The sequence below is a fragment of the Nocardioides sp. genome (assembly GCF_041913365.1).
Lineage (GTDB): Bacteria > Actinomycetota > Actinomycetes > Propionibacteriales > Nocardioidaceae > Nocardioides.
In genome coordinates this window covers 134,253-191,648 of the sequence record NZ_JAYSFM010000006.1, presented here as the reverse complement: position 1 = coordinate 191,648, position 57,396 = coordinate 134,253, and the positions used below count along the sequence as shown (strand labels likewise).

Annotated in this window: 47 protein-coding genes (2 of these 47 running past the window's edge); 23 read left to right on the top strand and 24 right to left on the bottom strand. The window is 72.7% G+C overall.

Annotation, left to right across the window (positions count from 1 at the left end):
- Together ACE3QY_RS15630 and ACE3QY_RS15625 are read left to right on the top strand one after the other, a co-directional pair.
- Positions 1–307, top strand: partial view of a DUF5682 family protein gene (locus ACE3QY_RS15630; RefSeq protein ID WP_374456959.1) — the 3' portion only. Its footprint begins 2,003 nt before the window's first position; 307 of the gene's 2,310 nt are visible here — the last part of the coding sequence; its start codon lies off the left edge, out of view; it ends in the stop codon at positions 305–307.
- The gene (locus ACE3QY_RS15625) at positions 291–1,481 is read left to right on the top strand and encodes a VWA domain-containing protein (protein WP_374456958.1); all 1,191 of its coding nucleotides are present in this window, start codon (positions 291–293) and stop codon (positions 1,479–1,481) included. Before ACE3QY_RS15630 ends, ACE3QY_RS15625 begins: the two co-directional genes overlap by 17 nt.
- A 76-nt stretch (positions 1,482–1,557) precedes the next feature.
- Here the strand turns inward: ACE3QY_RS15625 and ACE3QY_RS15620 are convergent, their stop codons facing one another.
- Both ACE3QY_RS15620 and ACE3QY_RS15615 read right to left on the bottom strand, forming a co-directional pair.
- On the bottom strand, positions 1,558–2,202 hold the full coding sequence (locus ACE3QY_RS15620; RefSeq protein ID WP_374456957.1) for a hypothetical protein: 645 nt from the start codon (positions 2,200–2,202) through the stop codon (positions 1,558–1,560).
- Between the two features lie 135 nt (positions 2,203–2,337).
- Entirely contained in the window at positions 2,338–4,479 is a 2,142-nt protein-coding gene (locus ACE3QY_RS15615) for an MMPL family transporter (RefSeq protein WP_374456956.1), read from the bottom strand.
- A gap of 141 nt (positions 4,480–4,620) precedes the next feature.
- On the opposite strand from ACE3QY_RS15615, the gene ACE3QY_RS15610 reads away from it, so the two are divergent.
- Both ACE3QY_RS15610 and ACE3QY_RS15605 read left to right on the top strand, forming a co-directional pair.
- On the top strand, positions 4,621–5,769 hold the full coding sequence (locus tag ACE3QY_RS15610) for a sensor domain-containing protein (RefSeq protein ID WP_374456955.1): 1,149 nt from the start codon (positions 4,621–4,623) through the stop codon (positions 5,767–5,769).
- Complete coding sequence (locus tag ACE3QY_RS15605) at positions 5,721–6,362, top strand: LuxR C-terminal-related transcriptional regulator (protein ID WP_374456954.1); 642 nt, start codon at positions 5,721–5,723, stop codon at positions 6,360–6,362. The genes ACE3QY_RS15610 and ACE3QY_RS15605 overlap by 49 nt, the downstream gene beginning before the upstream one ends.
- A gap of 26 nt (positions 6,363–6,388) precedes the next feature.
- Here ACE3QY_RS15605 and ACE3QY_RS15600 read toward each other — a convergent pair whose 3' ends face one another.
- The 3 genes from ACE3QY_RS15600 to ACE3QY_RS15590 all read right to left on the bottom strand — a co-directional run bounded on the left by ACE3QY_RS15600 (position 6,389) and on the right by ACE3QY_RS15590 (position 10,924).
- Positions 6,389–7,906 carry an SDR family NAD(P)-dependent oxidoreductase gene (locus tag ACE3QY_RS15600; RefSeq protein WP_374456953.1) on the bottom strand — a complete coding sequence of 506 codons (1,518 nt, stop codon included), beginning with the start codon at positions 7,904–7,906 and terminating at the stop codon, positions 6,389–6,391.
- 31 nt (positions 7,907–7,937) lie between these two features.
- Entirely contained in the window at positions 7,938–10,211 is a 2,274-nt protein-coding gene (locus ACE3QY_RS15595; RefSeq protein ID WP_374456952.1) for a DUF6351 family protein, read from the bottom strand.
- A 62-nt stretch (positions 10,212–10,273) separates the two neighbouring features.
- Positions 10,274–10,924 carry a DNA-binding response regulator gene (locus tag ACE3QY_RS15590; protein WP_374456951.1) on the bottom strand — a complete coding sequence of 217 codons (651 nt, stop codon included), beginning with the start codon at positions 10,922–10,924 and terminating at the stop codon, positions 10,274–10,276.
- A 59-nt stretch (positions 10,925–10,983) separates the two neighbouring features.
- Between ACE3QY_RS15590 and ACE3QY_RS15585 the strand changes: the two genes are divergently transcribed.
- The 4 genes from ACE3QY_RS15585 (at position 10,984) to ACE3QY_RS15570 (ending at position 17,984) form a co-directional block, all read left to right on the top strand.
- Entirely contained in the window at positions 10,984–11,871 is an 888-nt protein-coding gene (locus tag ACE3QY_RS15585; protein ID WP_374456950.1) for an ABC transporter ATP-binding protein, read from the top strand.
- The gene (locus tag ACE3QY_RS15580) at positions 11,868–12,515 is read left to right on the top strand and encodes an ATP-binding cassette domain-containing protein (protein ID WP_374456949.1); all 648 of its coding nucleotides are present in this window, start codon (positions 11,868–11,870) and stop codon (positions 12,513–12,515) included. The genes ACE3QY_RS15585 and ACE3QY_RS15580 overlap by 4 nt, the downstream gene beginning before the upstream one ends.
- Positions 12,516–12,621: 106 nt before the next feature.
- Positions 12,622–14,916 carry an ABC transporter permease gene (locus ACE3QY_RS15575; protein WP_374456948.1) on the top strand — a complete coding sequence of 765 codons (2,295 nt, stop codon included), beginning with the start codon at positions 12,622–12,624 and terminating at the stop codon, positions 14,914–14,916.
- Positions 14,913–17,984: an FtsX-like permease family protein gene (locus ACE3QY_RS15570; RefSeq protein WP_374456947.1), complete on the top strand. Its 3,072-nt coding sequence runs from the start codon at positions 14,913–14,915 to the stop codon at positions 17,982–17,984. Before ACE3QY_RS15575 ends, ACE3QY_RS15570 begins: the two co-directional genes overlap by 4 nt.
- A 9-nt stretch (positions 17,985–17,993) precedes the next feature.
- On the opposite strand, the gene ACE3QY_RS15565 is transcribed toward ACE3QY_RS15570, so the two are convergent.
- The 3 genes from ACE3QY_RS15565 to ACE3QY_RS15555 form a co-directional block, all read right to left on the bottom strand.
- Positions 17,994–18,761 (bottom strand): response regulator transcription factor, encoded by a 768-nt coding sequence (locus tag ACE3QY_RS15565; protein WP_374456946.1) that lies wholly within the window; start codon positions 18,759–18,761, stop codon positions 17,994–17,996.
- A 160-nt stretch (positions 18,762–18,921) separates the two neighbouring features.
- On the bottom strand, positions 18,922–19,755 hold the full coding sequence (locus ACE3QY_RS15560; RefSeq protein ID WP_374456945.1) for a response regulator transcription factor: 834 nt from the start codon (positions 19,753–19,755) through the stop codon (positions 18,922–18,924).
- Between the two features lie 170 nt (positions 19,756–19,925).
- Positions 19,926–20,867: a GNAT family N-acetyltransferase gene (locus tag ACE3QY_RS15555; protein ID WP_374456944.1), complete on the bottom strand. Its 942-nt coding sequence runs from the start codon at positions 20,865–20,867 to the stop codon at positions 19,926–19,928.
- Positions 20,868–20,962: 95 nt separating this feature from the next.
- Between ACE3QY_RS15555 and ACE3QY_RS15550 the strand changes: the two genes are divergently transcribed.
- On the top strand, positions 20,963–22,714 hold the full coding sequence (locus ACE3QY_RS15550; protein WP_374456943.1) for a DEAD/DEAH box helicase: 1,752 nt from the start codon (positions 20,963–20,965) through the stop codon (positions 22,712–22,714).
- 163 nt (positions 22,715–22,877) lie between these two features.
- On the opposite strand, the gene ACE3QY_RS15545 is transcribed toward ACE3QY_RS15550, so the two are convergent.
- Entirely contained in the window at positions 22,878–23,447 is a 570-nt protein-coding gene (locus ACE3QY_RS15545; protein WP_374456942.1) for a YceI family protein, read from the bottom strand.
- A gap of 156 nt (positions 23,448–23,603) precedes the next feature.
- Positions 23,604–23,729: a hypothetical protein gene (locus ACE3QY_RS15540; protein WP_374456941.1), complete on the bottom strand. Its 126-nt coding sequence runs from the start codon at positions 23,727–23,729 to the stop codon at positions 23,604–23,606.
- Positions 23,730–23,975: 246 nt separating this feature from the next.
- Between ACE3QY_RS15540 and ACE3QY_RS15535 the strand changes: the two genes are divergently transcribed.
- On the top strand, positions 23,976–24,236 hold the full coding sequence (locus ACE3QY_RS15535; protein ID WP_374456940.1) for a hypothetical protein: 261 nt from the start codon (positions 23,976–23,978) through the stop codon (positions 24,234–24,236).
- A 13-nt stretch (positions 24,237–24,249) separates the two neighbouring features.
- Positions 24,250–26,073: a glutamine--fructose-6-phosphate transaminase (isomerizing) gene (gene glmS, locus ACE3QY_RS15530; RefSeq protein ID WP_374456939.1), complete on the top strand. Its 1,824-nt coding sequence runs from the start codon at positions 24,250–24,252 to the stop codon at positions 26,071–26,073.
- Between the two features lie 451 nt (positions 26,074–26,524).
- On the opposite strand, the gene ACE3QY_RS15525 is transcribed toward glmS, so the two are convergent.
- A complete protein-coding gene (locus ACE3QY_RS15525) occupies positions 26,525–28,087 on the bottom strand; it encodes an FAD-dependent oxidoreductase (RefSeq protein WP_374456986.1) in 1,563 nt (520 codons plus the stop codon).
- On the bottom strand, positions 28,087–28,677 hold the full coding sequence (locus ACE3QY_RS15520) for a TetR/AcrR family transcriptional regulator (protein WP_374456938.1): 591 nt from the start codon (positions 28,675–28,677) through the stop codon (positions 28,087–28,089). The genes ACE3QY_RS15525 and ACE3QY_RS15520 overlap by 1 nt, the downstream gene beginning before the upstream one ends.
- A gap of 17 nt (positions 28,678–28,694) precedes the next feature.
- Here ACE3QY_RS15520 and ACE3QY_RS15515 point away from each other — a divergent pair, with 17 nt between their 5' ends.
- Positions 28,695–30,278, top strand: a complete 1,584-nt coding sequence (locus ACE3QY_RS15515; RefSeq protein WP_374456937.1) for an FAD-binding oxidoreductase — start codon at positions 28,695–28,697, stop codon at positions 30,276–30,278.
- Between the two features lie 96 nt (positions 30,279–30,374).
- On the opposite strand, the gene ACE3QY_RS15510 is transcribed toward ACE3QY_RS15515, so the two are convergent.
- Positions 30,375–31,058: a pirin family protein gene (locus tag ACE3QY_RS15510; RefSeq protein WP_374456936.1), complete on the bottom strand. Its 684-nt coding sequence runs from the start codon at positions 31,056–31,058 to the stop codon at positions 30,375–30,377.
- Between the two features lie 42 nt (positions 31,059–31,100).
- Between ACE3QY_RS15510 and ACE3QY_RS15505 the strand changes: the two genes are divergently transcribed.
- From ACE3QY_RS15505 to ACE3QY_RS15485, 5 genes are read left to right on the top strand one after another with little or no spacing between them, the layout of a single operon-like run.
- The gene (locus ACE3QY_RS15505; RefSeq protein WP_374456935.1) at positions 31,101–32,426 is read left to right on the top strand and encodes a GH1 family beta-glucosidase; all 1,326 of its coding nucleotides are present in this window, start codon (positions 31,101–31,103) and stop codon (positions 32,424–32,426) included.
- Between the two features lie 34 nt (positions 32,427–32,460).
- Positions 32,461–33,516 carry a sulfotransferase family protein gene (locus ACE3QY_RS15500; protein WP_374456934.1) on the top strand — a complete coding sequence of 352 codons (1,056 nt, stop codon included), beginning with the start codon at positions 32,461–32,463 and terminating at the stop codon, positions 33,514–33,516.
- Positions 33,516–34,454, top strand: coding sequence for a hypothetical protein (locus ACE3QY_RS15495; RefSeq protein WP_374456933.1), 939 nt, complete (start codon positions 33,516–33,518; stop codon positions 34,452–34,454). Before ACE3QY_RS15500 ends, ACE3QY_RS15495 begins: the two co-directional genes overlap by 1 nt.
- Entirely contained in the window at positions 34,451–36,220 is a 1,770-nt protein-coding gene (locus ACE3QY_RS15490; RefSeq protein ID WP_374456932.1) for a hypothetical protein, read from the top strand. Before ACE3QY_RS15495 ends, ACE3QY_RS15490 begins: the two co-directional genes overlap by 4 nt.
- Positions 36,221–37,771 (top strand): glycosyltransferase family 2 protein, encoded by a 1,551-nt coding sequence (locus tag ACE3QY_RS15485; protein ID WP_374456931.1) that lies wholly within the window; start codon positions 36,221–36,223, stop codon positions 37,769–37,771.
- 172 nt (positions 37,772–37,943) lie between these two features.
- On the opposite strand, the gene ACE3QY_RS15480 is transcribed toward ACE3QY_RS15485, so the two are convergent.
- Together ACE3QY_RS15480 and ACE3QY_RS15475 are read right to left on the bottom strand one after the other, a co-directional pair.
- A complete protein-coding gene (locus tag ACE3QY_RS15480) occupies positions 37,944–39,068 on the bottom strand; it encodes a nucleotide sugar dehydrogenase (protein WP_374456985.1) in 1,125 nt (374 codons plus the stop codon).
- A gap of 135 nt (positions 39,069–39,203) precedes the next feature.
- Positions 39,204–39,938, bottom strand: a complete 735-nt coding sequence (locus ACE3QY_RS15475) for a hypothetical protein (protein ID WP_374456930.1) — start codon at positions 39,936–39,938, stop codon at positions 39,204–39,206.
- Between the two features lie 125 nt (positions 39,939–40,063).
- On the opposite strand from ACE3QY_RS15475, the gene ACE3QY_RS15470 reads away from it, so the two are divergent.
- A complete protein-coding gene (locus ACE3QY_RS15470) occupies positions 40,064–40,204 on the top strand; it encodes a hypothetical protein (RefSeq protein ID WP_374456929.1) in 141 nt (46 codons plus the stop codon).
- A 7-nt stretch (positions 40,205–40,211) separates the two neighbouring features.
- On the opposite strand, the gene ACE3QY_RS15465 is transcribed toward ACE3QY_RS15470, so the two are convergent.
- Positions 40,212–41,237, bottom strand: a complete 1,026-nt coding sequence (locus ACE3QY_RS15465) for a hypothetical protein (protein WP_374456928.1) — start codon at positions 41,235–41,237, stop codon at positions 40,212–40,214.
- 196 nt (positions 41,238–41,433) lie between these two features.
- On the bottom strand, positions 41,434–42,558 hold the full coding sequence (locus tag ACE3QY_RS15460) for a glycosyltransferase 87 family protein (RefSeq protein WP_374456927.1): 1,125 nt from the start codon (positions 42,556–42,558) through the stop codon (positions 41,434–41,436).
- Positions 42,559–42,645: 87 nt separating this feature from the next.
- Between ACE3QY_RS15460 and ACE3QY_RS15455 the strand changes: the two genes are divergently transcribed.
- The gene (locus tag ACE3QY_RS15455; RefSeq protein WP_374456926.1) at positions 42,646–43,629 is read left to right on the top strand and encodes a hypothetical protein; all 984 of its coding nucleotides are present in this window, start codon (positions 42,646–42,648) and stop codon (positions 43,627–43,629) included.
- On the opposite strand, the gene ACE3QY_RS15450 is transcribed toward ACE3QY_RS15455, so the two are convergent.
- Genes ACE3QY_RS15450 through ACE3QY_RS15420 form a run of 7 tightly spaced genes read right to left on the bottom strand, consistent with a single transcriptional unit; the run spans position 43,626 to position 53,857 of the window.
- The gene (locus tag ACE3QY_RS15450; protein ID WP_374456925.1) at positions 43,626–45,566 is read right to left on the bottom strand and encodes a right-handed parallel beta-helix repeat-containing protein; all 1,941 of its coding nucleotides are present in this window, start codon (positions 45,564–45,566) and stop codon (positions 43,626–43,628) included. The two genes, ACE3QY_RS15455 and ACE3QY_RS15450, sit on opposite strands and share 4 nt — an antisense overlap.
- Before the next feature lie 10 nt (positions 45,567–45,576).
- Complete coding sequence (locus ACE3QY_RS15445; protein WP_374456924.1) at positions 45,577–47,718, bottom strand: N-acetylmuramoyl-L-alanine amidase; 2,142 nt, start codon at positions 47,716–47,718, stop codon at positions 45,577–45,579.
- Positions 47,719–47,743: 25 nt separating this feature from the next.
- Entirely contained in the window at positions 47,744–48,592 is an 849-nt protein-coding gene (locus tag ACE3QY_RS15440; RefSeq protein WP_374456923.1) for a serine protease, read from the bottom strand.
- Positions 48,593–48,601: 9 nt separating this feature from the next.
- The gene (locus ACE3QY_RS15435) at positions 48,602–49,912 is read right to left on the bottom strand and encodes a hypothetical protein (protein ID WP_374456922.1); all 1,311 of its coding nucleotides are present in this window, start codon (positions 49,910–49,912) and stop codon (positions 48,602–48,604) included.
- A gap of 22 nt (positions 49,913–49,934) precedes the next feature.
- Entirely contained in the window at positions 49,935–50,441 is a 507-nt protein-coding gene (locus ACE3QY_RS15430; protein WP_374456921.1) for a hypothetical protein, read from the bottom strand.
- A gap of 19 nt (positions 50,442–50,460) precedes the next feature.
- Complete coding sequence (locus ACE3QY_RS15425; RefSeq protein WP_374456920.1) at positions 50,461–51,717, bottom strand: hypothetical protein; 1,257 nt, start codon at positions 51,715–51,717, stop codon at positions 50,461–50,463.
- Positions 51,710–53,857 (bottom strand): hypothetical protein, encoded by a 2,148-nt coding sequence (locus tag ACE3QY_RS15420; RefSeq protein WP_374456919.1) that lies wholly within the window; start codon positions 53,855–53,857, stop codon positions 51,710–51,712. Before ACE3QY_RS15420 ends, ACE3QY_RS15425 begins: the two co-directional genes overlap by 8 nt.
- A gap of 488 nt (positions 53,858–54,345) precedes the next feature.
- Here ACE3QY_RS15420 and ACE3QY_RS15415 point away from each other — a divergent pair, with 488 nt between their 5' ends.
- The 4 genes from ACE3QY_RS15415 to ACE3QY_RS15400 form a co-directional block, all read left to right on the top strand.
- Complete coding sequence (locus ACE3QY_RS15415) at positions 54,346–55,095, top strand: BTAD domain-containing putative transcriptional regulator (RefSeq protein WP_374456918.1); 750 nt, start codon at positions 54,346–54,348, stop codon at positions 55,093–55,095.
- Between the two features lie 224 nt (positions 55,096–55,319).
- Complete coding sequence (locus ACE3QY_RS15410; RefSeq protein WP_374456917.1) at positions 55,320–56,204, top strand: pentapeptide repeat-containing protein; 885 nt, start codon at positions 55,320–55,322, stop codon at positions 56,202–56,204.
- Positions 56,205–56,261: 57 nt separating this feature from the next.
- A complete protein-coding gene (locus ACE3QY_RS15405; protein ID WP_374456916.1) occupies positions 56,262–57,260 on the top strand; it encodes a beta-ketoacyl-ACP synthase III in 999 nt (332 codons plus the stop codon).
- Between the two features lie 118 nt (positions 57,261–57,378).
- Positions 57,379–57,396, top strand: the start of a protein-coding gene (locus tag ACE3QY_RS15400) for a cyclic nucleotide-binding/CBS domain-containing protein (RefSeq protein WP_374456915.1). 453 nt of this gene lie beyond the right edge of the window; the window shows 18 of its 471 coding nt (coding positions 1–18); its start codon is at positions 57,379–57,381; its stop codon lies beyond the right edge, outside the window.

Below are 57,396 nucleotides of genomic sequence, written 5' to 3'. Positions count from 1 at the left end.
CTTCCTCGCCGGCGATGCCGTGCTGCTGGTCCACGACGCGACCCTGCTCGGGCTCGTCGACACGTGGGTGAGCGGGCTGGACGAGGTCGAGTTCGAGGACCTGCTGCCGCTCGTGCGGCGGACGTTCGCCGAGTTCAGCGCCGCCGAGCGCCGCACGATCGGCGAGCAGCTCTCCCGGCTCGGCCGGCCCGGTGCCGATGCCGGGGTCGCGGCGAGCGGGATCGACCTCGAGCAGGCGCGACCGGCCGTGCACACCGTGGCGAGGCTCGTCGGCTGGAAGGTGGTGGCCCGTGACGGAGCAGCCTGAGAGCCGCGACCGACTCACCCGCTGGCGGCTGATCCTCGGCGGCAAGGAGGCCGACGGCCTCACCGGCGCCGACGGGCAGGGCATCGGCCTGACCGAGGCCGACGGGCGCCGCGACGACGCTCTCTCCGCGCTGTACGACGGGGAGCGCAAGGCCGGCCTCGGCGGGTCGTCGCCGCGGGTCGCGCGTTGGCTCGGCGACATCCGCACCTACTTCCCGTCGTCGGTCGTGCAGGTCATGCAGGGCGACGCGATGGAGCGGCTCGGCCTGCGCCAGATGCTGCTCGAGCCGGAGATGATGCGCGCCGTCCAGCCCGACGTCGGCCTGGTCAGCACCCTGATCGGGCTGGGCCGGGTGATCCCGGAGCACTCGCGCGAGACGGCGCGCGCGGTCGTTCGGCTGGTCACCGACGAGCTCGAGGAGCGGCTGCGGCAGCGGACCGTCCAGGCGGTGACCGGCGCGCTCGACCGGTCGGCGCGGACCCGCCGCCCGCGGATGCGTGACGTGGACTGGCGGCGCACGGTCGCGGCCAACCTCAAGCACTACCTCCCCGAGCACCGCACGGTCGTGCCCGAGCGGCTGGTCGGCTACGCCCGCCGGTCCACCCAGGTCGAGCGCGAGATCATCCTCTGCATCGACCAGTCCGGCTCGATGGCGGAGTCGATCGTCTACAGCTCGGTCTTCGGCGCGGTGCTCGCCTCGATCAAGTCGGTCAGCACCCGGATGGTCGTCTTCGACACCGAGGTCGTCGACCTCACCGACGAGATCGACGACCCGGTCGACGTGCTCTTCGGCGTCCAGCTCGGCGGCGGCACCGACATCAATCGCGCACTGGCGTACTGCCAGGGGCGGATCACCCAGCCGGCCGACACCGTCCTCGTGCTGATCAGCGACCTCTACGAGGGCGGCATCGCCGAGGAGATGATCAGCCGGGCCAGCGCGGTGGTCGGCTCGGGCGCGACCATGATCGCGCTGCTCGCGCTGAGCGACTCCGGGCAGCCGTCCTTCGACGCCGACCACGCCGCGGCCCTCGCCGAGATCGGCGTGCCGTCCTTCGCCTGCACCCCCGACCTCTTCCCCGACCTGATGGCGGCCGCCATCGAGAAGCGCGACATCGGGGAGTGGGCAGCCGCCAACGACGTGGTCACCACCCACGAGACGACCAAGCCGGTCTGAGCTCGTCGCCCTCGGGGTGGCGGCAGATTGCATGAGGTGGGGGTGTCGGCGTGCGATGTGCCGCCACCCTCCGACGTCAGCCGGCCGAGGCCTCCCAGGCCGGGCCGTCGCCGCCGAACCGCTCGACGAGCCGGCGGCCGACGTGCGCGGCGTTGGCACGGCGTACATCCTCGGGGACAGCGGGGAGGTTCTCCTCCCAGTCGAGGAGGCACGACCCGCGCAGCTGCGGCATCCGCGCCGGCCGGCCGAAGAAGAACGGGTGCGCGTGGGCGCCGCCGTCGCCGTAGCGGCCGATGTGGCAGCGCCCGACGCTGGGCAGCTCCTCGACTGCGGCGGCGACCCGCACGATCAGCAGCCCCATCTCGGCGGCCAGGTCGTCGGGCAGGTCGGCGATGTCGTGGTGCTCGACCGGGCGCAGGATGAACGAGACGGGCAGCTTCATGTCGAGGGCGACCAGCAGCCACCGCTCGTTGCGCCAGGCCACCTTCGCCGCGCGCTCGGGCGGCATCGGCGTACGACAGAAGCAGTCCGCCGGGTCCTCGCCCTCCCGTGGCGGCTCGGCGTCCTGCAGCGGCTCGAGCGGCTTGATCCGCAGCCCGTCGAGCTCGAACGGGAAGATGTCCCAGCCCGGCATCTCCTCGACCGCCACGGCCAGCCGACCCTCGTCGTCGGTCGCGGCCGCGACCCGGGCGTGGAACTCTTCTGCGCTCTCCAGGCTCATGCGCGGAGTCTTGCACCCGCGCCCCGATGAACTTCCACCCGAGCGCGTGGAAGTTCATCGGGAGTCACGCTGAGGTCAGGGGACCTCGGTCTGAACTTCCGCCCGAGCGCGTGGAAGTTCATCAGGGGCCCCGGATCAGGCGACCGGGGTGAGCTCCGGCTCCTCCAGCCGTACGTCGACGACCTCGCCGGTCGGGCGGGCCGGACGGCGCGGCCACCAGACCCGCTCACCCAGCAGGACGAGCGCGGCCGGGAGCATGACCAGCCGGATGATCGTCGCGTCGAGCAGGATCGCGACCGAGAGCGCGACGCCCATCATCTTCATCTCCAGCATGCTCAGGGTCGCGAAGATCGCGAACACCGAGACCATGACCGCCGCCGCGCTGGTGACGACGGAGGCGCTGTCGCGGATGCCCCGCTCGACGGCCACCCTCGTCGGCATGCCGCGGCCGACCAGCTCGCGGATCCGCCCGGTGACGAAGACGTGGTAGTCCATCGACAGCCCGACCAGCACCACCAGGACGAAGAGCGGGATCCAGTCGATGACGAAGCCCGGACTGGTGAAGCCGAGCGCCCCCTCGAGCCAGCCGTGCTGGAAGACCAGCGTCAGCACCCCGAAGGCCACGCCGACCGAGACCAGGTTGAGCGCGGTCGAGACCAGCGCGAGCGGCACGCTGCGGAAGGCGACGCCCATCATCACCAGCGTCAGCAGCAGGACGAACCCGATCACCACCGGCATCCAGGCCGAGAGGTGCTCGTCGAAGTCCAGGTTGGACGCGGCGTCGCCGCCCACCGCCCACTCCAGGCCGTCCGGCGTCGCCGGTGCGAGCGAGCCGCGCAGGTCGGTGATCGCGTCGGTCGTGCGCTCGTCGGAGTCGGGCCAGGGCAGGGCCAGCGTGAGGGAGGAGGTGCCGCCGTCGTCCGAGGTGGTCACCCCGCCCGGCACCTCGGTGAAGTCGCCGTCGCGCGTCGCCCGCGACGCCAGCTCGCCCAGCGCCAGCGCCGACCCGTCGCCCTGCGCCAGCACCGTCACGGTCGTCCCCTCGCCGGGGAACTCCGCGGCGACGTCACGCATGGTCTCCACCGCCGGGATGCCGGAGGGCAGTGTCTCCAGGTTGGAGGCGTGCATGGTCATGCCGAGGGCCGGCACGGCCAGTGCGGTGGCCGCGGCGACCGAGCCGGCGAGCGCCAGCGCGGGACGTCGTACGACGGGGGCCAGGATGCGACGGCTGATCCCGCCGGCGCCGATGCGGCGGTTGAGCCGCCACAGCAGCGGCACCCGCGGCCGGTCGACCCAGCGGCCGAGCTTGACCAGCAGCGCGGGCAGCACGGTGATCGAGCCGACCACCGCGACCGCGACGACGATGATCGCGCCCATCGCCAGGGAGGTGAAGGTGACGAAGTCGACCAGGAAGAGGCCCGACATGGCCGCGGCCACCGCGAAGCCCGACACCAGGATCGAGTGGCCCGAGGTCTGCGCGGCGATCTCGACCGCGTCGAGCGTGCTGCGCCCGCGGGCCCGCTCCTCGCGCTCGCGCTTGAGGTAGAACAGCGAGTAGTCGACGCCGACGGCCATGCCGATCAGCACGATCATGGAGCCGACCGTCGGCTCCGCCGGCACGATGTGCGAGACCACCGCCGAGATGCCCATCGTCGCGGCGACGCTGCCCAGCGCCAGCAGCACCGGGATGCCCGCCGCGATCAGGGCGCCGAACGCCAGCAGCATCAGCACGAGCGTCACCGGCAGGCTGATCACCTCGGCCGAGGCGAGGTCGTCGGCCACCTGGTCGTTGATGTCCTCGTCGAGGCTCAGCCCGCCGGTCTGGCGTACGGACAGGTCGGGGTGGTCGGCTGCGACGCTCGCCGTGACGGCCTCGAGCGGGCCCGCGTCGTCGACGCCGTCGGCCAGCGACACCGAGACCAGCATCGACGTCCGGTCGTCGTTCCAGATCGGTGGCGCCACCTCGCTGACCCCCTCGGCGTCGGTCATCCGACGGGCCACCTCCCGGGCGGCGTCCGGCACCTGCGTGCGGTCGCCGCTGAGCAGGACGAGCTCGGTGTCCGGGCCGGTCAGGCCCGACTCCTGCGCCATCGCGTCCGCGCGGCCGGACTGGCCGATGCGGTAGTCGGCGTCCTCCGCCTCGTGCGTCGGGACCAGCACGGCGAGGCTGGTCGCCGCGGCGACGAGGACGAACCAGGTGAGGATCGCGCGCCAGGGGTGCTCGGCGCTCCAGCGCGCGGCCCGCTGGGGGATCCGGGTGATCAGGTCGGCAGCCATCGCCGTGCTCCATTCCGTGTGGGTTCGTGGGTCGACCTCCACGGTTGCGGCGATCCGCGGGTCCGGCAGGGGTGGCACCTCCCGGTCCGAGGTGGGGGAAACCCCACCGACCGGGGCGCCGCGATCGGTGAGGATGGAGCCATGGCGCCACGACCGAGCCCTCTCCGGCTGACCGGCCACGCCCTCGCCCAGGTGGCGCTGGCCGTGCCGACGCTGGTCGCGGCCGTGCTCGTCGCCGTGGGCGGTGCCACCGCTCCGCTGGTCGTCGGCATCCCGATCCTGCTCCTCGGCCTGCCGATGCTGCGCTGGATCGCCGACCGCCACCGCGCGATGGCGGCCACGACCCTCGGCCACCCCGTGCCGGCCGACCGGCTCCCCGACGACGACCGGTCGCTGCCGGCCCGGATGGCCACGTGGGGCCGCGACCCGATGACGTGGCGCGAGCTCGCCTGGGCCCTGGTGTCGGCGACCCTCGGTCTCGCCGTCTCGCTGGTCGTCGTCCTGCTGATGGTCTGCCTCGTGACGCTGGTGCTCTGGTGGTACGCCACTCCGCAGCTGATGCGGCTGCGTGCGGTGGCCGACGCCCGCCTGCTGAGCCGCGGCAACCACGAGCTGCTCGAGGAGCGGGTCCAGGTGCTCACGGAGACCCGCGCGGAGACCGTCGAGGACTCGGCCGCGGAGCTGCGGCGCATCGAGCGCGACCTCCACGACGGCGCCCAGGCCCGGCTGGTCGCCCTCCAGATGAACCTCGGGCTCGCCCGCGACCTGATGGACTCCGACCCGGAGGCCGCGCGCGACCTGCTCGCCGAGGCCTCGACCACCACGGGTGCGGCGCTCGGCGACATCCGCGACGTCGTGCGCGGCATCCACCCGCCGGTGCTCGCCGACCGGGGGCTCGCAGGCGCGGTCCAGGCCCTGGCCCTGGACCTGGCGGTGCCGGTCACGGTGTCCGGTGACCTGCCCGACCGGCCGTCAGCCCCGGTCGAGACGGCGGTCTACTTCGCGGTGCTCGAGTGCCTGGCCAACGTCACCAAGCACGCCGGGGCCGAGCGCGCCTGGGTCGAGCTGGACCGTCGCGACGACCTGCTGGTGGTCGTGGTCGGCGACGACGGGCGGGGTGGCGCCGACCCCGCGGGCGGCACCGGGCTGCGCGGGGTGGCGCGGCGGCTGGCGGCCCTCGACGGCAGCGTGAGAGTCTCGAGCCCCGCGGGTGGTCCCACCCTGGTCACGCTGGAGGTGCCGTGCGAGTCGTCCTCGCCGAGGACAACGCCCTCCTCCGCGACGGGCTGACCCGGATCCTGGTGGCCCACGGCTTCACGATCCTCCACTCGGTCGACAACGCGCCGGCCCTCGACACGGCACTCGCCGACCCCGACGCGGAGGCGGCGATCCTCGACGTACGCCTCCCGCCCACGCTCACCGACGAGGGCCTGCGGGCCGCGATCGCCTGCCGGTCCGCCCGCCCGGGCTTCCCCGTCGTGGTGCTCTCCCAGTGGGTCGAGCACCTCTATGCCCGCGAGCTCCTCGCCGACGGCGGGGGAGCGGTCGGCTACCTGCTCAAGGACCGGGTCGGCGACATCCGGGAGTTCGTCGACGCCGTGCACCGCGTGGCCGGCGGGGGCACCGTCCTCGACGCCGAGGTCGTCTCAGCGATCATGGCGCGGCCCCGGGCCCGCGCCGTCGACCGGCTCTCCGAGCGCGAGCGCGAGGTGCTCGCGCTGATGGCCGAGGGTCGCTCGAACGCCGCCATCGCCGCGCGCCTCTTCATCACGCCCAAGGCCGTCGACAAGCACGCCAACAGCATCTTCACCAAGCTCGACCTGCCCGTGGCGCCCGACGACAACCGCCGGGTGCTCGCGGTGCTGGCCTGGCTCGAGGTCTGAGCCTCACAAGGGGGCTGACCAGAGGCTCACCAGGGGGCGGGCTGGTAGTCCTTGAGGAAGCAGCCGTAGACGTCCTCGCCCCGCTCGCCGAGGACGATCGGGTCGTAGACCCGCGCGGCGCCGTCGACCAGGTCGAGCGGCGCGTGCCAGCCCTCGGCGGCGATGCGCAGCTTCTCGTGGTGCGGCCGCTCGTCGGTGATCCAGCCGGTGTCGACGGCGGTCATCAGGATCCGGTCGGCCTCGAAGAGCTCGCCGGACGAGGTCCGGGTCATCATGTTGAGCGCGGCCTTGGCCATGTTGGTGTGCGGGTGGCCGGCGCCCTTGTAGCGGCGCCCGCCGAACTGCCCCTCCATCGCCGAGACGTTGACGATGTACGCCCGGCGCGCGCCGCCCTGCACGGCCGCCCGCAGCGAGGGCCGCAGCCGGGAGTTGATCAGGAACGGCGCGATCGAGTTGCAGAACTGCACCTCGAGGAGCTCCAGCGGGTCGACCTCGTCGAGGACCTGCGTCCACGAGTTGTTGTCCTGGATGTCGGGGATCAGGCCGCCGGCGTCGATCGCGGTGCCGGCCAGGTGCGCCTCCAGCGAGGCGCCCCCCGCCTTCAGGGCGAGGGCGGTCAGGGACGCGGCGTTGTGGGCGGCCAGCGCGTGCTCGGCCGACTCGCCCTCGTGGTGGGCGACCGCGGTGTCGGTCAGCGCGCCGGCGATGGCCGCCGGGTGGGCCTCGGAGATCCGGTCGAAGGTGACCATCTCCGGGAGTGCCTCCACGCCCAGGGACTCGGCGGTCGGCAGCGGGGCGTTCTCGCCGTCGATGAGGTGCGAGTACGCGCCCGGCAGCCGGCGTACGGTCTGGCAGGCGTTGTTGATGATGATGTCGAGCGGCCCGTCGGCAGCGACGTCGTCGGTCAGCGAGATGACCTGGGTCGGGTCGCGCAGGTCGATCCCCACGACCTTGAGCCGGTGCAGCCAGTCGGCGGAGTCCTCCATCGCGGCGAAGCGGCGGACGGCGTCCTTCGGGAAGCGCGTGGTGATGGTGGTGTGGGCTCCGTCGCGCAGCAGCCGCAGCGCGATGTACATCCCGATCTTCGCGCGGCCACCGGTGAGCAGCGCGCGCTTGCCGGTGAGGTCGGTGCGCTGGTCGCGCTTGGCGTGGCTCATCGCCGCGCAGGTCGGGCAGAGCCAGTGGTAGAACGCGTCGACGAGGGTGAAGTCCTGCTTGCAGATGTAGCAGCCGCGCGCCGTGATCAGCTCGCCGGCGAACGCGCCGACCGTGCTCGAGACCAGCGGGATCCCGGCGGTCTCGTCGTCGATGCGCATCGGCGACCCGGTGGCGGTCCTCGCGATGATGTCGAGGTCGTGCTGGTGCCGCTCCTGGCGGATCTCGGCGCGACGCTGCTTCTTGATCAGCTTGTACATGTACGACGCGGCGCGCTTCATGGTGCGTACGTCGTCGTGGTCGGGCGGCAGCTCCGCCACCTGCTGCAGCACCTCGAGGGCGACCGCGAGCTTGTCGGGGTCGATGCCCTGCTGGTTCTGCTCACTCACCGGAGCAGGGTACGGGCCGGAGGTGATTCCATCACCGCCAGATCGGGCGGAAGGACCGCCCGAACCACCCGAGGCCGGACCCCGCCGGCACCCGGCCGAGCTCTTCGCCGCCGTACACGGGGGAAGTCGCCGTGCCGTAGCCCAGCCACGTGGTCGCGGACCCCTGGCCGATCCCGGGCAGCGCCCACTCGCAGACGCCCGTCGGGAAGACGGCCCTCAACCGCGCCCACTGGGCGTCGGTGAAGGGGACGGGCAGCCCGCCGGGCAGGAGGTACGACGTCCGGTCCAGGGGCTTCACCTGGCAGGCCAGCACGTCGTTGGCCGCCGGGCCGCCGGCCTCCTGGCGCGGGGTCGAGAGGTTGGTGCGGGCGATGTCGGCGCGGCACACGACGTCGGGCACCCCGTCGGCGAGGCAGCGGTCGGTCAGCGAGGCGGGCTTGTCCTCGACGATCTTGCGGGCCAGGGGCAGCGCGCGACGGTCCTTCTCGACGCGAGCCAGCCAGGCGTCCATCGCGACGAAGGCCTCGACGGGCCAGCGCACGTCGCCGAGAAGCGGCGTCGGGCCGAACCACTCGACGCGGTTGTCGGTGTGGCCCTGCGAGCGCTGCAGCCGCAGGTGGCTCCAGACGGCGTGCGCGTAGTCGTGCGCGAGACCGGGGTCGGGGCCGCCGTGGTTGATCATCGCGACCTCGCTGGTGTTGCTGAACTCGTTGAGCAGGCCGGTCCGGTAGGCGTTCGCGATGGAGGCCGGGTCGCCCGCGGTGCGCGCGGCGATCGTGTCGGCGTTCACGTCGAGCCCGCCGATCTTCTCGTTGAGGTCGACGAACTGCTCGGGCGTGATCCGCCCGCCCTCGAGCGCCGCCAGCCCGTACTGCACGCCGGTGTTGCCGAACGGCAGGCCGGCGAACCCGTGGCCCACCGCCTTCTCCTGCGCGCCCCACACCGACTGCGGCCGGGGCCCGAGCTGGTTGCGCATCAGCGTGAGGATGTCGCAGCGCACGCCGCCCGGGTTGGTGTCGGAGTCGAAGCGGGTCGAGGTGTCACCGGCGACCGGCTCGGGCACCCCGGGGCAGGCGTGCTCCGGATTGATCGCGCTCTTGAAGAGACCCTCGTCCGCGGTGACGGCGTTGACCGGGGTCAGGTGCCCCTCGACGTCGGCCATCTGCGTCGGCGACCAGACCACGCCGGCGCCCCAGCGCGTCGGGTCCTCGAAGTAGGCGCGCATGAGGTGGTAGTCCGCGAACTGCGAGCCGGGGCTCATCACGTCGGGGTAGGAACAGGTGGTCACCAGCCCCTGGTAGATGCCGGGGTACGCGTTGGCGACCGTGTGCTGCGCGACCGACCCGCCGCTGCAGCCGGTGCCGATCGTGTAGCGGATCGTGCCGTAGCGCTCGACGATCCGCTCCTTCGCCATCATCAGCGACTCGGCGTTGTGGGCGACGTTGCAGTTGTGCCCGGTGTTGGCGAGCGCGGTCGACATCACCGCGAAGCCGCGGCCGAGCGCCTCGACGTACGTGTTGTCGAGCAGCGGCACCGGGATTGCGTCGAGGGTGCCCGACGCGTCGGCGAGCGGCGGCTCCGCGGGCGCGTAGCTCGCGCCGCACCCGCCGCCGTGGGTGACGAGGACCTTGTGGTTCCACTGCTCCTGCGGCGCCCACGCCTTCCACCTCTCACCCGGGGTGAAGAGGGTGAGGACCGTGTAGCGGTCACGGTCCTGGTAGCCGTCCTCGCGCCGCACCACGAACGGCACCGTCTTCCCCTGGTCGGTGGTCGCGGTGTCGACGTCGCCGGCGGGGTGGGCGGGGTCGTAGGGCTCGAGCGCCTTCTTGCCCGTCGGCTTGTAGAGCCACGAGTAGCGCGCCGGCTCGTTGCAGAGCGCGTCCGTCGCCGTGTCCTGGCAGTCGTACGCCGCCGCGACCGGGCCGCTGAACACAGGCCCGCCGTTGCGGTGGTTGGTGATCACGACGCGGTCGGCCTTCGCCCGTCCGGCGCGGGCGACGAGCACGTTGCGGCCGTTGCGCAGCCCCGTGAGCAGGACGGTCGAGCGCTTCCGGAACTTCTTCGACACGTCCGTGCCGGACAGCGTCACCCGCAGCGCACCGGCCTTGCGCGGCGCGGTGATCCGGACCAGCACGTCGCCCCCCGAGACGAGGTCGGCGCGGTTGGACAGCACCTGGATCCGCACCTTCCCTGCCCGCTGGGGAGCCGCCGACCCCGGCGCGGTGCCCGCCACCAGCAGGGCGGCGAGGACGGCCAGGGCGACGCCGACGACGGCGACGGTCGGGCGGGCGGGGTGCTGGCGCACGGCGTACCTCCTGAGGGGTTCAGGAGGACAACGACGCAGGCGTGACGGTGGTTACTCGCCGGTCACGACTCGCGCGCTGGGGAGCCGTTGATCCGGACCCGGTCGGCGCGCATCCCGTGCTCGACGCCCCAGAGCACCGCCTTGGAGCGGGAGTCGACGTCGATCTTGCGGTAGGCCGAGCGGATGTAGGACTTGATGGAGTTCAGCGACAGCAGCGTGCGGTCGGCGATCTCCTGGTTGCTCAGGCCCATGGTGATGAGGGAGAGCACCTCGGCCTCGCGGGCCGTCAGTCCCTCCTCCCGGCCGGGCCAGTCGCCACCCACGAGCGCGGAGCGGCCGCGCGAGGGCGAGACCACGACCTGGCCGGCGGCGATCGCGCCGAGCGCGTCGACGAGGCGGGCGGCGGGCAGGCTCTTGGAGAGGTAGCCGCGGACCCCCTGGTTGAGGGTGTCGCGGGTCAGCCAGGGCTGGAAGTTCCAGGTGTAGACGGCGACGCTGCGGACCTGCGGGCTGTCGACGAGCTTCTTGACCGCCTCGCCGTTGCCCTGGCCCATGCCGAAGGTGTCGTAGAGCGCCACGTCGACCGGTGCGGCGACCGGTTTGCCGGCCACCAGCTCGACCACCTCGACCCGGTGGCTGTAGCTGCGCATCATCGCGTCGAGGCCGCGCACGACGACCTCGTCGTCGTTGACGAGCGCGACTCGGATCACCATGGGCTCAAGGTACGACAGTTTGTGTATGTTGAGCCGGTTGTTCACTCAAAGGGGGGTACGTGCGGGAGAGCGCGGCTGCGGTCGAGGAGACCCGCACGGGAGGGCTCGGGATCCGGTGCGAAGGTGTCGTCCACCTCTACAAGACCTTCGGCGGCCACGACGTGGTGGCGCTGCGCGGGGTCGACCTGACGATCCGCCCCGGTGAGCGGGTCGCGTTCCTGGGCCCCAGCGGCTCGGGGAAGTCCACCCTGCTCGCCCTGCTCGGCGGCATCCAGCGCCCCAGCGCCGGCAAGATCTTCCTCGGCGACGAGGAGATCTCCCGGATGGGCGAGCGCTACCTCGCCCGCATCCGGTCGCGCCAGGTCTCCACCATGCTCCAGGGCTCCACGCGCAACCTGCTGCCCTACGCCACCGCCCGCCAGAACATCGCCTTCGCGCGGCTCTCGCTGTCCGGGTCCGAGCGCGACGACGCGCTGGCCGACACCGAGCTGCTCGACCGCGTCGGGCTGCTCGACCAGGCCGACCAGGTGGTCTCCACGATGTCCGGCGGCCAGCGCCAGCGCCTGGCCCTCGCCTGCGCCGTCTCCACCTCGCCGCGGCTCCTGCTCGCCGACGAGCCGACCAGCCAGCTCAGCCACGCCGACCGCGACCACGTCCTGCACCTGGTCCACTCCCTCGGTGACGACTTCGGCACCACGATCGTGGTCGTCACCCACCAGCCCGAGGTGGCCGCGACCTTCCCGCGCACGGTGACCATGAAGGGCGGTCGCGTCGGCGCGGAGGGACACGGCGGCTCCGAGTACGCCGTGGTCGGCGAGGACGGCGTCCTCCACCTGCCCGGCCACATCGCCGCCGAGTGGCCGCCGGGCACGCTCGTCCGGTTCGAGGACGACGAGCAGGGCCGCATCATCGTGACCCGCGCCAGCAGCGAAGGAAGCAACGCGTGACCGACCCGCGCGAGCTGCGGCTCGACTCCATCACCTACGTCGCCGGGCGGACGCTGCTCGACGACGTCAGCGTCGTCTTCCCGGCCGGCAAGGTGACCGCGCTGTCCGGCCCGAGCGGATCCGGCAAGACCACGCTGCTGTCCATCGCCGGCGGGCTGCTCCAGCCGACCTCGGGCACCTCCGTCCTCGACGGGCAGGAGATGTGGACCGGCAGCGGTGACCCGCTGCCCGAGGTCGCCTTCGTCCTGCAGGTCTACGGCCTGGTGCCGATCCTCTCCGCCCGCGAGAACGTCTCGATCGCCCTGCGCGCTCGGGGTGTCCCGCCCGCCGACGCCGACGAGGCCGCCGAGGCGGCGCTCGCCCGCTTCGGCATCGCCGACCTCGGCGAGCGACAGGTCGAGGAGCTGTCCGGCGGCCAGATGCAGCGCGTCGCGTGCGCGCGTGGCTTCGTCGTCGGCGCCGACGTGCTCCTCGCCGACGAGCCGACCTCCGAGCTCGACGAGGGCAACCGCGGGGTGGTGCTGCAGGAGCTGCGCGAGGAGGCCGCGCGCGGTGCCGTCGTGGTCGTCGCGACGCACGACCCCGCCGTGGTCGAGGCCTGCGACCTGCACATCGCCCTCGACGAGGGCCGGGTCGTCCGGTGAGCGCCGCGCACCAGCACGCGGACCCCTTCCTGAAGAGGTCACGTCGTTGAGTCGTGTCCTTCGTGGCGCCTGGAGCCGTCGGGGAGCCCTGACGACCCTGGTGCTGATGACGGTGGTCGTCGTCGCGGGCGCGGTGACGGTCCTCCAGTTCGCCCGCGCGGCGGACATCTCGCCGTGGCTGACCGCTCCGCTGCTGCTCCTCGGCGCGGTCGCCGTGCCCAGCATCGGCGCCGAGCTCGCGGTCGCGCGGCGCGAGGAGATCGGGCTGGCGCGGCTGCGCGGCATCCACGGCCTGCGCCTGTGGCGCTTCCTGCTGCTCGAGCCCCTGCTCGCGATCGTGCTCGGCGCCCTGGTCGGGCTGGCTCTCGGGGCGGTCGGCACCGTCGTCACCACGCGGACCTGGCTCGACGAGGCGGCGGAGCCCTGGGGTCGGCCGGCCCTGCTCGCCACCGCCGCGATCGCCGGCGTCGGCCTGGTGATCGTGGGGCTCTCGGCGGCGGCCGCGCTGCGCGAGCCGCTCGCCGTGCAGGTCTCCACGCGACGGCGTCCGCGACGCGCCACCACGCTCGCCATCTTCCTGAGCGTCCTCGTCTTCGTCGGCGCCGGCGTGGCGGCGTACCGCAGCCGGGGGGCCGACGGGGATCCCGACCTCGTGGTCCTGGTGGGGCCGGCGCTGGTCGGCCTGGCGCTGGGCCAGCTGGCGATCTGGGTCATCCGGATCGCCGCCCGCGGGCTCACCCCGGCCACCGAGAAGCGGGGGATGGGCGCCTTCCTCGCCGCCCGCCGGCTGGCCCGCGCCGACGACCTGGTCACCCCGATCCGTCTCGTCGTCGCGGCGGCGGTCGTCGGCTCGCTCGCCCTCAGCGGCTCGGTGAGCGTCAGCGGCTGGACCGACGACCAGGCCCGCGTCGAGGTGCCGGGCGCGCGCGTGATCTCCGCCGACACCGGCGCCATGGGGGCGCTCGAGCTCACCGAGCGCGTCGACCCCGAGGCCACCCACCTCATCGCCACGGCGATCGTCCGCAACGACGAGCGCCTGGCCGAGCGCCGGGCCTACGTCGACGCCGACCGGTGGGACTCCGTCGTCGGCGGCTTCTACGACGACACCCCGGCACGTGCCGCGTCCGACGCGGTCGACCGGCTCCGCGGGGACGTCGAGCCGTTCCAGGTGACGGGCAGCCGGTTGACCCTCACCGCCTCCGGCATCGACGTGCCGCCGGTCCGCTCGTTCGTCGGCCCGGACGGCGTGCGGGAGACCTTCGGCGGTGGCGACGGCGAGCTCACCCTGCGCTACGTCACCTCGGGCAACGCCACCGGCTCGGTGGCGGTGCCCTTCGTGGTGCCGCGCGACGGCCGCCCCGTCACCCGGAGCGTCCGGGTCCGCGACTGCGCGCGAGGCTGCACGATCACCGGCATCGACGTCGCCCGCGGGGCCGACGTGGTGTTCGACAACCGCGGCATGACCTTCCTCGTCGAGCGCTTCGTGCTCGGCGACACCGACCTCGCCGGGCGCACCTGGGTCGCCGACCGGTCGGCCCTCGACTCGCTGCTCAACAACAACTTCTTCCCCGGCTACCAGCCGCCCCGCACCCTCGTGGTCAACCGCCCCGACGGCCTCCAGGTCGCGCTCCTGCCCAGCGTGACGATGGAGCTCCACCTCGACGCCGGCGCCGCCGTCCCGGCCCTGGTCGCCGGCGAGTCCGAGCCGCAGGCCCTCGACCTCGGGGGCGACGACCGGGCCACCGACGTGATCGGCGTCGCCCGCACCCTCCCGCTGCTCGGCAGCATCGGCCTGCTGACCGACATCCGCACCTCCGCCGCCGGGTCCGGACCGACCGTCCCGTCCGCCGAGGTCCAGGTCGTCGCGGCCGACGGCACCCCGCGGGCGATGCTCGACGAGGTCGCCGAGGCGACCGGCTCGTCCTGGCGCACGTTCGGCTCGGTCCGCGCGTCGTTGGGCGAGCGCTACGGCGGCGCCCAGTCGGTGGCGTACGCCCTCACCGCCCTGGCGTGCGCCCTCGTCGCGCTGCTCGCGCTCGGCGCCGGCGTGGCACGCCACCTGCGCGACTACCGCCGCGACGTCGCCTCGCTCCGCGTCCTCGGCATCTCGGTGGCGACGGCACGCCGGGCCGGGCGCGCCGAGCTGGTCAGCTTGACGCTGCTGGTCCTCGGTGTCGTCGTCGCTGGCGGCTGGCTCGCGGTCACCCTGCTGCTGGGCGGGATCCCGCTGCTCGCCAACCCGCCCGCCGGCATGCCCCTCGACACCAGCCCGCACACGTGGCCGCTGGCCGTCCCCGCGGTCGTCGCTGCAGTGGCCGTCGTCCTCGTCGGCGGACGCGCCCGCGCCGTCCGCTCCGCCACCACCCAGCCCAGCCTGCTGCGCGAGGAGGAGGCGCGATGATGCAGCTCCTCGGTGCCATCCTCCGCGGCCTGCGTGCCCGGGCCCTGCTGTCGGCGGGCTCGGTCCTGCTGACCGCGCTCGCGATCGGGTCGGCCGTGCTCGGCCCGGTCTTCTCCGAGGCGGTCACCAACTCCTACGTCGTCACCCGGCTGCAGGAGACCCCGACGGGACTCACCGGCCTCAGCCGGGTCTTCACGCCCGACACCGGGATCCCCCTCGAGCAGGCCGAGCGCGACGCGGTCGCCGCGTCCGAGTCGCTGACGAGCGGCCCGTGGCAGGAGCCCGTCGTCACGGTCCTGTCGGAGAGGTTCAGCGCGCTGCGCGGCGTCGTGACCTTCTGGTCGCGGGCGGACGCCTGCGACCACCTCGAGATCGAGGGTCGCTGCCCGGAGAAGCAGGGCGAGGTGCTCATGCTCACCGCCGACGCCGAGGCCAACGGCGCCGAGCTCGGCGAGCCGCTCCGGCTGCCGATCTACGAGACCCCCGGCACCAAGGCGCTGGGCCTGCCGCGTCCCGGCCTCTCCGAGGTCACGGTCGTCGGCACCTACGACACCCCCGGCCCGGGCGACGGCTGGTTGATCCCCCAGCGGCTGACCCGCACCAACGAGCAGACGACCATCAACGGCGGCTACACGCCGTACCAGCCCGCCCCGATCATCACCACCGACGACACCGTCACCGCGATGGGCGGGTGGACGGTGCGGGTCGACACGCCCCTCGACGTCCCGGCCGACCTGACCCCCGAGCAGCTCGACGAGGCCGCCGCCGCGGCCCTGACCGTGCCGAGCGACACCGAGCTCGAGGTCGAGGGCGGCACGCTCCGCAAGGACGACACCAACTCCCTGGCCGACGTGGTCGACGAGGTCCGCTTCCAGCAGTCGACCGCGCGCAGCTCGATCGCACCCGCGGTGCTGTCGCTGGTCCTGGTCGCCCTGGCCCTGCTGATGCGGCTGCTCAACGCGGCGAGCGAGCTGCGCGTGCCCGAGCTCGCCCTCGCCTCGCTGCGCGGCGTCACCGCACGCCGGCTGTGGGGCCTGGGCCTCGCCGAGCCGCTCGCGCTGCTGCTCATCGCCATCCCGGTCGGTGCCGGCTTCGGCCTCGGCCTCTCGGTCCTGCTCGTCCGCAGCTGGCTGGTGCCCGGACTGCCGCTGCCGCTCCCCGCCGCGAGCTGGATCGCCGCCGGCCTGGTGCTGGTCGCCGCGTTCGCCGTCGCCTGCGTGGCCGTGGGCCTGGTGGTGCGTGAGTCGCTCGCCTCCCAGCTCTCCGGCGTACGCCGCCCGGTGGCCGCGCGCCGCTGGTCGGTCATCGCCCAGCTCACCCTCGTCGCGCTCGCCGCGGCGACCCTCGTGAGCAAGCTGTCGGCGGGCGGGCCTGGCGAGCCGGACGCGACCGACCTGGTCCTCCCCGTGCTCCTCGCCGTGGTCGCCGGTCTCGCCGCGACCAGGCTCACCTCGGTGCTCGCCACGTGGTGGACCGGCCGCTCGCGCGGTCGGTCGCTGAGCGGCTTCGTCTCCGCGCGTGCGATCTCGCGCCGCCAGGAGGGCACCCTGGTGATCCTGCCGATCACTGCCGCCATCGCGGTCGCGGTCTTCGGCGCCGGCGTCTACGATTCGGCGGCGACCTGGCGCACCAGTGTCGCGGCGACCGCCTCACCGGCCGACACCACGTGGTCCACGACGCTCACCGTCTCCGAGGCCGTCGACCTCACCCGGAGCATCGACCCCGAGGGCGAGTGGATCATGGCGGCCGCGAGCGCCACCAACCCCGGCGCCAACTTCTCGATCGTCGACAGCAGCCGGCTCGCCCGGGTCGCGACCTGGCCGCCGACCTGGAGCCCGGACCTCGACGTCGACCAGGTCGTCGACGCGATCGCCCCCGCCGGCGTCGTCCCGACCGTGCAGGGCAAGCGGCTCTCGCTCACCATCGACAACCGGGCCGACATGGACCGCGACCTCGCCGTCGAGGTGCGGTTCGGCAGCCGCGGTGGCGCGCCCCTGAAGGCGTACCTCGGTCCCTTCCCCGAGGGCGAGCACACCCGCACCACGCGGATCCCCTTCTGCAAGGACGGGTGCCCGCTGGAGGGCATGACGCTGGGTGGCGGCGCCGGCACCAACACGGCCATGTCGGGGACGCTGCGGCTGCTCGACATCCAGGTCGACGGCGCGCCCGTCGAGGGCGGCATCGAGGGTGCGGGCTGGACGCCGACGCCCGACCCGGCGGTCCGCACCTCCATCACGGAGATGGCGGAGTCCGGCGGCGCACTCGACCTGACCGTCGACACCGGCGACTCGGTGGGCATGGCCCGCCTCACGGCCGGCGGCATCACCCGCGACCGCCCGGCGCTCGCCGGCCCGAAGGTCCAGGACCGCGCGATCGCGAAGCTCGACGAGGGCTACGGCCTGATCCCGGTCGACCGCGTCGGCGAGATCGAGGGCATGCCCTTCACCGGCCCGTCCGGACTGCTCGTCGACTACTCCTCCTTCATCACCGACCGGCCGGTCTACGACAACCTGGTGACCGTCCGGGTGCTGGCCCGCGCGGGTGCCCCGACGTCGGTCACCGAGGCGCTCGCGGAGGCCGGGCTGAGCGTCGAGACCACCCTCGCGCAGGAGCGGCACGTCCTCGACCAGAGCGCGTACGCCCTCGCGCTCCGGCTGTACGGCGTCGTCGCCGCGCTGGTCCTTGTCATGGCCCTGGCGGGTCTGTTCGTCAGCGCGGCCGTGCAGCTCCCGGCCCGGCGCCGCGACGCTGCCGCGCTGCGCGTGGTGGGCGTGCCGCGCGCGTCGGTGATGGTGGCAGTGGTGCGCGAGCTCGCGGTCGTGCTCGGCAGCGCGGCCCTGGCCGGCATCCTGGCCGGCTCCCTCGCACAGTGGGTGGTGCTGCGCACCATCACGCTCGGCTACGCCGACGACCCCACCACGCCGGCGCTGGTCGCGGCGATCTCGCCGCTCCGGCTGGTGGTGCTGGCGCTGCTGGCCGCCGCGGTCTTCGGCACGGTCGCGCTGATCAGCGCGTCGATGACCGTGCGCGGTGCCCGGGGCGCGACGCTGCGCGAGTCGGCCCGCTGAGCAGTCGGCTCAGGTGCAGCAGGGGTCGAACCGGAAGCCGACGCCGCGGATCGTGCGGATCCACTCGTGGTCGTTGGACGCGGCCGCATCGGTGCGGAGCTTGCGGCGCAGGTTGGCCAGGTGGACGTCGACCACGTGGGTGCTCTCCGGGACGAAGTCGGTCGCCCACACCGCGCGGAGCAGGTCCTCCCGCGGGACGACCACGCCGGGGTGGCTGACCAGGTGGGCGAGCAGGTCGAACTCGGTGCGGGTCAGGTCGACCTCCTCGCCGGAGACGCGGACCTCGCGGGCCCCGGTGTTGAGGCTCAGGTCGTCGCAGCCGAGCTGTCCGGCCTCCGCCCGCCGGTGGCCGTTGGTGGCGGGCGCCGCGGCCGGTGCGCGTCGCGGCTCGGGGGCCGCATCCGTGGCGCGCGGCCGACGGAACAGCGCGGCCACGCGCGCCTGCAGCTCGCGCATCGAGAACGGCTTGACGAGGTAGTCGTCGGCACCGACCTCGAGACCGATGAGCCGGTCGATCTCGGAGGTCCGGCCGCTGATCACGATGACGTAGCAGTCGGAGACGAGCCGGACCTGCCGGCACACCTCGACACCGTCGATGTCGGGCAGCGACATGTCGAGCGTGACGAGGTCGGGCAGCTGCTCGCGGATGACGGCCAGCGCCTCGGCGCCGGTGGTCACCACAGTGACCGCGAACCCTGCCTGGTCCAGCAGCCCCGAGATGAGCTCGCCCACGTCGCTGTCGTCCTCGACGACAACGGCCGTGCGTTGGTTGATCATGTGTCGTGCCCCCGCCTATCCCCCCGCTTGGTGATTCTAGTGTTCGCGTGCTCGCGCCCACCAGACGTGCGTGGTGCTGTGGAACAGGCTTTACCGACCGGTGCCACTCTGTGTGGCGCCGGTGCGGGCGACCCGGTCCTCAGCGGGTCGTACCGGTCGTTCAGAAGTCCAGGCCGCGGGCCCAGTCCTCGGAGTCGAACCGGGCCACCAGGTAGGGCCCCCCGCCCGCCCGGCGTCCGTGCTGCTGGCCTTCCTTGTCCATCCGGTAGCCGATGCCGCGGATGGTGTGGATCCAGGTCGCGTCGGAGTGGCGCCGCAGCTTGCCGCGGAGGTTGGCCACGTGGACGTCGACGAGGTGGTGGTCGTGGGTCAGCGCGCTGCTCCAGATGGCGAGGACCATCTCCTCGCGGGTGCAGACCCGTGAGAGGTGCGTGGCGAGGAACTCCAGGACGTCGTACTCGATGCGGGTGAGCTCGACGATGGTGCCGTCGACCTGGACCTCGCGGCGGGCCGAGTTGATCACCAGTCCCGCGCCGCACGAGATGATGCTCGGCTCGTCGGCCGGTTGCGACGGGCTCGGCACGTGCGGGGCGGTCGCCCCGGGCGCCTCGTCGACCAGCGTGGCCGAGCGGGGCCGGCGGAAGAGTGCCGCCACCCGGGCGCGCAGCTCGCGCGGCGAGAACGGCTTGAGCACGAAGTCGTCGGCACCGACCTCGAGGCCGATCAGCTTGTCCACCTCGTCGGACCGCGCGGACACGATCACGATGTAGCAGTCGCTGGTCTCCCGGATCCGACGGCACACCTCGATGCCGTCCATGTGCGGCAGCGTCAGGTCGAGCGTGACGAGGTCGGGCGGATCGGCTGCCGCCACGTCCACCGCTGCCCTGCCGTCGCGCGCCGACGTGACGCGGAAACCCGCCCCCTCGAGGGTCTCCACCAACGCCGATGAGATGTCCGGATCGTCCTCGACGACCAGCGCATGAAGATCTTGCACGTCCTACCCCCCACAGTTTCCAGACCGGAGCCCCACGCCCCCGCCGTGGCACCGCCCGAACGGCGTCGATCGATGGTAAGTGGCCTACCCCGTTTGTGGGAGCCTCAATCCAGTGGTCGGGTGCTCGGTCTAGACCACCGCGTGATACTTCGGAATCCCTCGAATCTGGCTCACTGTGCCGCGCTTTCCTCGGTAACGCCCAGGTCGATGCCGCGGTTGACCCACGTGCTGGTGGCCACCATGCCGACCCGTTCGTAGAGCGTCAGGGCTCCGGTGCGGGAGTCGGTGCTGAGCTCGGACGTGGTCGTGCCGTGCTCACGCGCCCGGGCGAACGAGTCCACGAGCAGGGCCTGGGCCAGTCCGCGGTTGCGCTGGTCGCGCCGCACCGCGAGCCGGTCGACGTACCCGGTGGTGCCGTTGTCGGAGACCAGGACCAGGGAGACGCCGACGACCTCGCCGGCCGGGTCGAGGGCGACCCGGAGGTTCCACGGCTCGAAGCCCGGCCGCCCCGCGGTGGAGGCCTCGAAGTCCTCGAAGGGCTCACGGTCGCGCTTCGACCACTCGAGGAAGGCGTCCTCGAGCACGTCGTGCGCGGCGCGCAGCTCGCCGGGCTCGGCAGCGCGTACGACGTAGCCCTCGGGCAGGTCGCGGTCGGGGATCGTCGCCCCCTCGGGGAGCTTGAGCACCCAGCTGGTCCAGCGGACCCGGTAGCCGAGTCCCTCGAGGAGCACGTCGCCCGGCGAGCCCTGCGGCACCGGCATGCCGATGACCTGCGAGCCCATCCGCCGGCCGAGGTCCTGCAGCCAGTGGGCGAGCCAGGTGCCGATGCCGCGGCCGCGGTAGGCGGGCAGCACGGACGTGTCGGCGCGGTCCGCGCCCATCAGCTCGGCGTACGCCACGAGGGTGTCGCCGTCGAAGACGCCGACGGAGCGGGCACCGAGGTCGTGGCTGGGCCGCGCCCAGTCGCTGACGATGTCGGCCTCCTCGATCGCGACCTCGCCGATGTCCTCCTGCTCCTGGGCGGCCATGAGCACGAAGACGGCGTGCGCGTCGGTCTTCTCGAGCGGTCGGGTGGTGAGCCCTGCGGGGAGGGCGGGGACGCTTCCTGGCATGGGCAGGAGTGTGCTGCCTCACGTGGCGCGCTGTCGCGCGGATATCTGCCGCCCGCGGAATGCCCGATCCGCCCGCGAGGCCCTACCGTTGCAGGGTGAGTGACGACGCAGTGGACACGCCCGAGCAGACCTTCGCCGACCTCGGGCTCTCGCCCGAGGTGCTGAAGGCGCTCGCCGACGTCGGCTACGAGACGCCCTCGCCCATCCAGGCGCGCACCATCCCGCCGCTGCTCGAGGGCCGCGACGTCGTCGGCCTCGCCCAGACCGGCACGGGCAAGACGGCCGCGTTCGCGCTGCCGATCCTGTCGCGGCTCGACCGCAGCCAGAAGACGCCGCAGGCGCTGGTGCTGGCCCCGACCCGCGAGCTCGCGCTCCAGGTGTCGGAGGCCTTCGAGCGCTACGCCGCCCACCTGAAGGGCGTCAACGTGCTGCCGATCTACGGCGGCCAGGGCTACGGCGTCCAGCTCTCCGCGCTGCGCCGCGGCGTGCACGTCGTCGTCGGCACGCCGGGACGCGTCATGGACCACCTCGAGAAGGGCACGCTCGACCTCAGCGAGCTGCGCTTCCTCGTGCTCGACGAGGCCGACGAGATGCTCAACATGGGCTTCGCCGAGGACGTCGAGACGATCCTCGCCGACACCCCGTCCGACAAGGACGTCGCGCTGTTCTCGGCCACCATGCCCAAGGCGATCCGCCGCATCGCGGAGAACTACCTCTCCGACCCGGTCGAGATCTCCGTCAAGGGCAAGACCTCCACGGCCTCCAACATCACCCAGCGCTACCTGATCGTGTCCTACCCGCAGAAGGTCGACGCGCTCACCCGCATCCTCGAGGTCGAGAACTTCGAGGCGATGATCGTCTTCGTCCGCACCAAGAACGAGACCGAGACGCTGGCCGAGAAGCTGCGCGCCCGCGGCTACTCCGCGATGGCGATCAACGGCGACGTCGCCCAGGTCCAGCGCGAGCGCACCGTCAACCAGCTCAAGGCCGGCAAGCTCGACATCCTCGTCGCCACGGACGTCGCCGCGCGCGGCCTCGACGTCGAGCGGATCAGCCACGTCGTCAACTACGACATCCCGACCGACACCGAGTCCTACGTCCACCGCATCGGCCGCACCGGTCGCGCCGGTCGCACCGGCGACTCGATCGCCTTCGTGACCCCGCGCGAGCGCCACCTGCTCCGCGCGATCGAGAAGGCGACCCGCCAGCCCCTCACGCAGATGCAGCTGCCGACCGTCGACGACGTCAACGCCACCCGCCTCACGCGCTTCGACGACCAGATCACCCAGGCCCTCACCCAGCCCGAGCGGATCGACTTCTTCCGCGACGTGGTCTCGCACTACGTCGGCGAGTACGGCGTCGCGGAGGTCGACGTGGCCGCCGCCCTGGCCGCGGTCATGCACGGCGAGCAGCCGCTGCTGCTCGAGCCGGAGCTTGAGCCGCGACAGCGGTCGTTCGAGGAGCGCTCGAGCCACGGCGGCAAGGCCGACCGCGGTCCCCGCGAGTCGCGCAGCGGCCAGCCGATGGCGGCGTACCGCATCGAGGTCGGCAAGCGGCACAAGGTCGAGCCGCGCCAGATCGTCGGTGCGCTCGCCAACGAGGGCGGGCTCTCGCGCGGCGACTTCGGCTACATCTCCATCAAGCCGGACTTCTCCGTCGTCGAGCTGCCGGCGGACCTGCCGCGCGGCACCCTCGAGCGCCTCGCCGACACCCGCATCTCCGGCAAGCTCATCGACATCAAGCCCGACAACGGCCCGTTCCGCGGCCGTCCCGGCGGCGGCCACGGCGGTCCTCGCAAGGGCGGTCACAAGGGCGGCGGCTACAAGGGCAAGAACCCGCGGCACTGACCGGGCACTTCCTCCCCGTCCGGTCAGGTGAGCGGGCACTTCCTCCCCGTCCGGACGCGTGACAACGCCCCCTGCCTCGGCGGAGGAAGGGGGCGTTGTCAGCGTGACCGGGACGAAGTGCCCGGTCGACACTCAGGACCGGGAGGAAGTGCCCGGTCGGTGATCAGGCGTTCTTGATGGCCGAGACGTCGAACTCCAGCTTGATCTTCTCGGAGACGAGGACGCCGCCGGTCTCGAGTGCGGCGTTCCAGGTGAGGCCCCAGTCCTTGCGGTTGATGGTGGTCTCGCCCTCGAAGCCGACGCGGGTGTTGCCGAACGGGTCGACGGCGGAGCCGGTCTGCTCGAACTCGATGGTGACGGGCTTGGTGACGTCCTTGATGGTCAGGTCGCCGGTGATGGTCCAGTCGTTGCCGTCGCGCTTCACGTCGGTGGAGGTGAAGGTGATCGCGGGGTAGGTCTCTGCGTCGAAGAAGTCGCCGGACTTGAGGTGGCCGTCGCGGTCCGCGCTGCCGGTCTCGACGGAGGTGACGTCGATGCTGAGCTCCACCTTGGAGCTGGCCGGGGTGGCCTCGTCGATGGTGGCGGTGCCGCTGAAGGCGCCGAACTGGCCGCGGACCTTGGTGACCATCGCGTGGCGGGCCACGAAGCCGAGGCGGCTGTGGCTGACGTCGAGGGCGTAGTCGCCGGAGATGTCGTCGATGGCGGTGGTGGGGGCGTCGAAACCGGTGGTCATGGGAGAGCTCCTGGGTGGTGGTTGGTAGAACTTTCAACCACCCTAACGAGGAGCTGCCTCGGTTCATTCCCGGGCGACGGAAGTTTTCGCCTACCGCCCGACATGCAGCGAGCCGCGCCCCCGGCGGGGACGCGGCTCGGGACCTGGGATCTGCGCTCAGGCTGCCTTGGTGTGGGCAGCTCCGGCGATCGACCAGCGTGCCTCCATGCGGGTGCGACCCGACGCATCCGTGACGGCCACCCAGGTGCAGACCGGCGCACCAGTCATCGTCTGCTTGCTCATGTGACACCTCCCGTTCACTTTCTGTTCACCAAAGATAGCACGTCCCCACCTGCGCACCATCTTTCGCTGAAGATCGTGACGGATCCCCCACTCGGCACCCTGAGCACCGCCGTACGACGCTCGCTCCCTCCCCTTGTGGCGGGTGTGATGACGGTGTCGAGGGAGTGAGTCAGGCTTCGCGTGACGATCTGCCCGATTTCGGGCAGGAACTTGTCAATCGACCTCTGCGGATCGCAGGATCATCCGGTGCCCGACCCCGCGCTCGTCTCCCACGTCGTCGCCACCACGTCGCTGACGCCCGGTGAGGCGGCCCGGGTGATCGAGGACGTGATCGCCTTCCACGCACAACCGGTGGAGGAGTACGTCCGGGCGCGGCACGCCAGCCTCAAGACGTACGGCGCGAAGAACCCCGAGATCTTCGCGCGCATCGCCGAGGAGCTGCGCGAGCGCGTCGTGGCACCACCGGAGCTGTCTGAGAGACAGCTGCGCCGGATCATCTACGGATAGGAGACATCCACCCATGTGCGGAATCGTCGGCTACATCGGCCGCCAGGACGCCGCTCCGGTCGTCCTCGAAGGACTGACCCGCCTCGAGCACCGCGGCTACGACTCGGCCGGCGTCGCCGTGATCGGCACGCGCGGGATCCGGGTCGCCAAGCAGGCCGGCCGGGTGCGTGACCTCGAGGAGTCGCTGCCCAAGCGCTTCGCCGGGTCGACCGGCATCGGCCACACCCGGTGGGCGACCCACGGTCCGGCGACGGACGTCAACGCCCACCCGCACACTGACGAGCTCGGCCGGGTGGCGGTCGTGCACAACGGCATCATCGACAACTCCGCCGCGCTGCGCGCCGAGCTGACCGAAGCGGGGATCACGCTGGCCAGCGACACCGACACCGAGGTGATCGCCCACCTGGTCGCGCGCAGCGACGCCGACACCCTCGAGGAGAAGGTGCGCGACGCGCTGCGCGCCGTCGTGGGGACGTACGGCCTGGCCGTGGTGCACGCGGACTTCCCGGACCGGATCGTCGCCGCGCGCAACGGCAGCCCCCTCGTCGTGGGGGTCGGTGACAAGGAGATGTACGTCGCCTCCGACCTCGCCGCGATCGTGCGCCACACCACGACGGTGGCGATGCTCGACGACGGGGAGATGGCCACGATCACCGCGGCCGGTTTCAGCACCATGCGCCACCACGACCTCGCGGCGACCGGCAAGACCGCCACCGAGGTCGACATCGACGCCGCGGCCTACGAGGCGGGCGACCACGCGTCGTACATGCGCAAGGAGATCCTCGAGCAGCCGACCACGGCCCAGGCGGTGCTGCGCGGCCGGCTCGACGAGCGCTTCGGCACCGCGCACCTCGGCGGCCTCGACATGGACGCCCGCGACCTGCGCGCCGTCCGGCGGGTGAAGATCCTGGGCTGCGGCTCGGCCTACTACGTCGGCCAGATGGGCGCCGGCCTGATCGAGGAGCTGGCCCGCATCCCCGCCGACGCCGAGGCCGCGAGCGAGTTCCGCTACCGCGACCCGGTCATCGAGCCCGACACGCTCTACGTCGCGGTCAGCCAGTCCGGCGAGACCATCGACACGCTGCTCGCCGTGCAGGAGGTACGCCGCAAGGGCGGGCGCTGCGTCGGCCTGATCAACGTCGTCGGCTCGGCCATCGCGCGCGAGTGCGACGGCGGCATCTACCTCCACGCCGGCCCCGAGGTCGCCGTGGCGAGCACGAAGGCACTGACCAACATGTTCCTCGGCTTCGCGCTGCTCGCGCTGCAGCTGGGCCGGGTGCGCGACCTGTCGATCGCCGACGGCAAGCGCCTGGTCGCCGGCCTCGAGAAGCTCCCCGGCCAGATCGAGGAGATCCTCGCCGGCGAGGAGGAGATGGTCGAGGTCGCGAAGTCCCTGGCCGAGGCGCGGAGCCTGTTCTTCATCGGCCGGGTGCGCGGCTTCCCGGTGGCGCGCGAGGGCGCGCAGAAGTTCAAGGAGATCAGCTACCGCCACGCCGAGGCCTACCAGACCTCCGAGCTCAAGCACGGCCCGCTCGCGCTGATCGACCCCGAGGTGCCGACCGTCGCGCTCGTGCCGCACGACGAGCTCACCGAGCGCAACGTCGGCGCGCTCCACGAGATCGATGCCCGCCAGGGCCCGCTCGTGGTCGTCACCCACGAGGAGGTCGACCTCGGCGAGGTCGCCGCCCGCACGATCGTCGTCCCCCGCAACGAGCCGGAGCTCGACCCGATCCTGCTCACCATCCCGCTCCAGCTGCTCGCCTACCACGCTGCTCTCCACCTCGGCCACGACATCGACAAGCCCCGCAACCTCGCGAAGTCGGTCACGGTCGAGTGACTGTGTTGTCTGGCGCTCGCTCCGCTCGCGCGTGCTCGGCGCCCTTGGAGACGTCGTCTTCCCTCGTCGCTCCCGAGCTGTCTCGCTGCGCTCGTCGCGCTCGCTCGCTCCTCAGTCCAGACGACGTCGGGCGCCGAGCGCGTGGGCTGGGGAGGCAGGGGCGATCCGGGCGGCGTGCGCCGGGGTAGTTCGGGACGTACTGGTAGGTCGTGGGTGTGCTTGACCTACCAGTACGTCCCTAACTAGGTCAGGCGAAGGCGCGGCTCACGAACGAGCGGGTTACGAGCGCCGCGACACGCGCCGAAGCGAAGCGGAGGCGCACATGTAAATGGACCGGGCGCCCCTTGCTGCATGGGGTCAGCAAGGGGCGCGCCGTGGAGAACCTTCCCACCTGCCCCGCGTCCTGTCCGGGGTTCGCCGGAAGTGCCGGCGGATTTTGCTGTCGGCTACGTCACTGGTCCGTCGGACGGGCCGAGACCGTCCCGGCGACGAGCTCGAGCGCGCGCCGCGCGAGGGGTTCGGCGACCTCACGGTCGGCCGGCACCAGGCCCACTCTCGTACGCCGGTCGAGCAGGTCGTCGACGTCGTAAGCGCCCTCGTGGGTGACTGCGAAGACGAGCTCGGCGAGGGTCACCGGCACGTCCTCGGAGACGGGGGCGAGCAGCTCGTCGTCACGCAGCCCGGTGACCTCGCGGGCGGTGGTGAGGACGAGGTCGGCGTCAGTGCCGAAGCGGCGTACGAGCCGGGTGGGGGCGGTGCTGCGGCGCAGGTCCTCCCGCGGTGCGGCGCCCAGGAGGGGGAGCGTCGCGGTCCGGCAGGGCAGCGCCAGGAGGCCGGTCGTGGCGACGACGGCGTCGAGGGCGTCCTCGGCCATCCGGCGGTAGGTCGTGAGCTTGCCGCCGACGACGGTGGTCACCCCGGTGCGCGAGGTGAGGATGGCGTGGCGGCGGGAGAGGTCGGAGGACTCGTCGGTGCCGGCCACCTCCAGGAGGGGGCGCAGCCCGGCGAAGGCGCCCACCACGTCGTCGCGGGTGGGGGGCGTGGTGAACGCCGTGGCCACGACCTCGAGGAGGAAGTCGACCTCGGCGTCGCTCGGGGTCGGCACGTCAGGGACCGGGCCGGTCACCGGCTCGTCGGTGAGGCCGACGTAGATCGTGCCGTCGGGCTGCGGCAGCACCATCGCGAAGCGCGCCCGGGACCCGGGGATCGGCACCATCACCGCGACCCGCGTCTCCGGGAGCGCGGAGCCACGCAGCACCAGGTGCGTGCCGCGGCTGGGGCGGAGCCGGACCTGGTCGTCGAGGTCGCCGGCCCAGACGCCGGTCGCGTTGACCACCGCCCCGGTGCGGACCGCGTGGACCTCGCCGGTGAGCCCGTCGCGGAGCTCGACGGCGGTGCCGGTCGCCGAGGTGGCGCGGGCGCGGGTGCGGACGTGGGCGCCGTACGACGCCGCGGTGCGGGCCACGGTCGTGACGAGCCGGGCGTCGTCCTCCAGCTGCCCGTCCCAGGCGAGGTAGCCGCCGCGCAGCGTCTCCGCGCGCAGGGCGGGGGCGAGGTTGAGTGCCTCGGTGGCGTTGAGCCGCCGGGGGCGGGGGAGCGTGCGCGCCGAGGTGCGGGCGGTGCGGCGCAGCACGTCGCCGCCGTGCAGCCCGGCCCAGGTCAGTGCCGTGCGGCTGCGGGGCATCGCGTCGTTGACGGGGGTGAGCATCGGCAGTGGGCGGACCAGGTGCGGGGCGGTGACGTCCATCAGGATGCCCCGCTCGACGGCGCTCTCGTGGGCGATGGCGAACTGGCCCTGGGCGAGGTAGCGGAGGCCGCCGTGCACGAGCTTGGAGGACCAGCGCGAGGTGCCGAACGCCAGGTCGTGCGCGTCGACGGCGAGGACGGAGAGGCCGCGCGTGGCCGCGTCGAGGGCGACGCCGGCGCCGGTGATGCCGAGGCCCACGACCACCACGTCGACCTCGGTGGGGATGCCGACGAGGCCGGGAGTGATGCGCTGCTCGTTGCCCGTCATCACGGCTCCAGCGTCCGGGCGACGAGCCGGACGTACTCGGCGTCGAGGTCCTCGAGGGAGACGTCGGCGTCGACCATCGTCAGGGCCGAGAAGACGAAGCCGTGGCCGGCGAGCGTCAGGGCTCGGGCCATGAGGGTGGGGTCGCCGGGGCGGATGGCGCCCGAGGCCTGGCCGCTCTCGATCTCGGAGGCGAGGATCTCGATCAGCGCCTCCTGCGACCGGCCGCGCCGCGACAGGAGGTAGGGCAGCATCAGGTCGGGGTCGAGCTCGACGATGCGGACGAACAGCGCGTTGTCGCGCAGCGCGCGGACCGTGCTGAGTGCGGCCGCTGCGATGCCCGCCGGCGTCGTGGTGTCGAGGGCGGCGACGCGGGTGGCGGCGGCGATGCCGACCCACTCGCGGGTCATCAGGTCGCCGAGCAGCGAGCCCATGTCGGGCCACGCGCGGTAGATCGTCATCCGGGAGACCGAGGCGCGCTTCGCGACTTCCGTGAGCGTCGTACGTCGCCAGCCGACGTCGAGGATGCAGTCCCGCGCGGCGTCGAGGTAGCCGTCGAGCCGCGCATCCGGGATGTGACGAAGTGACGACATATGTCACACTGTAACGCATGAGCCCAGCCGAGCCCACCGTCGAGATGCACCCGCAGCGCTGGGGCGACCCCGCTGCCGCCGCCGAGCTGCCCGAGTCCGCGCGCGGCCTGGTCGAGCTGGCCTTCGGCCTGCAGGACCGCCCCGCCGTGACCGGCGCGGTCCCACCCGCGTCGGCGCTGGACGAGGCGCTGCTCGACGCGCTGCGCGAGACGCTCGGTGCCGAGCACGTGCTCACCGACGACGCCACTCGCACCCTGCGGACCCGCGGCAAGTCGACGCCCGACCTGTTGCGCGCCCGGGCCGGCGACCTCGCCGACGCCCCCGACGCGGTGGTCCGGCCGATGGGGCACGCGGAGGTCGTTGCCGTGCTGGCGTGGGCGAGCGAGCACCGGGTGGCGGTCGTCCCGTTCGGCGGCGGGACGTGCGTGACCGGCGGGCTGGCCGCGCGTCGTGAGGGCTTCGCTGGCCTCGTCAGCCTCGACCTGGTGCGGATGAAGCGGCTGCTCGCCGTCGACGAGGTCTCGATGACCGCGACCCTCGAGCCCGGCCTCCGCGGCCCCGAGGCCGAGGCGCTGCTCGCCGAGCACGGGCTGGTGCTCGGCCACTACCCGCAGTCGTACCTGCACGCCTCGATCGGCGGCTTCGCGGCGACGCGCTCCAGCGGTCAGTCCAGCGCCGGCTACGGCCGCTTCGACGCGATGGTGGTCGGGCTGACCGCGGCCACCCCGACCGGCTCCCTCGACCTCGGCTCCTCGCCGGCCAACGCCGCCGGCCCCGACCTGCGCCAACTGCTGCTGGGCTCGGAGGGCGCCTTCGGCGTCATCACGTCCGTGACGGTGCGGGTGCGTCGCCTCCCCGAGGTGACGACGTACGAGGGGTGGCGCTGGCCGTCCTTCGACGCCGGCTCCGACGCGATGCGCACCCTCGCGCAGGCCGGCGTGCTGCCGACCGTGATCCGCCTCTCGGACGAGTCCGAGACCGCGATCAACCTCGCCGACCCGTCGTCCATAGGCGGTGCCGAGGACCCGGGCTGCCTGATGATCACCGGCTACGAGGGCACCGTGTCGCAGGTCTCCGCCCGGCAGGCCGCGGTCACTGCCGTCCTGTCCGACCTCGGCGGTACGGCGCTCGGCACGGAGCCGGGGGAGAAGTGGGTGCACGGCCGGTTCGGTGCGCCCTATCTCCGCGACTCCCTCCTCGACCACGGGGTGCTCGTCGAGACGCTCGAGACCGCGACCTTCTGGTCGAACCGGGAGCGGTTGTACGCCGAGGTGAAGGCCGCGCTCCAGTCGACCCTGGGCGAGGGCACGCTCGTGCTCTGCCACGTCTCGCACGTCTACGAGACCGGCTGCTCGCTGTACTTCACCGTCGCCGCCCGCCAGGCCGAGGACCCGATCGCGCAGTGGCAGGTCGCCAAGGCCGCCGCCAGCGACGCGATGATCGCCGCCGGCGCGACCATCACCCACCACCACGCCGTCGGCACCGACCACACGCCGTGGTTCGCCCAGGAGATCGGCGACGTCGGGGTGCGCATCCTCCGCGCGGTCAAGGCCGAGCTCGACCCGGCAGGGATCCTCAACCCGGGCGTCCTCATCCCCTGACACCCCGCCGCCCGCCGCCGTCGGGGTAGTTAGGGACGTTTTGGTAGGAGGGAGCGGCCTCGGACCTACCAGTTCGTCCCTAACTACCCCGAGAGGTCAGGCGCGGAAGGACCAGACGAGGAGGTCGGTGTCCTCGGTCGCCCGGACCGCCTGGCCTCCCTCGTCGGTGATCCGGAGCGCGTCGCCGGCGGCGAGGGCGGTGTCCCCGACCGTGACCGCGCCGGTGGCGGCGAAGACGTGCTGGCGGGGGTCGTCCGGCAGGTCGACCGAGTCACCGACGCCAAGGCGGGCGAGGAGCAGGCGCGCGCCGGAGGTGCCGATCGGGAGCCCGGAGCCGCCGGCGACCTCGACGAGCCCGGAGGACGACGGCGGCGCCTCGCCCAGGACGTACGACGGTGACGCGCCGGGCGCGGAGGGCGCCAGCCACGCCTGGACGAAGCGGCAGCGGCCGGAGCCGGCGTCGGCGACCTCGCTGTGCCGGATGCCGGTCCCGGCGGAGAGGACCTGCGCCCGGCCGGCCTCGACGACGTGCGACGCGCCGGTCGAGTCGGTGTGGACCAGGGCGCCCTCGAGCACCCAGGTGACGATCTCCAGCTCGGAGTGCGGGTGGTCCGCATAGCCCGCGGCGGGCTCCAGCAGGTCGTCGTTGTGGCAGACCAGCGGGCCGAACCCGAGGTTCGCCGGGTCGTAGTGGGGTCCGAAGGAGAAGGAGTGCCTGGTCAAGCGCCCCTTGACGGCCTCCTGCGACCTCGTGGATCCGGCGTACAGAGCCCTCGACATGCCGATATCTTCGCGGATGTGCCTCCCCCGCATCAGTTCCCCATGCTCCCGCCCGGTTTCCGGTTCGGCACGAGCACGGCCAGCTACCAGATCGAGGGTGCGGCGCACGAGGACGGCAAGGGCCCGAGCATCTGGGACACGTTCACCGCCGAGCCCGGGCGCATCGCCGACGGCAGCACCGGCGACGTCGCCTGCGACCACTACCACCGGTACGCCGAGGACGTCGCGCTGATGAAGGAGCTGGGGACCGGCGGCTACCGGTTCTCCATCAGCTGGCCGCGGATCCAGCCGACCGGCGCCGGCCCGGCCAACGAGAAGGGCCTGGCGTTCTACGACCGGCTCATCGACACGCTGCTCGACAACGGCCAGCAGCCGATGGTCACGCTCTACCACTGGGACCTGCCCCAGGCGCTGGAGGACGACGGCGGCTGGCTGAACCGCGCGACCGTCGACCGCTTCGCCGAGTACGCCGCCATCGTGGGCGAGCGGTTCGCCGACCGCGTCGAGCACTGGATCCCCGTCAACGAGCCCAACGTCGCCGCGATCCAGGGTTACGGCATGGGCATCCACGCGCCCGGGCGGGCGATGCTCTTCGACTGCCTGCCGGCCGCCCACCACCTGCTCCTCGCGCACGGCCGTGCGGCGATCGAGCTGCGCCGCGCCGGCGCGACCTCCATCGGCTGCGCCAACAACCACGCGCCCATCTGGCCGGCGAGCGACGACGACGCCGACGTCGGGATGAGCAAGATCTTCGACGCCCTGTGGAACGGCACGTTCCTCGAGCCGATGCTCCTCGGCCGCTACCCGGTCGACCTGATGCCGCTCTTCGAGGACGTGATGGCCGAGGGTGACCTGGCGACCATCCGTCAGCCGCTCGACTTCTACGGCGTGAACTACTACAACCCGATGAAGATCGCGGCCGCCGACGAGGACTCCGAGATCCCCTTCGACCTCCGCGAGGTCGTCGGCTACCCGACCACGGACTTCGGCTGGCCGATCGTGCCCGACGCGCTGCGCGAGTGGCTGGTCATGTTCCGCGCCCGCTTCCGCGCCGCGCTGCCGCCGATCATGATCACCGAGTCCGGGTGCGCCTACAACGTCGGCCCGGACGAGCACGGCGTCGTCGACGACCAGGCCCGGATCGACTACTTGCGCTCCCACCTCAACGCGGTCTCCGAGGCGATCACCCGCGGCGTCGACGTCCGCGGCTACTACACGTGGTCCCTGATGGACAACTTCGAGTGGGCCGAGGGCTACACCCAGCGCTTCGGCCTCGTGCACGTCGACTACGAGACGTTGGAGCGCACCCGCAAGAAGTCCTTCCACTGGTACGCCGACCTCATCGCCGCGCAGCCCCAGCACCTCTAGTCGGACGCCGGTCCGGGGTCGATAGGCTCGCGACATGACCAACCGCCGCGTCGTCTTCGTCGTGGGCTCGGGCCGCAGCGGCACGAGCACCATGGCCGGCACGCTGCGCACGCTCGGCCTCCACGTGCCGCAGCCCGAGGTGGTCGCCGACGCGACCAACCCCAAGGGCTTCGGCGAGCCGCGGTGGGTCGTCGACCTCCACGCCGAGCTGCTGCAGCGCAGCAACGTGCAGGTCTCCGACGCCCGCCCGCGCGCGTGGCTCGACACCGGGACCACCAGCGGCGACCACGCCACGCGTGCGCGGGTCGCGACCTGGCTCGAAGAGCAGCTCGGCGTGGCCGACGAGCTCGTCATCAAGGACCCGCGGGCCGCCTGGTTCCTCGGCCTGTGGCGCGCCGCGGCCGACCGCTGCGACGCGTCGTCGTCGTACGTCACCATGCTCCGGCCGGTGACCGAGGTGGTCGGCTCCAAGCAGACCTACTACGGCCGGATGGGCGCCGGGTCCGACCAGGGCGCCATCACCCGCACCGCGGCATGGGTCAACATGATGCTGCACACCGAGCGGGCGACCCGCGGCCAGCAGCGGGCGTTCGTCCGCTACGGCGACCTCCTCGACGACTGGACGCAGCCGGTCTTCGCGCTCGGGGAGGCGTTCGACCTGGCCGGGGTGAAGACCGCGATGGCCGTCGACATCGCCGAGGTGCACCGCTTCATCGACCCCTCGCTGCGCCGGGTCACCATGACGTGGGACGACATCGGCGTGCCGGCGAGGCTGCGCGAGCTCGCCGACGAGACGTGGCAGGCGCTGGACGCCCTCGCCACCGACGACGCGGCGACGCACCACGAGACCTGCGACCAGCTGCGCGCCGCCTACGCCGAGCAGTACGCCGAGGCCGAGGCGTTCGCCCACTCGACCACCGTCGCCCAGCGGCGTACGGCGGCCGCCGAGGCGCGGCGCGAGGCGTCCGAGCAGGCCTCCGGCCGGAGCGGCGCCGACCGCGTGCCCCACGCCGTGCGGGCGATGGTCCCGCCGGCCGCCCGCCAGAAGCTGCGCAAGGCGATGGGCCGCGAGCGGGGCCAAGGAGCCTGATGCCCGACATCGCCTCGCTGGAGCGCGAGCCCGGCTACGACGTGACGTGGCCGTGGAGCTCGGGCGAGCCCCTCGTGCCCGGCCTGACGTGCGTCTTCCGGGTCCGCAACGAGGCCCGCAACCTGCCGTGGGTCCTGCCGCCGGTCTTCTCCGCGGTGCAGCACGTCCTGCTGGTCGACAACGGCTCCGACGACGGCACCGCCGAGGTCGCGCGGAAGGTCGCCGAGGAGTGCGGGGCGGCCGACCGGCTGACGGTCCTGGACTACCCCCACCAGGTGGCCCGCGCCGGCGGCGAGCACCTCGCCACCCCGGCGACGAGCGTCCACTCGCTGACCCACTTCTACAACTGGTGCTTCTCGCACGTGCGCACGACGTACTCGATGAAGTGGGACGGCGACATGGTGCTCACGCCCGAGGGCGCCGGCATCCTGCGCGACCTGTCGTGGCAGCTCCAGTCGACCCGGGCGATCGTGGCGATGCCGCGCCACCCGCTGACCGTCGTCGACGAGTCGACCGGCTGGCTCGACCTCTCGCTGCGCTTCCTCGAGCCGTGGATCTACCCGATGGGCCCGGAGTTCACCTTCGTGAAGGCCTTCGACTGGGAGCTGCGCGAGTTCCCGCCCGGCGTCGAGCGGATCGTGCTCCAGCAGGGGCTGGTGCTCGAGGTGAAGTGGCTCGACGCCGACGAGTACGCCCACTGGCGCCGCGACGGCGTCGACTTCACCAACACCCGGCTCTACCGCAAGCTGCGCGAGTTCGAGGTCGACGAGGCGATCCGCAACGGCGACCCCGAGGCGCTCGGCGGCCTGGTGAAGGTGACCGCGCCCGCGGGCGTGCACATCATCGACTTCGTCAGCCGCGACTGGCTCTGGCGCCAGCCGCGTCCGCTGGTCAAGCACTCGCTGCCAGCGTCCCTCAAGGAGCGCGTCCGCCCGTGACCCATCCTCTCCACGACCTCCGCATGCCCGGCCCCACGCTGGTCCTGGTCGACGACTCCGACAGCCTGGCGCTCGAGGCGCTGCACGGCATCGAGGACGTGCCCGGGCTGAAGCCGCAGGTCGTCACGCTGTCGTCGCTCGACGGTCCGCTGAAGGGCTGGGGCTCGGTCCTCGTCGTCGCCGCCGACCGGGCGCGGCTGCGGCGGATGGCCAGCGCCGTGCCGCTCCTCGGGCAGGCCAAGGTGATCGCCTGCTGGCTGACCGACGCGCCCACCCCGTGGGTCCTCGTGCCCCGCCCCGAGTGGCCGCGGCTGGTCCACCTCGCGGCCCGCGAGGCCGGCGACCGGGGCGTCCTGACGGTCGCCCGCTTCGCCTCCGGCGCCCGCGCCCAGCTCGTCGTGATGGAGATGGCGCGCCAGGCCGCCGGCCCCGGCGACACCACCCACGGGGGTGTCGTGGTCGCGTACGCCGCCCGGCCGGCGGCTCCCGGCCTCGACGCCCGGTCCGTCCTGCTGCCCGACGTGGCCGGTGCCGGCGACCCGGAGCGCGACGTTCCTCCCGACGTCGTGGTTGCACGCCGTGGAGCCCCGAGCCAGCAGAGCGTGGCCGAGCACCACGTCATCGACCGCGCCCCCACCGTCGTCACCGACCCCGGCCCCGAGCCCGTCGACGAGCGGGTCTTCAACCCGACCGGTTTCCGCAAGGACTGGGACCACGGCGTCGTCGAGCTGTCCCGGATCACCAACGGTCCGGTGACCGAGGACGTCGTCGCCGCGGCCCGCGCCTTCCAGGCAGTCCGGCTGCTGGCCGACACCCGCACCGCCGACCTGCTCGCGCTGGCGATCTCCGGCGTGCCGCTGGTGACGCAGGGCGTGCTCGACGTGGCTCCGCCCCTGGCGGAAGCGCTCGACACGCCCGCCGACCTCGACGACCCGGTGCGCCGCGAGGAGCACAGCCTCGCCGTCCGCCGGGCCGCCTTCGACCACCACTCCACGCTGGCCTGGCGGTCCGCGCTGGCCTCGCGCGCCGGCGTACGCCATGTCGGGCTGCCGCCGGTCAGCGCCCTGCTCTCCACCAAGCGACCGGAGATGCTCGACTTCGCGCTGCGCCAGCTCGCCCGCCAGCGGGGCGCCGACGTCGAGCTCGTGCTGGCCGCACATGGCTGGGAGCCCGACCGGGACGCCGTACGCCGGGCGCTCGGCGACCGCCCGCACCAGGTCCTGTCCTTCGACGAGTCGACCTTCTTCGGCGACGTGCTGACCGCCGCGTCGCGCGCGGCGTCCAGCGAGGTGCTGCTCAAGGTCGACGACGACGACTGGTACTCACCCGACGCCGTGCACGACCTCCTGATGGCCCGCCGCTTCTCCGGCGCCGACGTGGTCGGGATGCCCTCGGAGTTCGTCTACCTCCAGCGCGACGACGTCACCGTGCGGCGCAACCACCCCTCCGAGATCTTCGCCCGATTCGTCGCCGGCGGCACGCTGCTGATGGACCGCGGCCTGCTGCGCTCCCTGGGCGACTTCCGCCGGGTGCGGAAGTTCGTCGACGCGCAGCTGCTCGCCGGGGTCGAGGCCGCCGGCGGCCGGATCTACCGCACGCACGGGCTCGGCTACGTCCTCCGCCGCACCGGCGAGGGCCACACCTGGGTGCGGGACGACGAGGAGTTCCGCCGGCCTGACATCGTGGAAGCCGAGTGGAGCGGCTTCCAGCCGAGCCTGGCGCTGGAGGTCGACGACGTCGACCGACCGGACGGGGGTGCGCGCTAGATGGCACGGCAGACAGTGGTGCGCCACAACGACTGGGGCGTCCTCACCACGCCGGCCCTCGGCGCGTGGGAGCCGACGCTCGCGGTGACCGTCGTGGTCCCGACGTTCAACTACCAGCAGAAGCTCCCCTACGTCCTCGCCGGCCTCGCCGCGCAGTCCTACCCCGCGCACCTGCTCGAGGTGCTCGTCGTCGACGACCAGAGCTCGCCCACCCAGGAGCTGCCGGAGGTCCGGCCCGACAACACCCGGCTGATCCGCGTCGAGGAGGGCTGGGGCCGGGCCAACGCCTGCCACCTCGGTGCACTCGCCGCCGAGGGCGACGTGCTGCACTGGTACGACGCCGACATGCTGGCCCACCGCGAGGAGGTCGAGGCGCACGCGCGCTGGCACCACCTCATCGACTACGCCGTGCCCGGTGGCGACAAGCTCTTCGTCGACCCGACGTCCCTCTTCGACCTCGACCCGGCCGACGTGCGCGACCGGATCGCCGCGGGCGGCGCCGCCGACCTCTTCCCCGGCGAGGAGCACGAGCCGCACCAGTGGGTCGTCGACTACTGGGACAAGACCGACGACCTGCGCACCGCCGGTCCACGGGCGCAGCGCTTCCACATCGGCATGACCGGCTCCGTCACCAGGGCGCTCTACCTCGACTCCGACGGCTTCGACCGGACGCTGCGCCTCGGCGAGGACATGCACCTCGGCCACTCGCTCGCCCAGGCCGGCGGCGTCTTCGTCGTCGACCGCGAGGCGCGCAGCTGGCACCTCGGCCGCTCGCAGGTGCTGCGCCGCGCCGAGCAGGTCAACCGCTTCAACGACCCCTACCTCGCCGACCTCGTGCCGACGATGCGGCCCAAGCGCAACAAGCGCGGCCGCGCCTACCAGGTCCCCTATCTCGAGGTCGTCGTCCCGGCCGGCTCCGCTGACGACACCATCCGGGTCGTCGACTCGCTGCTCGACGGCGACGTGCCCGACCTGCGGGTCACGGTCGTGGGGCCGTGGAGCTCGGTGCACGAGGACCGCGTCCAGCCCGTCGAGGACCCGGTGCTGGAGACCCGGCTGGTGCACCGCTCCTACCTCCACGAGCCGCGCGTGCGCCTGCTCGAGACGGCGCCTGCCACCTCCGACGCGGAGTTCGTGCTCACGCTGCCCGACGTCTCGCTCGCCCCGCTCCCGCCGGCCCTCGCGGCGATGCTCGGCGACCTCGAGCGCACCCACCACGGCGCCCGCGTGCTGACGTACGCCACCGGCGGCGCCGCCCGCCTCGAGCGCACCGCCGCCCTGGCCCGCGTCGCCCGCCTCGCCGCGCCCGGCGACGACCGCGAGGCGCTGATGGACGAGGCGTTCGGGGTCAAGACGTACGACGCCACCACGGTCGGCTGGGTGCCCACCCCCGAGCGGGAGATCGAGCGCTTCGTCCTCGGCGCCCGCCCAGCCGTCGACCCGGCGAAGTCGGAGGAACGCCTGATGAAGGCGCTCCACCAGGACGGCCCGCCGTCACCTCCGACCCCGGAGCCCGAGGAGAAGCGCGGCCTCTTCGGCCGCCGCCGCTAGCCCGGGCCAATCCCTTGATCGGTGGCCGGTGGTTCGTCGCGGTGCGCCCGGGAGTGCAGGAGGAGCGGCAAAGCCGGAGGAGCGAAGCGGGGGAGGGTGCGGGCGCGACGACGAACGAGCGGGTTACGAGCGCCGCGACATGCGCCGGAGCGAAGCGGAGGCGCCAAACAGCTCAGTCCCCGCCGAAGAGGTCGCGGGTGTAGACCTTGTCGGCCACGTCGCGGAGCTCCTCGACCATGCGGTTGGCGACGATGAGGTCGGCGCGCTGCTTGAACGAGCCGAGGTCGCGGGTGACCTCGGAGCCGAACCAGTGGTCCTCGGCGAGCTCGGGCTCGTAGACCAGGACCTCGATGCCCTTGCCCTTGAGCCGCTTCATGATCCCCTGCACGGAGGACTCGCGGAAGTTGTCCGAGCCGGCCTTCATGATCAGCCGGTGGATGCCCACGACCTCGGGCTCGCGGTCGATGATGTCGAAGGCGATGAAGTCCTTGCGGGTCGTGTTGGCCTCGACGATGGCGGAGATCAGCGTCTGCGGGACGTCGGAGTAGTTGGCGAGCAGCTGCTTGGTGTCCTTGGGCAGGCAGTAGCCGCCGTAGCCGAACGACGGGTTGTTGTAGTGGGTGCCGATCCGCGGGTCGAGCCCGACGCCGTCGATGATCGAGCGGGAGTCGAGCCCGCGGGAGAGGGCGAAGGAGTCGAGCTCGTTGAAGTACGCCACCCGCATCGCGAGGTAGGTGTTGGCGAAGAGCTTGATCGCCTCGGCCTCGGTGGGCGCGGTGAAGAGGACGGGTACGTCGTCGGCGTCCGCGCCCTTCACGAGCAGCTCGGCGAAGGCGCGGGCCCGGTCGGAGTCCTCGCCCACCACGATGCGCGCGGGGAACAGGTTGTCGTGCAGCGCCCGGCCCTCGCGGAGGAACTCGGGGGAGAAGATGACGTCGGCGGTGCCGAGGCGAGCGCGTACGTCCTCGATGTAGCCCACCGGGACGGTCGACTTCACGACCATCGTCGCGTGGGGGTTGATCCGCAGCACGTCGCGCATCACGGCCTCGATCGAGCCGGTGTCGAAGTAGTTGGTGACCGGGTCGTAGTTGGTCGGCGTCGCGATGATCACGAAGTCGGCGCCGGCGTGGGCCTCCTCGGCGTCCGTCGTGAAGGCGAGGTCGAGCTCCTCCTCGGCCAGGAAGCGGGAGATGTCGTCGTCGTGGATCGGGCTCTCGCCACGCTTGAGCCGCTCGATGCGGTCGACGTCGAGGTCCAGGCCCACGACCGTGTTGTGCCGCGCGAGCAGCACCGCCATCGAGAGGCCGACGTAGCCGAGGCCCGCCACAGAGATCCGAGTGGTCACGCGGTGATTGTGCCGTACGCCGCCGCTCAGGGCGTCATGCGACGTGGGCAACCATCGGCCCACCCCGCACGACGTCCGTGAAGCGAGTCAGGCGCGGTCGGTCGAGTCGCCGGTCACGACGACGTAGAAGCGCTTGCGCGTGCCGTCGCCGGTGACGCTGCCGTCGCTGTTGCGGGGGCTCACCACCAGGTGGTTGGTGTTGCCGGTGCCGGGGGGCGCGCAGTTGACGACGCCGGGCTGGCACATGGCAGCGGTGATCTCGCCGGAGAACTCCGGATTGGCGTCCGGCCCGGGCGCCCGGCCGTTGGTGATGGCGTCACCGTTCTGGTCGACGGTGTTCTGCAGGGCGACCACCGCGAGCACGCCGTTGTTGCTGAGGTTCTCGCCGGCGTTGATGTAGACGTTGCCGTTGGCCCGCAGGCCGGTCGTGTCCGTGCCCGCTGGGGCAAGGGTCGGGTAGGCCGCGGTCACGGTGAAGCCACCGGACTGGGCGACGATCGCGCCGGTCGCGTCGACGAGTGCCCACCGACCCACTCCTGCGGGTCCGGCCGGACCGGTCTTGCCGGTGGGGATCTGGCCGGCCTTGAAGTCGCGGGCGCGGAGCGAGCCGTCCTTGACCTGCTTGGCACCGATCGTGCCGGTCTTCACGTCCTTGCCCTGGATCGTCTTGCTCCTGATGTCCTGGGACTGGATCGAGTTGTCCTTGATGTCGCTGGAGCCGATCAGGCCTGCGGCGTACGACGTACCGGTGGACGCCACGACCAGCGCCATGACCGAGACGGCCATGGACGGGGACGGGCGGCGGAGAGCGGGGAGGCGCATGGGAGTGACCCTTCGTGGACGGGGCCGTCGGACGACGGCGTGCCTGTGCTTCGGAGCCACCCCCCGTTCTGGATGGAGCGACGACATCGAGGCGCGCGCTTGGCACCGCCCGGCAGGGTGGAGGCATGGGAATCGCCAAGAAGCTCGCAGCTGCAGGGATCGCCAAGAAGGTCTACGACGAGGCGCGCAAGCCGCACAACCAGGCCAGGATCAAGAACGCCGTGCGCAAGGTGCAGGAGCGTCGCAGCGGCGGCACGCGCCCCTGAGGCGGCCTCAGTCGGCGATCGGCGTGAGGACGGTCGGCAGCACCGCCGGCGTCCCGTAGGCCTCCAGGCGGCGCGGCGCCTCGGCGCCCGTGCAGGCCGTCGGGTCGAGGACCTGGATGCCGTCGAGCCACTCGCCCGTGGGTCCCTCGGTCATCGGGAGGGTGACCCGCACCCGCGACCCCTCGGGTCGCACCTCGGCGGTCAGCACGGCGTGGCCGTCGGCGATGTCCTGCACGAAGGTCGCGCGCACCGGGCCGCCGCCACCGCACGCGGCGTACGTCAGCCGCCACCCGGACAGCCGCCCAGCCAGGTCCGCGAGGGAGGCCACGGTCGTGTCGACCTCCGCGGCCGGCGCCTGGCGCCGGTTGATCCCGTCCTGCAGCCGCGGCACCGCGACGGTGACGCCGAGCTGCTGCATCGCCGGGTCGGCGTCGACCGCGTCGACGAAGTCCTCCGCGGCGTCGCTGTGCTGCCACTCCGCGGCACGGTCGTCGGTCACGCTGCCGAGGCTCTCGCCGGAGAGCGGCGGCGGCACGAAGGCGGGGGAGTCGCCGTCGAGGCAGGTGCCGTCGATGACGTCGGGCACCTGCCACGAGGAGTCGAGGTGGTGGCGGACAGCGACCTGGAGCGACGCCGTCGAGCCCTGGCCGTCGGGCGTCACGACCAGCTGGGCGAGGGCGTCCTCGTTGGGACTGACGAGCGCGATCTGGACCGTGTCCTGACAGGTGCTCGACGTGGTGGCCCAGCCGCTCGAGCGCGCGACCCGCAGCTCGGAGCGGGCCGCGGCCCGCACCCCCGTGGCGTACGACGTCTCGCGGCGGGCGACGCCCCGGTCGAGCATCCCGTCGCTGCCGAGCGAGGGGCCGGCGACCGTGGCCGCGGTCGGGGCGACCCACGGGTCGGACCACACGTGCACGGCGACGTCGAGGTCGCCCGCGTCGGAGACGAGCCGGGAGTCGCTGCTGCAGGCCGCGAGGACGGGAGTCAGCACCAGGGTCAGCGAGGTCAGGAGGAGCGGGAGACGGCGCACCATGGTCTGCTCCTGTCCCGAGTGGTCGAGCCGTCAACGTACAGCGGCGGCTCCTGCGGACGGTGGATCCGTCATCCCGGACCGACCTGATGACGTCGGGTCCGCATGACGGATCGGCCCACCTCAGGGGGTGGGGCGGACGTTGCGCCCCCGGCGAGGACTCCGGCGCGCCGGTCCCCGAGACCGACCCGGAGCGCGCTCAGTAGGTCGCCATGCGTCCCTCGCTCCGCACCCGACTGCCCGCCCAGGCGGCGACGGCGAGTGCGGCGAGGAGGTAGGCGTTGCCGACGAGGTGCTCGGGCACGCTCCAGCCGAGTTCGCGTCCCTCGCCCCAGGGCGGCCACAGGATCGGCCGCGCGGCGAACACCGCGGCCCACGCCGCCGCCAGCCACCGGCTCCGCTCCCGCAGTACGAGCGCGACCGGCACCGCCCACACCCAGTGGTGCGACCACGACACCGGCGAGGCGAGCAGCATCGCCAGCGACGCCAGGCACGTCGCGAGCGCCGGGTCCCCGGCGCGCCACACGACCGCCGCCCCGACCAGCACGGCGACGGCGAGGGCGCCGGCGACGACCAGCCACAGCGTGGTCGGGGGCTCGTGGCCGAGGGCACGCGTGAGCGCGCCGAACAGCGACTGGTTGTGGGCCAGGGCCGGTGGGCCGACGCGGCTCGGGTCGAGGAGCCGGTCGGTCCAGTACGTCGCCGCGCCCGGCACCGCGGCCAGCCCGATCACGACGGTGGCCGCGAACGCCAGTGCCGCGCGAGCGGTGGCCCGGCGGCGGCCGACGAGCAGGAGCAGCACGACGAACACGAGCGGCGTCAGCTTGATCCCGGCCACCACGCCCACCGCGATCCCCGACAACCGCCCGGGCGGCCGGAGCAGGTCGGCCAGCACGACCAGCATGAGGAGCAGGTTGACCTGACCGAACGCGAGGTTCTGCCACACCGGCTCGAGGGCCACCGCCGCGACGGAGAGCGAGACGACGAGCCGGGCCGACGTCGTACGTCCGAGCGCGTGCCGCACGACGACGACCGAGCCGCCGAGGGCCGCCGCGGAGCCGGCGGTCCACAGCCCCGCAGCGAGCCAGGGTGGAAGGGGAGCCAGCGGCACCATCAGCACCGCCGCGAAGGGTGGGTAGGTGAACGGCAGCCCGGTGGCCGGGTCGTCGCTCGCGTAGGGCGAGCGGCCCGCGAGGACGGAGTCGCCGCCGTGCCGGTAGGCGAGCAGGTCCACGAGGTCGTGGCCGAGTGCGACGGCGAGCACACCGGCGGCCCCGCCCGCGAGCGCGAGCACGCAGAAGGCCGGCCACCGCGGAGGCTTCACCTCCGCAGGGTATTCGGGACCTAGGTCCTGCGCAGTCCGGACCTTCCGCCGCTCATCCGGGGCGGGCGGGTCGCCGATGGTGTGAGCATGACCCTTCCGCTCGCCGCGCTCGTCCCCGCCCTCCCCACCCACGAACGCTGGTTCGTCGAGTCGCAGCAGGCGGGCGACTGGTCCTTCTTCCTCTCGCCGCTGCCGCTGGTGCTCACTGCCGGGGTCGTCGTGGTCACGGTCGTGTGGCGCCTCGTCGCGCTGCGCGTCGACCGGCCCGAGCTGCCGTTCCTCGCGCCGCTCGGCCGGCTCGTGCCGTGGATCCCGCGGCTCCTCGGCATCCACCTCGGCGTCGCCCTGCTCGCGCTCGCGGCGACCGGTGCCTTCATCACGCCGTCCAACGACCACCTCGAGGGGGTCGGCGGCGGCGCGCTCCTGCTCGTCGAGGCGGCCCTCGGCATCTGGCTGGTCACCGGCATCAACCTGCGACCCGCCGCTGCGCTCGTGCTCGGCCTCGGCCCGGCGCTCGCCCTGGTCGCCGGCCCCACGGCGCTCGGCGAGTGCGCGAACCTCGCCGCCGTCGCGGCCTTCCTCGTCGTCGTACCTCCGGGGGCGGACGCCAACGGCGCCGCCCACCCGCCGCGTGCGCAGCTCCGCTGGGCCCTGCTGTGGCTGCGCCTCGGCGTCGGTGTGGCGCTGATCGTCCTGGCCTTCTCGGAGAAGCTGACGAACCCCGGCATGGCGATCGACACCCTCGAGCACTACCCGGCGCTCGACGTCTTCGCGCTCGTCGGGATCCACGTCTCGCCGGAGACCTTCGTGGCCATCGCCGGCGCGACCGAGCTGCTCTTCGGGCTGCTGGTCATCTCCGGCGCCTTCCCGCAGGTCGCCGTGCTCGTCGCGATGGTGCCGTTCAACGCCACCCTGCTCCTCTTCGGCCAGACCGAGATGGTCGGCCACCTGCCGGTGTACGGCGTCTTCCTCGCGCTGCTGGCCTACGGCTCGTCGGCCGCCACGGCATCCGACGTGCGCTGGCTGCCGAGGCCCGCCCACCGCAAGGTCGTGGTGCCTGCCGCGGCCTAGCCGGCAACTGTCCCGACGGGTGGGACGGGCGCGTGGACGTGGCTGCCCGGGAAGCGTCGGCGACCGTCGACGCCCACCCTCATGGGAGGTGAGCCGAACCGGAAGCAACCGATGTCGGGTCGGGCACCGGGTGGCGGGTCGCCGTCGATCTCCCGCAGCGTCGCGTCCGGCAGCGGGACGCCGGCCTGCCGCGCGGGGCTGCCGGGCCCGAGGCGGAAGTCGTCGACGGGCCTGGGCACCGGCAACCAGCGGCGCAGGCGCGGGTCGTCGTCCCGGCCGTGCGCCTCGAACCCGGGGGGATGTGCGGCTCGGCTGTCGTCGAAGTACGTGCTGGCGCGCATCGAGTCGAGGTCGGCGAACGACCCGCCCCCTCCACCGTTCGGGCGGATCTGGAGGAGGGTGCCCGAGGTCCGGTCGCGGCCGAAGTAGCAGTTGCCGTCGAGCTCCGCGTCGTCACCGACCCGCGGCAGCCAGGCCAGCGGCCGATCCGCCGAGCCGCCGTCGTCGATCCCGACGAAGATGTTGTTGAACGCGCGCCTGGTCGTGCTGCCGTCCCGCGACCTGAACAGGTTGTGGACCGCGCCCTGCGCCTGCACGACCAGCACGGTGTTGTGGAAGATGAAGAGAGCCGGATCGGGGGCGTTGCTCTTGAGCAGGTTGCCGAACCGCATGACCGGCAGCTCGGCCGGGTCGACGAGCGCCGGGTCGGGGACCGGTCGGCGACCCGCCGTCGGGCTGCGCAGGTCGACGAGGTTGCGGTGCACGAACACGCTCCCGATCGCTGAGCCGCCTGCGACGCTGACGACCATCAGGCACTTCTGGAAGACGTTGCGCGAGATGCGCAGGTTGGTCGCGACATCACCGACGAAGAGGGCGTCGTCGTTGATGTTGCGGACCCAGTTGCGCGAGAACACGACGTCGGGGCCGTTGAGCTGCAGGTCGTGCGCGTTGGTGAACTCGCACGAGTCGAAGGTGGTGGCGCCACTGGTGCGGTGGCAGTAGACGAGCGTCTTGACCGTCTTCTCGCCCAGCCCGTTCTCGACGCCGCTGCCGCGGATCGTGTAGCCGTCCTTGCGGTCGCTGCGGAAGTACCACGGTGGCATGCCGCCGTCGAACGTGCAGTTGGTGATCCGGGTGCGCACGCAGTTCTGACCGACTTCCAGGGCGTACGGACCTGCCTGGACGGTCACGTGGTCGAGCGTCACGTCGGAGCAGCCGGTGAGGAGGACGGTGCGACCGCCACCGCAGCGCACTGTCAGGTTCTCCACGGTCACCGTGCTGGACCCCTTGACCTGGAAGGTCCGGTTCGACGCGGTCCAGACTGCGAGGTCGGCCTCTCGCGGGTCGATCTCGCCCGTGTAGTCGGTGACGCCGTCCACGTGGTGGTTCGTGTGCGAGAGCCGGACGTGCACGATCCCGTCAGGGGTCTGGTGCAACCCGGGACCGAGGTAGACCCACGGGCGACGCTCCCGGGGCTGACCGGCCTTGACGACGATCTCCGGCCCGTCGGGACCATCGTCGAGCGGCACCGGCCCGAACTTCTGGTTCTCGGCCCGGAGGTCGTCGAGGTGGTCGTACGTGATCAGGCGGACGTAGCCGCGCGGGCCCAGGATCGCTCCGAAGCGCGTGCCCTCGGGGTGCGCCGCGCGGGACACGAACTCCTCCGAGTCGCCGACCCGCGCCCACGCGGCCGCCGGCCCTTCGGCGAAGGTGGGGATGCTGCCGTCGATGACGGCCTGCTCCCCGGGAATCGACTGGATGAGGATGTCGCGCTTGTCCTCGATGACCACCTGCTCGCGGTAGACGCCCGAGCCGATCGACAGGGTGTCGCCGGCCTCGAGCCGTGCCACGGCGTGGACGATGTCGCGGAACGCGTCGTCCTCGCTCGTCCCGCTGTTGGTGTTGTCGCCGGCGGCGGTGACGAAGTAATGCGTCATGGCGCACACGTCACGGCGTCACGGTGACGGCGTCGGGCGGCAGGCTCGCGTCGACGGCGTACCGGAAGAAGGCGTTCTTGCGCTGGTCGATGGCCGGGACGTCGCCGATCCAGGCGTAGGGCTTCTTCACGCGGGCCGGGAAGTTCTCGGTGAAGCTCCGCCACTCCTGCTCGGTCGGCTCCCGCTTCGTCGAGTTCGCCTGCATCCAGAGGATCCGGGTCGAGACGAACTCGCTGGCCAGGCCGATGCCGGGGTTGGGCAGGCTGCCGCGCACCGCCTGGAGGGTCAGGGTGCGCGCGCCGGCGGGCAGCCGGTCCCAGCCCTGCGCCTGGAACGCGAGGTGCCGGCGGAGCTGGCCCTTGGGGATGCCGGGCGGAGCTCCCTTGGTGGTGTAGGTCCCTCCGGACGGGACGAACTCCGGGCTGTCCAGGTGCCGTTGGGCGGCGCGCCAGTTGAGCAGCACCGGCTGGAGCGTCGTCGAGTACGCCCGGATGAAGGAGTGGAACGTCGGGTAGAGCGTGTGCCTGACGAGTGCGTACCGGTTGAACATCGCCCAGACCACCGCGGCGCTGTCCGCGTCGGGGCGACCGCCGGCCTCGAGGACGACGAGCTTCGCGGTCCACGCCGCGTCCTCTGCGGTGAAGGGGTACGAGAACGGCGTCCGGCCCGGCGCGTTGAGGACGAGCGTCCCGAACGGGCCGGGAGGAAGCGCACCCCCGGCCCCGCTGCCGGTCGTGGTCGGCTGCGACGCACGAGCCAGGAGTGGGCGGACGAGCGTGTCGCGGATCGTGACCCACTCGGACGCCAGGGTCCGCTCGCCGGGGGCGATCGGTCGACCGCCGAGCTCGGGGTGCCGTGCGAAGAACACGCCGTTGGTCAGGGCCTTCTCGTCGCGCTGCCCGCGGGCGATCGCCATCGCCAGGCGGAACGGCTCCAGGAAGGACGACTCGTCCTCGAGCTCACCCTCGAGCCCGGCGCCGTACGCCTCCTCGAGCGGGTCCCCGCCCTCCCACTCGCCTTCCTGCTCGGTCTCCCACTCGCCCTCCTGCTCCGACTCGGACTCGGGCTCCTGCTCCGACTCGGGCTCGACCTCCCACTCGCCCTCGCCCTCCAGCGCGTCACCCGGCTGCTCGAGCTCGTCGTCCTCGGCCTCGGAGAAGGGCCACCACGACGGGCGCGACGCGGTCGGTGCCGCCGTGCGGCGGCACTCGCGCTCGATCATCGAGTGGACGAAGTCCCAGTCGAAGTACGGCACCGCCCGCATGCCGCCGGGGTCCCAGCCGCCGGCCTTGTCGTGGCGGTTGAAGGGCGTCAGGTCCTCGTGCCCGACGAGCCGGGCCGAGCGCCACCAGGTCTCGTGGAGGGGCCAGCCGTTGCGCCTGGCGATGTCGCACGCCAGCAGGGCGACCGCCTCGTGCTGGGCCTGGGTGAAGCGCAGGCCGGGCCGCAACGGCGTGGCGTCGGTGACGAGCTGCTTGCCGTGGTGGAAGACGCACGGCACGCACTCGACGTGGATGTAGCAGGAGTTGGCGGTGCGGGTGCCCGGCAGCAGCTTCAGGGGATGCTCGACACCCGGCCACCTGGCGCGCCACTGCGTGACGACGGCAGCGGGGAGGTCCTTCTCGAAGCGGCCCTGGTCGATCGACCTGCGTTGGTCGCCGACCCCGACGCCGTTGGCCTGCTCGCGCTCGTTCGCGACCTGAAGGAGGTCACCGCCGGCGACCCCACGCCAGCCGTTGACGTAGTGGCAGCCGTGCGACTGCGAGTAGTAGCTGACCGCGAAGGCGGTGTGGTAGATCCCCTTCGCCTTGGCCTTCGAGGGCAGACCCCCTCCGGTGGTGTGCACCACCAGCCCGTAGACCTTGCCGATCCACCCGGCCGGCCGGTCCACGGAGTCCCACTGGCGCGCGGCCTGCACGGCGATCGCCGACTGGCCCTGGACGGTGGTCGAGGGAGTCTCGTCCTCACCCTCGAGCAGGGCCTCCTCGGCCGGAGCGGCGTACGCCTCGTCGAGGAGCGTCTCGCTCATGGGCTCGCCGGGAGAGGAGTACTCCGGTTCCTGAGGTGCGGTGAAGCCCTCGGCCTCGGCCACCAGGTCCTCCCGGAACGGCGACGGCGCCGCGTCCCTCCCGATCGTGAACGTCTCGGTCATCACTCCTCCATCGGCGTCCGGGGGCTCACTGCCCCAGCCAGCTGCGCACGAGGGCCATCACGTCCGTGTCGAGGTGGACGGCCTTGTTGCCGCGCAGCACCATGCGGCGGGCGGTCGCGTCGTACTCCAGGTGGCGGTCGACGTGCACGCCCACCAGCGAGCGGGTGCCGTCGCTGAACCTGATCCAGACCGGCGAGCCGCTCTGGCCCTTCGCGGTGTCGGCGGAGTAGACGACCGCTCCGGGGGCTCCGGCATGGAAGCGGGCCGGGCCGAAGTGCGACCACATCGAGTTCGACTGGTCACCCTTCCTCCAACCGACCGCCGGGTCGCAGCGGTTGCCGTTGCACTTGTCACCGGGATAGCCGCAGACGACCACGTCCTTGCCGGCGAGGAACGTGGTCGAGAGCGGGCGCAGGTTCGTCCCCTGCCCGAGGGTCGCGTGGCCCCAGTGGCCGAGCGGTGCTCCGCCGAGCGCCCTGGAGCGGACGACGGAGGCGTCGGCACCGAGCGTCACGAGGGCGATGTCGAAGCGGGTGCCCGGCACCGGGTTGGTGATGTAGCGGCTCGTCGTCGTGAAGGCCACCGCCTCGAACCGCCCGAAGGGCTGCTCGGCCACGTTGCGGGTCGGCACCACGACCAGCGAGTCGGGCCGGTTGCCCTCGGCGTCGTAGACGTTGTGGGCGGCGGTGAGCACCTGGCGTGGCCCGACCAGCAGGCCCGAGCCGCGGTACGACGTGCTGCCCCGCGTGACGTCCAGCGAGCACACCCACCGGTAGGGCACCTGCGTCGTCGGGTTCACCCGGACGCGCTCGTCCGGCAGCAGGACCTCGTGCTCCAGCAGCTCAGCGGGTGCCTCCACGAACGGCGATCGCATGGCGCCGGCCTAGCCGTGGCCGTTCTGGCCGGCCAGCACCCCGATCGGCGCGGGCGATCCCGTGGGAGCAGACGCGCGTACGCCGTTGGGCGGCGGCGCTGCGCCACCCGACGGCGCCGGGAGCCGCAGCGGCTGGGCCGAGCCGGAGGGCCGGTCCTTGACCCGCTCGCCGGTGGCCGACTGCCACAGGTCGATGATCTTGTTCATGTCGGTGAGCAGCGTCGTGTTGGTGCCGAGGTTGAGGTAGAGCAGCTCGACGGACGGGCCCGAGGAGAAGACGCTCAGCTCGATGGCACGCAGCAGGCCCGACATCAGGTCGGCGAGCTCGAACAGCTCGCGCGAGCGCGGTGCCGGCGTCATGCCGACCCGGGCCGCGAGCTTCTCGAGGCGCTCGGCCGGACCAGGGCCCTGGGCGTTGAGGTCGGCCACGATCGGGTGGTTGTCCTCGAGCGTCAGGTGGAACCACGACAGGGTGCTGACGTAGGCGAACTCCTCCCGGGCGAGCAGGCCGCCGCGCCGCCGCAGCGCCATCATGTCGCGCAGCGCGTCGCACAGGGAGGCGATGTACTCGCGGTCGGTGGCGTTGGGCCCGATCCCGTTCTTCGCGTTCTCCATGCCGAGCCAGACCTGGCGCAGGAGCTCGGTCCACTTCTCCTTGAAGCTGGTGTTCACCCCGTCTCCGACGTCCTGCTTCCAGGCGCCGTCCGTGACGCCTGGTCGCAGCCACCGCGCCGGCACCGGGTGGGGCGGCTCGAGGCCGAACATCCGCCAGTAGGCGTTGCGGCGGTTGACCCGCTGGTCCGGACGGACCTCGCTGAGCACGCCCTGGATGCTGTAGAGCGGCGGCTCACGGAAGAAGAGCTCCTCGGTGGTCCGCACCCAGCGGTGGGCCGCAGGGGTGATCGGGTTCAACGTCTCACCCACGCTCAGCCGCCGGACGACCTCGGCCAGCACCTCGAAGGCCCCCGTGCTCTCCACCAGGAAGGCGTAGACCAGGTGGTCGGCGACCAGTCCCGGGTCGATGAGCGGCGGCGTCGGCGGACCCAGCGGCGTACCGGTGAAGGAGTCCGGCACCGCCGGGTTGATCCCCGACGGGGCCGGGAAAGGCACGCCCGAGGCGGACGGGAGCGGGAGGTCGATCGCCCCGATGATCGCCGGCTCGCCGAGGAACGGCGTACCGGCGGGCGTCGTCGTGTTGCCGACGTCGGGGACGAGGGCGCCGCCGGTCCAGGCCTCGTCGAGCCAGCGACTGAGCTGGAGCGGGTGGATGTCGAACACCTGGGCCGGCTGGCTCATCCGGCGGGCGAGGCTGCGGAACATGGGCTTCTCCGATCCTTGTCTCTCACACGACCGGGAGCCGTGGTCCGAGGGCGAGCGGGTAGTGGTCGCCGCCCCGGCGGAACTCCAGCCGGGTGATGACCTGCTCGTTGGTGACGGTGGTGAGGGGGAAGTCGGTCGGGGAGGTGACCCCCGACTTGGCCACCCGAGGGCTGTACGTCGACAGGGGGACGACCTCGGCCGGCTCCCCGCGCCTCGTGAAGACGGCGACCTCGTCCGCGTCCTCGGGCACCGGCCCGAGGCTGAGGATCGCCGTGGCGGTCGGACCGCCCGAGCCCCTCTTGCGCGCTGCGGGGAAGACCTTCACGTCCTCGCCGTCGCGCGGGATCCGGCCCATCAGCTGGCGCAGCACGAGGTAGTCGAGGTTGCTCGCCGCCGACGCCGCAGGTGCCTCGTCGCTGAGCGCGACCGGACGGGGGTTGTTGAGCGCGTCCGCGATCCTCTTGAGCTCGGCCAGGAGAGCGGCGACCTGGGTGTTCGTCGGCGGGTTCGGAGGTGCAGTGGTGGCCATGGTGGTTCTCCTTCTGTGCTCAGGCGGCTCGGGGCAGCGGCATGGGTGCGAGCCGGGCCAGCCAGTCGTGGAGGCGGGCGGTCCGCTCGGCGGTGGCGGCGGGGTCGAGGGGCTGGTCGCTGGTGAGCAGCGCGAGGATGCGCAGCGAGTCGCTGCGGGAGAGGAAGGCGGAGGTCAGCAGGGTGTCGCCGGCCTGCCGGGAGAGCTCGGCGAGTCGGGCCGGGGAGACCCGCTCGGGGTCGGCGAGTGCGTGCAGCGGCCGACCGCCGAAGGCCCGGAAGGGGCGCCGGGTGCACGCGGCCGCGAGGGCCGGGAGCAGCCGCTCGCCGGCGCGCGCGACCGCTGCGTCGCGGGTGGTCAGCGTCGCCGGGTCGTGCCGCGACCGCCACGCCTCGGCGAGGTCGTCCCAAGGGCCGGCGCCGTACCAGCTCCGGCACAGCTCGACGTTGAGGAGGACCCGCAGCCACGACGGGGGGTGCGGGTCGCCGAGGCGTACGCGGTGCACGGACGTCGTCGGCCCGTCCACGACGTTGGCCAGTGCCGGCACCGGCGACCAGCCCGCCATCGCGAAGGCCCCCACGTCCGCGGCCACCTCGCCCGCCCAGGAGCGCCAGAGCTCGCCGAGGCCCGGCACGTCGCCGGCCGCGGTCGCCACCTCGGCGAGCACCTCGCCGAGCTCTGTGTTCCAACCGACGAGGTGGCTCCACTGGTGGGTGGTCTCGTGGAGGATCGCGGTCGGGTGGATCAGGTTGTGCCGCGTCACCTTGATCGCGGCGACGGGGGAGAGCCCGCCCTGGTCCCACAGCCGGATCCCGGCCCGGAGCACTGCGGCGCCGAGCCCCTTCTCCGGGTAGACCAGCGCGGGTGGCACCTCCTTGCCCAACGGACGCAGGACGACCTCCATCGAGTCCACCGCGATCGTGTCGAGGCCGCGCAGCACGGCCCCGAGCCGGGGTGTGGTGCGCTGCTGGACGGCATCGCCGTAGAACTCGACCGTCGACTCGACGGCGAGGTAGCGGGACCGCAGCCGGAGCAGCGCGGTCCGGCACTCCCCGAGGGGCCGTCCGGACGCCAGGGCAGAGGCGACGGCCGCGCCCTCGGTCGACAACGCCGCGATCGACGACGTCAGGCGGTCGCGGAGCCGCAGCCGGAGGTAGTCCTCGAGGTGCGCCCACGCCTCGGCGGGGGCCACCGCGTCCAGCTCCGTGAGCTGGACGATGGCCCCGCGCCAGTGCGCGAGCTCGGCCTGCAGCTGCCGACGTTCGGCGTCAGTCACTGTGCCTCCCGGCCCGGATGGTGAGGGCGGGTGCCCCGGGCAGCCCGCTGGCGAGCGCGGCCGCGTCGGCGAACGCGAAGACGAACGTCATGGTCAGGCCCGGCGCGGGATCCTTGGCCGCGGTGGCCATCGCGGCCGCCTGGGTGGGCAGCTCCTTGGCCAGCGCGGACTTCATCGCCTCGATGAGGTGGGCGGCGAGCGCGTGCCCGCGGGCCGGGGCGACGGTGGAACGGGTCGCCCGCCCGAGCATGCGCGGCAGGCGGGCGGCCGCGGCCTCCTGCACCCGTGGGCCCAGCAGCCGGTTGACCGTGGCGACGACCTCGGTCTGCTCCTGTCGTTCGAGCAGCCCGGCCAGCCGGTGCGCGGTGCGCTCGCCGATCCGCACGTGGACGCGCAGCTCGGGGCGGGCCAGCTGCGGGCGCAACCGCAGCGCGATCCGGCTGCGCCGGCGTACGACACGGCGGCCGGGCACCACGACGCGGAAGTACCGCCGACCCGCGGGCCCGAGCACCCCCGGCCGCGTGCCGAGCGACGCCTTGCCGAGCAGCTGGCCGGCCGTGGCCGGGCTCAGCTCCTCGAACTCCGCGGTGAGGACGCCCTCACCCTCGCCGGCGGCGAGGTGGCCGAGCCGACCGCCCGGCAGGGTCTCGAAGACCTGCACCTCGGCGTTGACCGGCCAGGTCGACACCCCGGCGTCCAGCAGCCGCTCCTCGAGCGTCTCCGCGCCGGGCAGCTCGACCTCTCCCGCCATCGCTCGGGACAGGGTGACGTCGAAGCGGCGCGCGCTGCGGCGGTAGCGCCGGACCCGGCCGGCGCGCGGCAGGGCCACCCAGCCGGGCTTGTCGGGGTCGTGACCGGGCAGGTCGTCGCGCAGCACGGACGGCGGCAGGTTGCGCACGGCGGCCGCGCCGAGGGCGTCCCCCACCTCGGCCTCGAGGCGGAGCGGGTCCTCGAGCGCCTCGGCGGGCAGGCTCATCACGTCGACCATCGCCTCCTGGAGCGTGTCCACGAGCGCCTCGGAGCCGAGCTGCTCGGAGGCCGCCTCCAGGGAGAGCAGCCTGAGGCCGGCGTCCGCCACGTGAGGCGCGAGCGCGCGGGCGGCCTGGGGGCCGACGTACCCCTGGATCAGGGTGGCGAGCTGGCCGGCGACGAAGTTCTTGATGCGGTCGCGGCCGACGATCCGGACGCCGGTCCGGATGAGCGGCATCGCCGCCATGACCACGGGGATGAACTGCTCCAGCTGCTCGGTGGGGGGCCGACCGGGCTCGGCCTCCGCCAGCTGGCGCGCGAGCGTCGCGCGGGCCCGGTCGAGGTCCGCGAGCGGGTCCTCGGCCTGCATCGCGTCGTCCTCGTACGCCGCCTCGTCGAGCACCTGCTCCTGCGCCGCGTCGCTCGGTGCGAGCAACGCCTCGGCCAGCTGGGCGTCGAACACCTCGCTGATCGACGCCTCGGCCTCGGCCTCGGACAGCCCGAGTCGCTGGGCCAGCTGGGTCGCCGGGCCGCGCAGAGGCGCCGGCAGCCGGTTGATCGCCTTGGCCAGCACGCGTTGGAGCAGCGGGCGGACGAGCTTGCGCAGGGCCGCGAAGACCGGGCCCATCGGGATCAGCTTGCTGAGCCCCTTGACCGCACCCGTGGCTACGGCCTTCGCGGCGCTGAACGCCTTCTTCACCAGCCCCCCGAGGAACTGCTCGCTGCTGGACTCGGGATCGCGGGCGTACTCACCCACCACGTCGGCGACCTCGGTCTCGCCGAACGAGTCGAGCCGACGGTCGGCGAAGCGCTGCTCGAGCTCGGACAGCCCGCGGTCGACGGAGTCGCCGAAGGCTTCGAGCCACTGCTGGGCGTCCTGCCCGGCGGCCTGCTCCTGCTCGCCGTGCCGCGACAGGGCGCGCAGGTGCTGCCCCGCGACCTCGTCGACGAGCGACTCGACCGCCTCGTCGAACTCCTCGTCCTCGAGCTCGGCGACGAGCGCCTCGAGGGCGTCGACGGCCTCGGCGGACTCGGCCTCGGACGTCAGCCCCGAGGCGAACGGGGAGACCAGGGCGCCGCCCCCGTGCGACGGCAGCTCCTGCTCGGCCACCTCGAAGCCGGTGAGTCCGCCGCCGGAGAAGATGGGTGCCTCCGTGTCGAGCGTCGTCATGAGCGCCTCCCTCCGAACGTCCTGCGTCCCGCTTCTTGACCCGACGACGCTAGGAGCCCGCTGTGTGCGGGTCCGTCGCCGCAGCGTCGTCGTCGCGTCTGCCGTTCCGTCGCCTCCGCGTCGCGGTGTGCGGGAGGGTGGTCTGGTCCGGTGACGGGTCGTCCGCGTCGATCGACCGAAGCCATGCCTCGAACTGGTGGACCGCCGATTCCGCGCTCGTGGCGAGCGTCAGCGTGGCCGGCCGACGGCCGTTCCGGCTCGCCAGGAATCGGACCTTCAGGCCGTCACCGTCACGCCAGAGACGTACGACCAGGTTGTGCCAGACTGGGGGTTCCATCACTGAACAGCGTGCGCGTGTGAAGTCCTCGGCACCGTCGTCGCCGCGTCTGCCCGGAGGTCACACCCGCGTCAACGTCCACGTCTCCGACTACAGGACCGTGACGCTGCGTAGGCGCGCGTGTGCTGTCGTTCCGGGTGGGGAGGGACGAATGACGACTGCTGCCATGTCGCGAGCGGCCGGGCCCAGCATCAACCTGCTGGGTGGGTTCTCGGTGCACGTCGGTCACCAGGTGGTGCCGATGCCGCGCAACGCCCAGCGCGTGCTGGGCTTCCTGGCCGTGACCGGGGTCGAGCAGCTGCGCGACACCGTCGCCGGCAACCTCTGGCCGACCGCCGCCCCCGAACGCGCGATGTCCAACCTGCGTACGGCGTTGTGGCGGGTGCGGCAGGCCGACCCACGCATCGTGCGCGCCCGCCGCGACGCCATCGGTCTGGACCAGGAGGTGCGGATCGACTACGAGCTGATCACCTCGCAGGCGCGGCGGATCATCGCCGAGTACCCCGTCGAGGACCAGGTGATCAGCGGCGCCGCACGCCTGCTCGAGGCCGACCTGCTCCCCGGCTGGGACGAGGAGTGGCTGCTGCTCGAGCGGGAGCGGCACCGCCAGCTGCGCATCCACGCGCTGGAGAAGCTGAGCGAGCTGCTCACCTCGCGCGGCCAGTACGGTCGCGCGATCGACGTCGCCTGCGCCGCCATCCGGGTCGAGCCGCTGCACGAGTCCGCCCACGCCGCCCTCATCGCCGCCCACATGGCCGAGGGCAACCACACCGAGGCGATCCGGCACGGACGGGAGTACGCCCGCCTCCTCGACCGCGAGGCCGGGCTCGTCCCCTCCCCCCGCATCGCCGCCCTCCTCCTGCCCGCCCAGCGGCCGCTTCCCGAGACCCAACGGAGCTAGCCACGTCCGGGTCCCTGGGAGTCACAGGCTGGCGGGCTCGCACACGGGCTGACCGCGGCAGCACCCACAGCGCGTGGACCACCAGGGCTGCGGTCGTCGCCGCCGTTGCGACGCTCCTCGCGGCGATCGGGGCGCTGTACTTCAACGCCCAGAGCAGTCGTCAGGCGACCGAGCAGGCCGAGCTCGCGCGGATCTCCGAGGCGTCCGAACGGTTCACCCAGTCGGTGGAACAGCTCGGGTCGCGCTCGATCACCGTGCGGATCGGCGCCGTCTACTCGTTCGACCGATTGATGAGGTACTCGGTCGGCGACCGACAGGCAAGCACCGAGATCCTCAGCAGCTTCATCCGTCTGCGGTCAGCCAGGACCTCGCGACCACGACCGATGCCGGCGACGACCCCCGTCGACATCGCAGCTGCGTTCGAGGTCCTCGACGGCAACGCGGCGCAGCTGCGGAGGGCGGACCTCTCCGGGTTCTACCTGGAGGAGGTGTACCTCGTGGATGCTGATCTGTTCGCCGCGGACCTGACCGACGCCAACCTCATCGGGGCGGCCATGGCCGGCGCCGCGCTCAACGGCGCGGACCTGACGCGCGCGGCGCTCAACTCCGCCGACCTGACCGGCGCCAACCTCCAGGCGGCCGATCTCACGGACGCCTCGTTGCACGGGGCAGACCTCACCGACGCGAACCTCTTCGCCGTCCAGAACCTCGGCAGCGCCGGGCTCATCGGAGCCTCAATGGCCCGTGCGAACGGGCTGGACGAGCTGGACCTTCCCGGCGTGAACTGGAGGGAGACAGACCTGACCGGCACGGACCTGGCGGACACCAACCTGTCCGGGGCGAGCCTCAACCGGGCGACGCTGGTGGGTGCCACGCTGACCGGGGCCGACCTCAGCGGTGTGGACCTCTACGGTGCGGACCTGCGGGACGCCGACCTCGAAGGAGCCAATCTCCAGGGCGCGTCGCTGTGGACGGCGAACCTCGTGGGCGCCAACCTGGTCGGCGCCAATCTGCTCCACGCCAGCCTGGTCGATGCGCAGTGTGACGAGACCACCCGGTGGCCGGCCCAGCTGACCACACTCCCCGACTGTGCGCTGGACGGCCCCTGAGTCGAGCGCCCCGCAGCGGCGGTCCTCGTCCCGCCACCTCGTGCCTATGCTCGGCACATGACGATCCGGCAGTCCACCGACCTGGCCCACGCTGCGATGCTCGGACTCGGCGTCCACCGTCCTGAGCGGGTGGTGACCAACGACGAGATCTGCGAGGTCCTGGACTCCTCGGACGAGTGGATCCAGACCCGGTCGGGCATCCGGACGCGACGCTTCGCGGGCGAGGACGAGACGCTGATCGGGATGTCGGTGTCGGCTGCCGAGCGCGCCCTCGCCGCCGCAGGGGTCGCTGCCCACCAGGTCGGGTGCGTGATCGTCGCGACGTCCACCCACCCCGAGCACACGCCCGCCTCCGCACCGCAGGTCGCGACGGCGCTCGGCATCACGGCGGCGGCGTTCGACATCTCGGCCGGGTGCGCGGGCTTCTGCCACGCGCTGAACCTGGCCGCGTCGATGGTGCGCTCGGGCGCCGAGACCCACGTCCTGGTCATCGGGGCGGAGCAGCTCAGCCGCTTCATGGACCCGACCGACCGGGGCACCGCGTTCATCTTCGCCGACGGGGCCGGCGCGGTCGTCGTCGGACCGTCCGACGAGCCGGGGATCGGCCCGACGGCGTGGGGCTCGGACGGCTCCCAGGCCCATGTCATCACCCAGACGCCGAGCTGCCTCGGCGGGCACTCGGAGCGGGACCACCCGGTGGTGCAGATGGAGGGTACGGCGGTCTTCCGGTGGGCGCCGTTCGAGATGGCCAAGGTCGCCCAGGAGGCGCTCGACCTGGCCGGCGTCCGCGCCGACGAGCTCGACGCGTTCATCCCCCACCAGGCCAACCTGCGGATCACCCAGACCCTCGTCCGCAACATCCAGCTGCCCGACACGGTCGCCGTCGCCACCGACATCGTCGACTCCGGCAACACCTCGGCCGCCTCCGTGCCGCTCGCGATGGAGGCGATGCTCCGCAAGGACGAGGCCGCCGTGGGCGACACCGCCCTGCTCATCGCGTTCGGCGCGGGCCTGAGCTACGCCGGCCAGGTCGTCACGCTGCCCCCGCTCGGCTGACGGGTCCGGGGTCGGGGAGCAGTTCGGACCGCCCGCGGGGGACCAAGGCCCCTGACGCGGGCACCGGCGACAGCCGAGGCTGGGGTCAGCAGGAGAACGGCGACCAGTGGAGGCCACGATGTACACCGCGAGCAAG

Bases quoted from the DNA above. Each gene is read 5' to 3' on its own strand.
- ACE3QY_RS15510 (WP_374456936.1), bottom strand. From the start codon at position 31,058: ATGTCGAGGGCTCTGTACGCCGGATCCACGAGGTCGCAGGAGGCCGTC.
- ACE3QY_RS15435 (WP_374456922.1), bottom strand. From the start codon at position 49,912: ATGTTCCGCAGCCTCGCCCGCCGGATGAGCCAGCCGGCCCAGGTGTTC.
- ACE3QY_RS15540 (WP_374456941.1), bottom strand. From the start codon at position 23,729: ATGAGCAAGCAGACGATGACTGGTGCGCCGGTCTGCACCTGGGTGGCC.
- ACE3QY_RS15445 (WP_374456924.1), bottom strand. From the start codon at position 47,718: ATGACCGAGACGTTCACGATCGGGAGGGACGCGGCGCCGTCGCCGTTC.
- glmS (WP_374456939.1), top strand. From the start codon at position 24,250: ATGTGCGGAATCGTCGGCTACATCGGCCGCCAGGACGCCGCTCCGGTC.
- ACE3QY_RS15590 (WP_374456951.1), bottom strand. From the start codon at position 10,924: ATGGTGATCCGAGTCGCGCTCGTCAACGACGACGAGGTCGTCGTGCGC.
- ACE3QY_RS15485 (WP_374456931.1), top strand. From the start codon at position 36,221: ATGGCACGGCAGACAGTGGTGCGCCACAACGACTGGGGCGTCCTCACC.
- ACE3QY_RS15465 (WP_374456928.1), bottom strand. From the start codon at position 41,237: ATGGTGCGCCGTCTCCCGCTCCTCCTGACCTCGCTGACCCTGGTGCTG.
- ACE3QY_RS15420 (WP_374456919.1), bottom strand. From the start codon at position 53,857: ATGACGACGCTCGACACGGAGGCACCCATCTTCTCCGGCGGCGGACTC.
- ACE3QY_RS15615 (WP_374456956.1), bottom strand. From the start codon at position 4,479: ATGGCTGCCGACCTGATCACCCGGATCCCCCAGCGGGCCGCGCGCTGG.
- ACE3QY_RS15545 (WP_374456942.1), bottom strand. From the start codon at position 23,447: ATGACCACCGGTTTCGACGCCCCCACCACCGCCATCGACGACATCTCC.
- ACE3QY_RS15495 (WP_374456933.1), top strand. From the start codon at position 33,516: ATGCCCGACATCGCCTCGCTGGAGCGCGAGCCCGGCTACGACGTGACG.
- ACE3QY_RS15450 (WP_374456925.1), bottom strand. From the start codon at position 45,566: ATGACGCATTACTTCGTCACCGCCGCCGGCGACAACACCAACAGCGGG.
- ACE3QY_RS15470 (WP_374456929.1), top strand. From the start codon at position 40,064: ATGGGAATCGCCAAGAAGCTCGCAGCTGCAGGGATCGCCAAGAAGGTC.
- ACE3QY_RS15500 (WP_374456934.1), top strand. From the start codon at position 32,461: ATGACCAACCGCCGCGTCGTCTTCGTCGTGGGCTCGGGCCGCAGCGGC.
- ACE3QY_RS15565 (WP_374456946.1), bottom strand. From the start codon at position 18,761: ATGATCAACCAACGCACGGCCGTTGTCGTCGAGGACGACAGCGACGTG.
- ACE3QY_RS15575 (WP_374456948.1), top strand. From the start codon at position 12,622: ATGACGGTGGTCGTCGTCGCGGGCGCGGTGACGGTCCTCCAGTTCGCC.
- ACE3QY_RS15440 (WP_374456923.1), bottom strand. From the start codon at position 48,592: ATGCGATCGCCGTTCGTGGAGGCACCCGCTGAGCTGCTGGAGCACGAG.
- ACE3QY_RS15415 (WP_374456918.1), top strand. From the start codon at position 54,346: ATGACGACTGCTGCCATGTCGCGAGCGGCCGGGCCCAGCATCAACCTG.
- ACE3QY_RS15515 (WP_374456937.1), top strand. From the start codon at position 28,695: ATGAGCCCAGCCGAGCCCACCGTCGAGATGCACCCGCAGCGCTGGGGC.
- ACE3QY_RS15455 (WP_374456926.1), top strand. From the start codon at position 42,646: ATGACCCTTCCGCTCGCCGCGCTCGTCCCCGCCCTCCCCACCCACGAA.
- ACE3QY_RS15475 (WP_374456930.1), bottom strand. From the start codon at position 39,938: ATGCGCCTCCCCGCTCTCCGCCGCCCGTCCCCGTCCATGGCCGTCTCG.
- ACE3QY_RS15555 (WP_374456944.1), bottom strand. From the start codon at position 20,867: ATGCCAGGAAGCGTCCCCGCCCTCCCCGCAGGGCTCACCACCCGACCG.
- ACE3QY_RS15480 (WP_374456985.1), bottom strand. From the start codon at position 39,068: ATGGCGGTGCTGCTCGCGCGGCACAACACGGTCGTGGGCCTGGACCTC.
- ACE3QY_RS15520 (WP_374456938.1), bottom strand. From the start codon at position 28,677: ATGTCGTCACTTCGTCACATCCCGGATGCGCGGCTCGACGGCTACCTC.
- ACE3QY_RS15525 (WP_374456986.1), bottom strand. From the start codon at position 28,087: ATGACGGGCAACGAGCAGCGCATCACTCCCGGCCTCGTCGGCATCCCC.
- ACE3QY_RS15570 (WP_374456947.1), top strand. From the start codon at position 14,913: ATGATGCAGCTCCTCGGTGCCATCCTCCGCGGCCTGCGTGCCCGGGCC.
- ACE3QY_RS15610 (WP_374456955.1), top strand. From the start codon at position 4,621: ATGGCGCCACGACCGAGCCCTCTCCGGCTGACCGGCCACGCCCTCGCC.
- ACE3QY_RS15430 (WP_374456921.1), bottom strand. From the start codon at position 50,441: ATGGCCACCACTGCACCTCCGAACCCGCCGACGAACACCCAGGTCGCC.
- ACE3QY_RS15505 (WP_374456935.1), top strand. From the start codon at position 31,101: ATGCTCCCGCCCGGTTTCCGGTTCGGCACGAGCACGGCCAGCTACCAG.
- ACE3QY_RS15620 (WP_374456957.1), bottom strand. From the start codon at position 2,202: ATGAGCCTGGAGAGCGCAGAAGAGTTCCACGCCCGGGTCGCGGCCGCG.
- ACE3QY_RS15405 (WP_374456916.1), top strand. From the start codon at position 56,262: ATGACGATCCGGCAGTCCACCGACCTGGCCCACGCTGCGATGCTCGGA.